Here is a 47,792-nt window from a genome sequence, read left to right as displayed (position 1 = left end):
TAGGTCATCGTCAGGCTCTTAAATAAAACAAAAGCCCCCCGCCACGAAAGTGTCGGGGGTTTTTTGTTTTATTTAGGATCACGGTGAGCTCCTCTCCCTACCTCGCGGCGAAACCGCCATGTGAAACCTGATGCACCGCAGGTGCCAGGGTTAGGCGCCGCAGGCGTCCCGAAGGGATAGCAAGCTTGCTTGCTACCTAAGTAGGTCATCCTTCTAGCTACGATCTACGAGCTACGATCGACGAGCTGGAAGCTAGAAGCACCCCTTCGCCATGCAAGCATAGCTCCAACGACACAGTACCCAGCTCCAAACCTCGCCTCTGTAACCAAACCGCCACCCCGTCGTCATCCCGGCTACCCACCAAGCCTTCAAGCTCAGGGCTTCACAAACGATGAGTCCAGATCATGTTGCTGAACATCATCCTGATCGCCATGGCCATAACCATATTGGTCTACCGTTACCGCAAACTCATGTACCACTTCCGTGCAGTAGAAGCGGGTAAACTTTATCGCAGTGGTACCCTGGGCCCGATGGCCTTGCGAGTGATGCATCATGTGTTAGGTGTCAACACGATCATCAACCTGCGGCTGGAATCCGAGTACGGCAAAGGGGGCTGGTATAAGCGGCAAGGTGAGTACTGCAGGCGCCACGGAATCAAGCTGGTGAATATTCCCATGGCGCAGGACACACCGCCAACGGAAGATCAGATTCAAGCCTTCATGACAGAACTGGACCGTGGAGACAGTTGTTGCCTGGTGCATTGTGAGATGGGAGTGATACGCACAGGGATGATGGTGGTAGCGGTGGCGACTCGCCGCTACGGGGTGCAAGCCAATGCCGTGTGGAAGCACTTTCCACTGTTTGGCCACAAACTGGATGGGCGCCGCCAGCCGGTAAAGGCCTTCATCATGCGGTGTGCTGGCCTGTCAGAGCCCTCACCCCAGTAACGGGCTCTCCGCGGGGAGATGAAGCTTGAGCCGATTGCTGACCACGGCAATATCGAACTCCGTACTCTGTACCGGTTCGCCATCAAGATTCAGATTCATGGGGCTGGGGGTTTTTACTTTCAGTGATGCCACCTGGGCACGGATGAAAAGCCCTTCTTGCTCAGGGTCTTGCCTGGCTTCGCTACCAAACAACCCTTTGACGCCAGCAAGTAGATCCATCTGGGCCGGCAGGATGGCCACATCGAGCAGTCCATCGTTGACCAGGGCGTCAGGGCAAAGGCGCTGTCCGCCACCAGCCTGGCGACCGTTGCCCAGACCGAGTGCCAGAAATTCCCCCTGCCATTCGAACTCTCCATTGCTGAAGGTGCCTTCGGCAGCCTGGATTTCAGAGAAACGTGTCAGCCCGGTTAGCAGATAGGCGGCCCCCCCCAGCATGCTTTTCAGCTCTTCCGATGTCTGGGTGGTTACCTCGGTGCCGAAGCCGCCAGTGGCCATATTCAGGAAGTAGTGATCATTGACTCGAATGACGTCGCTGGGCGTAGCCGGGGACTCCAGTAATGCCAACGCTTCGGCAATGGCATCAGGTATCCCCGCCGCCGTGGCAAAATCGTTGGCGGTGCCCAGAGGCAGAATCGCCAGGGAGAGATCATCACGATCACTGGCCATCATGGCATGAACAATATCCCTGACAGAGCCATCGCCTCCGCCAGCAATGAGGGTGGTATAGCCCAGATCCAGGGCCTCTCTGACATAGCGCTCCGCATCACCTGCCTCCCAGGTGACGCGGACCGCCAGATCGTGACCCTGGTCTCGCCAGTCCATGACAGCATGGCGAACCTCTTCATTGGCTGCCTGTTTGCCATGTAGAACGAGCAGACTCTTTGTCGTCACGGTATGCCTTCCTCTGTGCAGTGGTAATGAAGTCTTTCCCGAAAAGTCGGCGATCTTAGTCTTTATGTATCTCTCAATACTCGCGATCTATTGCAATTTACGTGATAGAGAGAGCGAGTGTTGTGACAGCGGGCGGGGCTTTACAACTATTAACGGTTGCGGGTGTTATCGATAATGATTGCTGTTTTCTATTGAAAGGATAAAGGAATAGTATTTTTCTATTATTTCCGTGGCAGTGATGATGAGTGCCAAGGAGGTGTCCCATGATAAAGACATTCAGTTTCGGTGCGATGCACATTGCCGTGGCATTTCTGGTCGTCTGGGCGATGACCGGAGATTGGCGGATTGGCGGTGCGACAGCGATGGTGGAGCCCTGCGTGAATACGGTGGCCTACCATTTTCACGAGAAAATCTGGAAACGACGGGCCCATGGTGGGGCCGTGAGCGGAACGGTCATGGCGTAGGATAAACTCAGTGTTTACTCTGCCATGGCCGTTGGTTAAGCTAGCGCACAAGTATACATTCTGAGGGGTATTTGTCAGGTGCAGAATTCAAGCAGTGACATCGATGCGATCCGCCAGGTGGTGAATCAGGTACTGGAAGTGCACGCCCGGGAAGAGGGTGGCCAGCGCTCCCAGGCCCGTTCGGAAATTCTGATCCACTCAATGCAGGTGTTTGCCCAGCGGGGCCTGCAGCGGACCACGGTGCAGCACCTGCTGGACGCCTCCGATGTGTCTCGACGCACCTTCTACAAATATTTCCGCAACAAGATGGACGTGCTGGAAAGCATCTATCGTATCTTTGTGGACAACATGCTGCTGCACTTCCACAAGGAAGTGAAGCAGGCCTCCTCGGCCCGGGACATTATCCGTAACACCACCAAGGTGTATTTCGATTACCACGTGAGCATGGGGCCGATCATTAGGCTGATGATGGAGGAGGCGCGCTCCTCCACCTCTGCGTTGGCGCCGCACCGGGTGCGGGCTCAGGACATTGCCTCCGAGGTGCTCACGTCCCAGATCAGCCGTTACACCGGCAAGAGCTATGAACCCCTGGTGTTCCGCACCATGCTGTGGATGCTGGAAAACTACTCCCTGTATATCTTCGAGGACGGTGGTTTTTCCCAGGAACGACTGGACCTGTGCGAGAAAGTTGCCATCGGCATCGCCGAATCCCTGGTGCTGGGAGAGGTGACACCGGGCATGCTGGAACGCCCGGTATCCTGAACCTCTGAATGTGTTGCCGGGTTTACTCCGGCTTCACGAACTTCAGTGTCATGCGATCACTTTCTCCGATCGCCAGATATTTCTCTCTGTCTTGATCGCCCAACCGTAATGACGGCGGCAGCGTCCATACCCCGGCGGGATGGTCGGCGCTGTCCTGTGGGTTGGCGTTGATTTCCGACTGTTTTGCCAGCCGGAATCCGGCCTTTTCTGCCTGGGCGATCACATAACTTTCAGTCATATAGCCGCTTTCAATCTGCTCTTCGAGGGAGCGCCCTTCCGGCGCCCGATGTTCCACTACCCCAAGAATGCCGCCGGGTTTCAGGGCCTTGAAGAAGCTGGCAAACACGGCTTCTGCCTTGCCGGCTTTGGCCCAGTTGTGCACATTGCGAAACGTCAGCACCCGATCCACGGTACCAGCGGGGGCAATATCGCTGTAGACCGGAGGATAGAGATGGGTGATGCGAACCTGGTCGTAGAGAGCCGGGTATTTCGCCAGATGCGCCTTGAACAGGGTGAGTGAGCGGGTGTAGAAACTGATGTCGCTATCCGGCGGAAACTGGGCCGCGTAAAAGATGCCTTCCTCGCGAAGGTAAGGCGCCAGAACTGCGGTGTACCAGCCTTTGGCGCCGGGCCAGATCTCCGCCACGGTCATGTCCTTTTCTACCCCGAAAAAATCCAGAGTCTGTGCCGGATGGCGATAGGGGTCGCGCGTTTTCTCTTCAGCGCTGCGGTGGGGCGCGGAAAGAATATCGTCGAGGGAAGTGGCTTGTGCCAGGGAAAACGACAGCAATGCTGCCAGGCCAATCAGAATACGCATGATCTCGTCCTATCGTAGGCCGCGGATCAACACCTTCATGTAATCAGCGGCTTGTTGTTCGAGGCTGCCTTCGCCGGTGAGCGCCCAGGTATAAGTGGTGCCCACCACCAGATTTACCATCATCAGGATGGTGTCGCGGGTTGGCAAGGCCACGAAGTAGCCGTCTTTGCGTAACTCCTTGAAGAAGGCTTCGGCCACTGGCAGATTTTGCTCCATCAGGGCCAGATACTGGCGCTGGATATCGCCCATGAAATCCCCGGCTTCCTGGATCAGCACCCGGGAAAAATCCTGGTTCTGTTCCAGGTAGCGGGCCACATTGCGGCAAAGGCTTTCCAGTCGCTGCAGTGGTGGCACTGTGCTCATCAGATCCGTGAAGATAATGTCGCGGATGGTGTTGAGATTTTCTTCCACGATGGTCAGAAGCAGGGCGTCTTTGGAGGGAAAAAATTTGTAGATGGTGGCCTTGCCCACCCCCGCCTGCACCGCGATGGTTTTCACCTCGGCGCTGCGGAAGCCTTCGCTGGCGAAGACTTCCTGGGCGCAGGTCAGAATGCGGGCGCGGCGAGGATCATCCATGAAAGGTTCCGTTACCCCTTACAGGTATTTGATTTTTTCCAGCTGTTCTTCGAGCTTGGCCTGCTGGGAGCGGTAGTCATCCAGTTTGGCCTTTTCCTTGTCTACGACTGCCTGGGGCGCCTTGTCCACAAACTTGGGGTTCTTCAGTTTGACTTCGGCGCGACCCACTTCCTTGCGCAGTTTATCGATTTCCTTGGACAGTCGTTCGATTTCTGCGTCCTTGTCGATCAGGCCGGCCATGGGTACCAGAATTTCCATGTCTCCCACCAGCGCGGTAGCGGAGGCCGGGGCGGAATCCTCCGCATTCAGCCAGGTAATGGATTCTAGCTTGGCCAGCTTGCTCAGGAAGGTGCGGTTGGCATCCAGCAGGGCCTTGTCACTGTCCTTGCCGTTATGCAGGAAAAGGGGCAGGGCCTTGCCCATGGGGATACCCATTTCGCCGCGGATATTACGCACCGCAGTGATGACAGCCTTGACCCATTCCGCGCCGGTTTCCGCCTCTTCATCAATCTTGCCGGCGTCGCTGGCCGGGAAAGGCTGCAGCATGATGGTGTCGCTCTTTTTACCTTCACCCGCAGCAGGCGCTTTGCCTGCCATGGGGCCAATTTTCTGCCAGATTTCTTCGGTGATGAAGGGCATGAAGGGGTGGGCCAGGCGCAGTATGGCTTCCAGCACGGTGACCAGGGTACGGCGCGTGCCGCGTTTCTGGGCCTCGGAGTAATCGTCACCCCACAGCACCGGCTTGGACAGTTCCAGATACCAGTCGCAGTACTCGTTCCAGATAAACTCGTAGGCGGCGTGGCTGGCTACGTCGAAACGGAAGCTGTCCAGGGCTTCACTGACTTCCTGTTCCGCGCGCTGCAGTGCGGAAATGATCCAGCGGTCTGCCAGGGACAATTCAACTTCACCGCTCAGACCGCAGTCTTCGCCTTCGGTGTTCATCATCACGTAGCGGGCGGCGTTCCAGATCTTGTTGCAGAAGTTCCGGTAGCCTTCGATCCGGCCCATGTCCCACTTGATATCACGACCGGTGGAGGCCAGCGACAGGAAGGTGAAGCGCAGTGCATCGGTGCCGTAGGGGTTGATGCCGTCCGGGAAATCCTTGTGGGTGCGCTTGGCAATCTGCTTTTCTTTCTGCGGCTGCATCAGCCCCTTGGTGCGCTTGTCGACCAGAGCATCCAGAGTGATACCGTCGATCATGTCCAGCGGGTCGAGCACATTGCCCTTGGATTTGGACATTTTCTGGCCGTCATTATCGCGCACCAGACCATGCACATAGACTTTCTTGAAGGGCACCTGGTCGGTGAACTTCAGTGTCATCATGATCATCCGCGCCACCCAGAAGAAGATGATGTCGAAGCCGGTGACTAGTACATCGGTGGGGTGGAAGGTGCGCAGGGCATCGGTGTCTTCCGGCCAGCCCAGGGTGGAGAAGGTCCACAGGGCGGAGCTGAACCAGGTGTCCAGAACATCGTCGTCCTGGCTCAGGGGGATGTCGCCAAGATCATGTGCCGCGCGCACTTCTTCTTCGTTGCGGCCCACATAGACGTTGCCGTCGTTGTCATACCAGGCCGGGATGCGGTGGCCCCACCACAGCTGCCGGGAGATGCACCAGTCCTGCAGGTCGCGCATCCATGAGAAATACATGTTTTCGTAGTTCTTGGGCACGAACTGGATATCACCGTTTTCCACGGCGGCAATGGCCGGCTTGGCCAGCTCTTCCACGGCCACGAACCACTGGTCGGTCAGGTAGGGTTCGATTACCACACCGGAGCGGTCGCCACGGGGTACCTGCAGGGTGTGGTCGGCCACTTTTTCCAGCAGACCCAGAGCATCCAGGTCATCCACCACCTTCTTGCGGGCGTCGACCCGGTCCATGCCTCGGTAGGGTTCCGGTACTTCGTCATTCAGGGCCGCGTCGATGGTCAGGATGTTGATCATCGGCAGGTCGTGGCGCTTGCCCACTTCGTAGTCGTTGAAATCGTGGGCCGGGGTAATCTTCACACAGCCGGAGCCGAAGTCAGGGTCCACGTAATCGTCGGCGATGATGGGGATATCACGATCTGCCAGCGGCAGGCGGATGGTCTTGCCGATCATGTCCTTGTAGCGCGGGTCTTCCGGGTGCACCGCCACGGCAGTATCGCCGAGCATGGTTTCCGGGCGGGTAGTGGCGACCACCAGGTGCCCGGAACCGTCGGACAGGGGATAGCGGAAGTGCCACATGTGGCCCTGCTCTTCCACGTTCTCCACTTCCAGATCGGAAATGGCGGTGTGCAGGGTCGGGTCCCAGTTGACCAGACGTTTGCCACGGTAGATCAGGCCTTCCTTGTGCAGGCGCACAAAGACTTCTTGTACCGCGTTGGACAGGCCATCGTCCATGGTGAAACGTTCACGGGTCCAGTCCACGCTGGCGCCCATGCGGCGCAGCTGACGGGTAATGGTGCCGCCGGACTCGCCTTTCCATTCCCAGACTTTCTCCAGGAACTTGTCACGGCCCAGTTCGTGGCGGGTAGTGCCTTCTCCTGCCAGCTTACGTTCCACCACCATCTGGGTGGCGATACCGGCATGATCGGTGCCTACCTGCCACAGGGTGTTGCGTCCCTGCATGCGGCGGTAGCGCACGAGGGTGTCCATGATGGTGTCCTGGAAGGCATGGCCCATGTGCAGGCTGCCGGTCACATTGGGCGGCGGAATCATGATGCAAAAGGAATCACCCTGGCCGGAAGGCTTGAAATAACCGGCTTTTTCCCAGTTTTCATACCAGGCCTGTTCGATGCGATCGGGTTGATAAGTCTTGTCCATGAGTCCGCTTCTAAACCAGTAAAAAATGAGGGCGAATTATAGCGGAGCGGGGCCGCTGCGTCGCGGGTTGCGGGAAAAACGCGAGGACGGAGACTACTGGTGGTGGGAGGTGGCTGTCTGGCCTGGAGAGTCTGATCGAGAGGACGCTGTGCTGGGTTGCCAGGCCGCTGTAGTGAATAGCCTCTCGCTGCACCTGCCTGAGACCGCGAGAGGGATCGTTATGATTTCTTGCGCAGCGCGGCGCGCAGCCTCAGGCGCAGGGATTTTTCCAGTTTCGGCAGGGCTTCCGCCACCAGTTCATCGATAACGGCATCAATGTCGGCGTTGCTCAGAGAAGGGCGAGCAGTCGAGGGGGTTGGTGTCGTGACAGCAGGAGCTGGGTTTCCCTGGGGTGAGGGTGGCGGCGTACCCAGAAAAGGGTTGCTTCTTTCGCTGGCCAGCTTGCGGATCTGCATCCGGTCCAGGGTGTCGCTCTCGGAGGGGGAGCGTTGTGGTGGTGTGTCGGCGTCGTCCAGCAGGGACTGCACATCGCCAAGCTCCTTGAGAAGCTCTTTTTTGCGTGACTCCCGGTCGCTCATGGTGGTGTCCGTGGGTTCTTCAGCCCAGTTCGTGGGTGGTGACCGGGAAGCCTCGCTCACGGTAGAAGCGGAATCGTTCGCGCCCAGCCTGTCTTTCATTCTCGGCCCCACTGATCATCTCCGCAACCCGCTGGAAACGGGAGGCGAAATCCGGCACCTGATCGGTCAGGTTGATCAGCACATCGTGGTGATCGCCAGGATCGCCGCCATGGCTCAGGATGACCGGCGCCTGGCCCTCCTGCTGAATGGCATGGGGAAGGAAACCGGTAGCAGGAGCTTGCCAGAACTGGTCGTCCAGTTGTCGTGCATGGTCCGCATCCCGGCAATGAATGTAGACCAGCCGGCCCTGTTTCTGGGCCTTGTCGGCAATGCGCCAGGCCAGTGCCTGACGGACACCATCGCCGGCCTTGTTGCTCAGGTAGAAGGTAACTTCAGTCATTAAAACACTCGCAGGCATCACGCAGCATGCAGCACGCCCGAAGGCGTGCAGTCATGCGTGGGCGTATCAGCACTGATCCATCAGAAAACGGGTGAGCATGGGTACCGGGCGACCGGTGGCCCCTTTGCTCATGCCGCCGCTGATCCAGGCGGTGCCAGCGATATCCAGGTGAGCCCATTTCACGTCCTTGGCAAAGCGGGACAGGAAGCAGGCGGCGGTGATGGAGCCGGCTTTGGGGCCGCCGATGTTCTGCATGTCAGCGAAGGGGCTGTCCAGCTGGCCCTGATACTCATCCCAAAGGGGCATGGGCCAGCCCCGGTCGCCGGTTTCCTGGCCGGCAGCCAGCAGCGCCTGACTCAGGCCGTCGTCGTTGGCATAGACCGCCTGGGCATGGGCGCCCAGAGCAACCACGCAGGCACCTGTGAGGGTGGCAACGTCGATGACGGTGTGCGGTTTGTGTTTCTGTTGCACATAGGTGAGGGCGTCGCACAGCACCAGCCGGCCTTCAGCATCGGTGTTGAGGATTTCCACGGTCTGCCCGGACAGGGTCTTGACGATATCCCCGGGACGGGACGCGCGGCCGTCAGGCATATTTTCCGCTGCCGCTACCACGGCTACCAGGTGGATGGGCAGATCCAGCTCGCACACGGTCTTGACGCTGCCAAACACGCTGGACGCGCCGCCCATGTCGTATTTCATCTCGTCCATGTTGGCGCCGGGCTTCAGGGAAATGCCGCCGGTATCAAAGGTGATGCCCTTGCCAACCAGGGCGACAGGACCCTGTTTGGTGGGTTTGGCGCCCTTGTATTCCATGACGATGATCTGTCCCTGACGCTCGGAGCCCTTGGCCACGGCAACGAAGGCGCCCATGCCCATCTTCTCTGCCTGGGCCTGGCTGATCACCTTGACGGTAAGTTTTTCATATTGCTTGCCCAGATCCCGGGCCACGCCGCTCAGGTATTCCGGGTAGCAGTCGTTGGGGGGCAGGTTGCCCAGGTCGCGGGCCAGGTTGACGCCGTCGGCCACACCCTTGCCGATCTTGCTGGCCTTGCTCAGGGCCGTATCCTTTTGCGCATGCCAGAAGGTCCACTTGCTCAGTTTGCTGGCTGGAGCCGGTTTGCTGCGGTATTGGTCGAAACGGTAGGTGCTTTCTTCCGCTACCCGCGTGCCCTCCCGGGCCTGCCATGCCAGATTCTGTGGCAGATCGCTGTCGAGAAGCCAGAGTGCGTGTTTGACTGGTGCCTTGCTGACCATTTTCACGGTGCTGCGAAGCAGACCTTGCCATTGCTGATCGGAAGGCTGCTTGTCGCCTCGGCCGACCAGCAGCAGGCGTGCGGCGGTCAGACCTTCCGGTTGATGTAGCCAGCTCATCTGGCCCTTGCTGCCGTCAAAATCGCCGGCCTTGATGAAACGGGTAAGCTGGTCGCGGGTGCTCTCCGGCAGCGTCTCGGGGAGATCGCCGTTCTTGCCCAGCACCAGAATCAGTGCGTCGGCTTTGAATTTGTCCAGGGGCCTGTTGCTCACTGCGAAGTCCATGCTGTCTCCATATCGATCAAGGTATGGCACGCGGCAAAAAGGCTTGCCGGTGCGGAAAACAGGGAAATATTGGGCTGTTCGGCGGTCAAACGCAATCGACCCGGGGCGGTAAGGTAGATCATTTTTCTGTTGAAACCACCGGGGTAACGGGTATTTCGCTGCGCATCATTATCACCTTGGCCGGCCAGTCGGTTACACTAGGGCCCATTCACTGCTGCCGCAGGCGCCTGCAGGTCCGGTTGCCCGCGCGGTATGTATCGTCACCGCAGGCTTTCATGCGCTGCCTTTATCAGGTGTCGGTGCCTTTTTGCAGACAAGGATGAGTGGGCCAGCCCTTGATTCTTCATCGTTATATTAACCGGCAAGTTTTCCTGACCACCGTCATGGTCACCTTTATTCTGGTGATGGTGCTGGTCAGTGGGCGCTTTATCAAATATCTCGCCGAGGCCGCTGCCGGTGAAATCGCCGCCGATGCCTTGTTTCTGGTGATGGCGTTCCGGATGCCGGAATTCCTGCAGATGATCGTTCCCCTGAGTCTCTATATCGGCCTGTTGCTGGTGCTTGGGCGCATGCACATGGATAACGAGATGGTGGTGCTGCAGGCGGGCGGGCAGGGCCATGGACGGATTGTTCGTTCGCTGATAATGCCGATTCTCATGGCCACCACCCTGGTGGCCATGTTTTCCCTCTATGTGACCCCGCGCGGCGATGCGGAAGTGAACCGCATCTTTGAAGAGCAGAAAGACCGTTCGGTGCTGGAGCTCCTGACTCCCGGACGCTTCCATGTAAAGGGCTCAAGCAATACCCAGCGCGCCACCTATGCGGAACAGATGAATCGGGAAAAGGGGGTACTGGAAAATGTGTTCGTGGCTGATGCCCGTTTCCAGGCCCGGGGTGAAGCAGATCGGTTGCTGACGGTGTGGGCCAAGAGCGGAAAGCTGGTACAGGAAGATGGCATCAGCTATTTGCTGCTGACCGAGGGTTTCCAGTACCAGGGCAAGCCGGGTCAGAGTGACTACAAGGAAATCGGCTTCCAGGAAGCGCGGGTACGTATCGGCAAGGAACGGACCGACAGTCGCCCCCCCAAGGTGCGCGGCCGTCCCACCCCGGAGCTGATCGACGAGCGCGACAGTAACCGCGATGCCATGGCCGAATTGCAGTGGCGTATTGCCCTGATTCTTACCGTGCCAATCATGGCTCTGGCGGCGATTCCGCTGGCCCGGGTCAACCCGCGTCAGGGGCGCTTTTACCGCCTGATCCCGGCGGTGCTTGGCTACATGCTCTATGTAGGCATGCTGCTGGTGACCCGTAGTGCCATCGAGGACCATAGGGATGCTCTACCTTGGTATCTGCATACCGGTTGGGTGCATCTGGTGGCTGTGGTGGTGGTGTTTCTGTTGTATTTCGGTGGGCGGATTTTCCGCCGCAGGAGGCGGGCGTGAGATTATTGAGACGCTACTTCTGGCGGGCGGTGTTGATACCCACACTGGCCATCCTGGGCATTATCGTGGGCCTGGATTGTCTGTTCGGTTTTATCTATGAACTGGAAGGCCTGCGCGGCGATTACCAGGCCATGCAGGCCCTGCAGTTTATCCTTACGACAACGCCGCGCCGGGTGCACGAATACCTGCCGATGGCGATCTTGCTGGGCACCCTGATTGGCCTGGGCCTGCTCGCCAATAGTGGTGAATTGTCGGTGATTCGGGCTTCCGGTGTGTCCACGCTGAAGGTGAGCTGGCTGGTGTTGCGTCCGGTTTTCCTGCTGATTCTGCTGTCCATCCCTCTCGGCGAGTATCTGACCCCATACTCGGAACAGGTGGCGCAGAGTAACCGCTCCATGGCCGAAGGTGGCGGTGAGGCGTTGCGCTCCAAGTACGGTTACTGGCACCGGGAAGGGCCGGAATTTATCCATATCAATGCGGTGCAGCCCAACGGCGTGCTCTATGGACTGACCCGTTATCGGTTTGATGACAACCATAAACTGACAGAAACCCAGTTTGTGGAACGAGCCATCTACCAGGGGGATTTCTGGTCGCTGGAGGGCATCAAGGGAACCCGGCTTTCCGACCAAGGCACCGAAGTCTTCAGTCGCGACAACGCCCAGTGGCAAACCAAGCTGACCCCGCAATTGCTCAGCATCGTGGTGCTGGAGCCGGATCATCTGGCCATGGCCAAGTTGCTGGAGTACACCGATTATCTGAAGCGACAAGGACTGGAGACCGCCGATTACATGCTCAGTTTCTGGCAGAAACTGTTCATGCCACTGGCTACTATCGGCATGGTGTTGATTGCCATTTCCTTTGTGTTTGGGCCCTTGCGCGAAGTGACCATGGGCCTGCGCCTGACAGCGGGGATCGTGGCAGGTCTGATTTTCCATTATGGCCAGCAGTTTTTTGGTCAACTGTCCCTGGTGTTTCACACCGATCCACTGATGGCCGCCGTGGTGCCGCCGGCGCTGTGTCTGATCCTGGGTATCTGGTTGCTGCAGCGGGTACGATAATCATGACAATCTGGAGGGGGCAGGGACGCACCCATAAAGGGCGACGGCATGCCAATGAGGACACTCTGGTGTGCCGGGATGGTGACGGCCTGTGGGCAGTGATCGATGGCATGGGCGGCCATGATGCGGGTGATCTGGCGGCGACCATTATTCGTGAGTCCCTGGACGCTGTGACGTTGGGGGGCAGTATCGCCCACCGGCTATTGGCCGTGGAATCTGCCCTGCTTACCGCCAATCACGCCATTCGCCATCACGCTGCCCTGCATCTGCGCAGCAAGCCGATGGGGGCCACCGTGGTGGTGCTGTTGATTTACCGGGATGAGGCCGCGGTGCTGTGGGCCGGCGACGCCAGGCTTTACCGCCATACCGATCAGGGCACCGTCTTGCTGACTCGCGACCATACCCCGGTGCAGGCCCTGGTAGACGCGGGTGAGATTGATGAACGCCAGGCCATGACGCACCCCCGAGCCCATGTGATTTACCAGGCCATCGGCAATGGTGACAAGCTGGAGCTGGAGCAGGCGCGTTTCGATATTTCCGCCCAGCAGCAGTTTCTGCTGACCTCCGACGGTGTACATTCGGTGCTCACAGTGGACCAGCTGGGGCAGTTGATGGCAGAGGGCGCCAGCGAATCCGTCATCCTCAAGGCCGCGCTCAATGCCGGCAGCAAGGATAATGTGACAGCGGTAAAAGTGTCCGCCGGTGAACACGGGGAATAGACAAATATCTTTCTGAGGCTGGCAAAGCCGTCATCTGCTGGTATACTCGCGCCCCACTGCCAGAGTGGTGGAATTGGTAGACACGACGGATTCAAAATCCGTTGCCTTCACGGGCGTGCCGGTTCAAGTCCGGCCTCTGGTACCAAATGGCAGTGCGGTAGCATCCGAGGGAGTCCTCGATAAGCTATAAAAACAGTGGGTTATCTGAGGATCTCTTCCGCTACCGTCCGATAGAGTTTGTTGACATCTGGCCCCACCTGGGGCCAACTTTGGGGCCAACATCCAAGCCCAAAGACGGCGAAAGCCATGGAAACCAACAAACTCAGCGACGTAAAAATCCGCGCAGCAAAGCCCCAGGACAAGCTCTACAGCATCTCTGATGGTGAGGGGATGTTCCTGGAGGTCTCCCCCAAGGGCGGCAAGTGGTGGCGCTTCAAATATCGCTTCAATGGCAAACAGAAGCGGCTCTCTCTCGGTACTTATCCCAGCACAAGTCTCAAGGTGGCCCGCGACAAGCGACAGCAGGCCCGAGAGCTGCTCGCCTCCGGAGTTGACCCCGCTCAACAGCGTAAAACCGAAAAGTTGGCCACAGAAACAGCCTTGCGCAATACCTTTGCCGGGGTCGCGGAAGAGTGGGCACAGAACAAGGTGCAGAGCGAGAAGTGGACGCCGACAACGGAGAAGAAGCGGCGTATCTGGCTGGATAACGGTCTTATGCCCTACCTGGGCAGCCGTCCAATATCGGAGATCACCACCGCCGAGCTGTGGGGTGTTCTCCAGCACACCCAAAAGACCAGCGGCTATACTGCAAACCGCCTGAGAGGCATGGCCTCCGAGATCTTCAATTTCGCCATGGCTACTGGCCGTGCGGATAGCAACCCTGCCTTGCCTCTACAGGGGCAAATCGCCGTCAAAAAGGAAAAGCATCGTCTGGCGATCTTGGAGCCGGAAGAGGTCGGCAAGATGCTGCGTGCTATTGATGGCTGTCAGGCTGCGGCAACTACCAAGGCGGCAGCTAGGTTGGCCCCGCTGGTGTTTGTCCGGCCAGGAGAGTTGCGTCATGCCGAGTGGTCAGAAATCAATCTAAAGAGGGCGCTCTGGAGCATCCCGGCAGAGAAGATGAAGATGCGGGAGTCACATGTGGTTCCCCTGTCTCGACAGGCCGTTGCCATCCTCAAGGAAATCCAGCCTCTCACAGGCAATTCAGGGTATGTCTTTGAAGGCACCAAGCCTGGGGAGCCGATCAGCGATAACACTCTCAACAAGCTGCTCAAAACTCTCGGGTATAAGGGCAAGATGACACAGCACGGGTGGCGGGCGATTGCTCGTACCTTGCTTGATGAAGTATTGGATGTCCGAGTGGATTGGATTGAGCATCAGTTGGCTCATTCTGTCCGGGATGCTAACGGTCGAGCCTATAACCGCACTTCGCATCTTGAAGGGCGAACGGGGATGATGCAATTGTGGGCTGATTATCTCGATAAATTGAAAGCAAGTAAGTAACGGTTTTTGCATAAAAACGTTCTGGATAAACGTCATGAACGCGGAGCGAGCTCTTGCCTGGGGCTTGGTGTAATGGAATGCAACTTATAAGTGGGAAGTGTATTTAGAGGGGGGGGGGAATGGAAAGGCAGCTGTTTAGGTACGATGAGATCGTCGAAGGTGACATTGATACCCAGAGCAAGGTAATGAAATTGCTGTTGGCTGGGGAGATCCCGGCTTTTATCAAAGCAAGTAACCCATACTCCGTCATTCACGGGTATGTCGGTGACAAAATCCGTAATCCGGATAATTACTTCCTTTACGAACCAGTAAAACAAAACAATGTTGCTGCCTTCCGCTTGGGGGGGGAGGCGCTAGAAAAGCTTGCCAAGTTGGGAGAGGTAGATTGCCAGTATTTTGATGAGGGGCTAGGTTTTGATAATGATGGGCGACCTGTCAGGTATTTAACAATAACACGTAACTATGTTCCCGGGATGAAAAGCATATTCTCGGATATGGCAATACCTCAAGATGAACTTGAAAGTCTGAAAGCTGGAGGAGTTTACAGAGACGAGGAATGTGAATCTCGATTCGATTTAGCTATTTATCCCAAGATTCGCTACGAGAGTAATATTTCAGGGCTTGCCGTTGGTCGCCTGTTTCATGACCGACCATTGGACGGGATATTTGCATTCTCGGTAGATTTTATCGATCTGTTGATTCGTGCTTTGAGGTCTCCAGGCGCGGAGCCTATAAATGTATCGAACGGCACAACGTTTCATGCTGAAGTGCTAAAATCTATCAAGGCCGTAGGTGTTTTCTCGTTTCCTTATCTTTCGGCAACAGTTGCAGATGAGTCTTGGCGGGTTAAAGGTTGTCGGCCGACATGGCATGGCAGTGAAGTTGTCATAGATGCTCAGAGCGGGAAGGAAATGCTTTGCCGGCCAAGAGTCAGACATGAATACAAGTTATGTGATTACGCTCTTGGTGCCGACTATCTAGAAAATGGTGCTTCATCATCTATCGTTCCTGAGCCTAGAAGAATATCGGTACGGGCGTCGCAGCTACTTTTTCTGGCTGGAGACAGGGATGCATTGACTTGTGAGAAAGTTGATGAGCTTGACACCGAGTGTGGAGAAGAAGCACAGGAGGAAAGTTCATATGAAAGACCAGAAGTCCCGCCAGAAACCCCGTTTTACGAAAGTTTCAATGATGTAGATGGATTTCCTGAAAGTAGGGAAATGGCTATTCAGTGGATCTGCGAGGTTACAAAGGTCGAGGAAAGCCAATTATCGAATGCGGATAAACTGATTAATTATGCAGCAATTGCAATTTGCACATGGAGGCAGCCACTTACTGATGGAAAGCCAAACAGATTTTACTGCGGTCAATTAATGGGACTATTGCCTGAAGATTGCAATAGCTACCTAGACGAGCTGGAGAGGTTAGTGGTTCTCCGGTTTAAAAGTAATAATGGGCGGACTCTCCGTAGAGGGGTCCCTATGGTCAAAAGAGAAAATGACAAAGAGATCTGGAAAAAAACGATCCTGAGAGTACTTTTCAAAGCCTGGAAAAAGTATGTATTTGACCGGTCGAGGACGGCTAATAAAGAAAGTAGGAAAAAGTGGGCCAAGGATTTGAAGGCCTTTCTAGATTTGAATCATATCAAGGAAGACTATGTGGAGGCGGTGTCAAACATACTGCTAAGCGATCAGGATGTAGAGAATTTATTTCTTTGAATGTTTTTTAAATCAATAGGTTACGTTGTTTTGTTTCGGAATAAGGGCGCCGTTGTTCCTTGTTCCCTGCAACAGGTCTGATGTTCTCTACATTTTGGGCTCCTATTAACTACGAAGGAGTCCAAAATGGATCTTTCAATCCCCAAAAGCAGCACCCTTGTGGCAGACAATAGTGGTTCTCACTATGTGGATGCGCTTCAATGCCAGGTTATCCGCTTGCCAGAGTTACAGCGGATAACGGGCCTCTCGAAGTCCACCATCTATGCCAAAATGGATCCCTGTTCGCCTTATCATGACCCTGATTGGCCGAAAAAAGTGAATCTCGGCCCCAGATCCGTGGGCTGGTATCGGCATGAAGTCATCAAATGGGTTGAGTCCCGGTCAACCTCTGCGGCATGGGAGGCTTGATCATGGAATATCCGATGACACGCGAGCCCAATCCTGCAGCACTCTGCTATTCCCAGCCTCTCTTTGGTGAGGCTGTGCGCCAGGCCCATCAAAATTTTCAGGCACCTTACCGGCTGTGTTTAATGGGAGGGCTGGCGGCACTGTCGTCAGCCGCCCAGTCCCTGGTTGATGTGGTCATGCCATATGGTGCAAGAGTACCAGCTGGTGTGTATTTGGCGCTTATAGCGCGTTCTGGCGAGCGAAAATCAACAGTTGAGCGCAGATTCATGAAAGAAATTAAAGCGCTCGATGACAATCTTGAGGAAGAGCACAACTGCAACTTGGCAGATTACAAAGTCAAAATGTTGGAGTGGAAGAACCGGAAAAAGCAACTCGAAAAGAAACTGGGTAAATCAGGTAACGACCAACATGAATTGACCCGTATCCGAGAGGAGCTGCGTGAGCTATTGGCTTCCGAGCCAACCAAGCCCCAGCGAGCAAAGCTGGTCTATGAGGACATTTCACCCATGGCAATGTTGAATGCGTTGAATGAAACAGGGGTGGGTACCTTGGTTTCAAGCGAAGGAGGTATCATTGTGGATGGGAAATCGTTTGACGCGGTGCCACATTTGAATTCCCTCTGGAGTGGCGACAAGGTCTCTGTCGCGCGGGTTGGCAAGCCCTCTCTGAATATCAGTGATGCAAGGCTTACTGTGTCGATTATGCTGCAGCCGGAAATATTCAAGCCCCAAACCGGAAAGAAAGGGGAAAAGATCCGTGGTTCGGGCCATTGGGCCAGGTACCTGGTGATTAACCCAGAATCAACACAGGGGACTCGTTTATCCACCCGACAGGCCAATTCCTGGGAGCATCTGGATGCGTTCGACCGTCGAATCCGTGAAATCCTGAGTAAGGCCAGAATGGCACGGATTGTGGGGGATGTTGAGCGTGAGGAAATCCGATTCTCGGAGGAGGCCGCAGCGGCATGGTACAAGTTGGCGGACCGTATTGAGGAGGCAATTCTCCCTGGCGGTCAGTTCGAGCATGCTTCCGATCACGCGTCCAAGCTGGGTGAAAATATCGCCCGGGTGGCTGCACTGCTGCACTTCTTTGAGGGGGACGGGGGCGCCATCACGGTAGAAACGCTCAATGTCGCTGCGGACATTTGTAATGAGTGCTCGGACGACTTCCTGAAGCTGTTTGTTCCTCCACCGGAAGAGGTCAGAGATGCAGTAGAGCTGGATAAGCTCATAAACCGGATGCGTGATGATGGTCTGCGATTCATTCGGAGGACTTACCTTCACAAACGCTGCCCCAATGCTCAACGAACCGGAGGGCGCTTCTTCCGGGCTTTGGATGTTCTGCTGCGTGAAGGGGTTATTCGTTCCTACGTGGACATGAGCAACTCGCAATGCCTGGATCTGTGTCCGCTGCTCCCGCTGCCTTGGGGGGGGCCGCTAAACGGACATCACTGATCAAATTTACCTGCGATTCCCGCGACGCGCAGCGGGAATCGCGGTTTTTTTGATGTGGAAAGTCGCTTTTTTCTCTTCTTCTCCCGAACCTCTACCTATTTGTTTGGACAGTGGCACATTCCGTGTTTGCAGCACCCATTTCATTGTTGTGCCTGGCTTTCGACTGGGGTGGACGCTCGTTTCTTTCCCTGTAATAGATTTGTGGTATAGGTAATTGATTTTTGATAGCTAAAATCAAATAACCCGACATCCCTTCAATCCACAATTATAAATTTACAGCCAAGCATTTCCTATGGTGAAACCAAAATAGGAAATGTGAAATGTCACGTCATCAAGATTACCCAAACCTGAAACTCATCTATGGAGATGAATGGAGAGGTCTTCCTCTAGGGAAGCAAGCTCCGTATGGAGAGCGCTACCTTGAAGTCAATTTGAACGTTATGAGGAGCGCCATAGAGAGGCACAGACGTAGCTTTGTAGTGCTGTTCGTTCTCCGTCTTCCCTACGGATACGCCATGCCAGCTAAAGGCCTGATCAGCCGATTCATGAAATCCCTAAAGGCTCAGGTTCAGGCTGACCTGAATGCTCGATCAACTGAGTCGGGGCGGCGGCTTCAAAGCGACGTTACCTTTCTCTGGGCCAGGGAGAAGAGTGGGGCAGAAAACTGTCACTTTCATGTCGCGATCTTTCTGAATCGGGATGTGTACAATTCAATTGGTAACTATGAGCTACAGTGGTGCCTTGAAGGCTATGATTTCTTTGCTCCAGGGAGGCCCCGCGCAGGGTCGCTCCATCATCGCTTGACCAGGGCTTGGGCCACGGCGTTGGGGATTTTTGAGGAGCAGGGGGTGGGATTAGTGGATTATCCGCGCAACGCTGAGTACCACCTAGATGCACACGATATCGATTTTCCCTTTGCGTTTGCAGATCTGTTCGGACGTCTGAGCTATATGGCGAAAATTCGCACAAAAGACTATCGAGCGGGAGCCGACTGTTACGGGTCTAGCCGGGTCCCCGGCAGTGAAGCCTATTTCCCTGATTACGAACCATTTTGAAAGGGTGAGGGCGAAACGGGCTGGTCGCTAGCCAGCCCCCCAAAGCCAGCCCTTCACCTCATCCCTATTAGCCAGTACCACCTGCTGGGCTTCGGGATCTCGGTGCTGTGGCCCATCCAGTCTAAGCAGCTGCACAATGTAATTGGCCATGGCGGCTCGGCACTCAATGGTCAGCGCGCCATCGGTCATGCCGTAATCCAGAGCAATCACCGCCTGTTGAGCCGCAGAGAGGCGAGGGTCCGGGGTGACCTGCAGAGTAAGCCGCTCTTGCCAGGCATCATCCTGTTCAGCGTGGTGCTCGCCTGGAAGGGTCAGATCGGGTTCATCCTGAATCCGGCTTAGTACGAAATCCCGGTAGCCACTACTCTTCTCGCACCAGGCACGGACATGCCAGCGCATGCCACTGTGCACCACGGTGTGGGGTTGGATAACGCGGTACTCAGGCTCTGGGTTACTCAAGGAGGCGTACTGGATCTCCACGCGGAGTTTGTCCCGGCAGGCCTGGAGAATCGGGCGCAGCACACTGGGGCGTAGGTCACGAGAAGGAGGAAGCAGCGCTTCGGTATTGAGCTCGCGCACATCCAGGGCCTCAAAGGCACAACTGAGGTCCTCCCGGGCATGCATCATCTGAAGGTACTCATCCGCCACGCCCCGTGTGAATACGGGCTTGAAGGTGCTGGCGGGCTTGTACCCCTTCAGGGAGCGGTCGTATTCCAGGTTGCCAGGCGCATATTCAGCAAGATAGTGGTTAATGTCCTTGCTGGCCTGCTGTCGGCCAATGCCAAATGCTCGCTGAAGGTGGTTGGTGGTCAGCCGCCCCTCCCAGAGGGCGATCACCTCGATCAGTCTATAGCGCAATAACAGATCCCAGCGCAGCGGCCAGTCTGCTGCGTTTTTACCCGCAGTCCGTGCCATGGATATGCTCCAAAAAGCGATATGTGCCAAAAGGCGACGTGTTCATGTATTCAGTATCGACATGACAATAATAAGTAAATAGCCTTTGGGTGTCACCATGGACGAGACAAAAGCGGCAGGATGCCGCATCTGACTTAAGGAAAAGTGGCGAAGGAGAAAACAATGAAAGTCTATGCACTACTGATGCTTGTCCTGGCGACCATGGCCTTTACCGGCTGTTCCGACCCCACCATTGATGCCTCCAGTGAGGCCAAGATGAAAGAGTCTGTGGCCAAGGTGCGAGAGTCATTGCCCGAAGCGAAGCGGGCAGATTTCGATCAGGCGGTTCAGTTGATCGCCTTTAGCCAGATCGATATGAAGAGCCTGTTTGCCAATGGCGGTGCCGATGCCGGTGATGTGGAGGGCAAAATGCGGGACGCCCTGAACGGCAAGACCGCAGAGCAGGTACTGGCCCAGGCAGAGCAAATTCAGGCCGAACGCAAAGCTCGAGAGAAAGAGCAGGCACTGGCCGAGATTCGCGAACTCGTTGCCAAGCGGGACAAGGCTGAGCAGGCCAAACAACAGCTGGATAAGTTCCAGGTAGTTCGCTCCCGCTTCTATATGCGAGAAAGGCAATACCTTGGCGAGCGGCCGATCATTGAGCTGACGGTCAAGAATGGCACGGATCAGGCCATCTCCCGTGCCTATTTCTCCTGCACCATCGCCAGCCCTGACCGGAGTGTGCCTTGGCATGAAGACCAGTTTAATTACAGCATTTCCGGTGGCCTGGAGCCCGGCGAGGAAGCTACCTGGACGCTGGCACCGAACAGTTATTCTGATTGGGGCAAAGTGGATGCCCCTGCAGATGCTGTCTTTACGGTGATAGTGGAACAGCTGGACGGGCCGGACGGCGAAGCCCTGTATTCCACCAGAGACTTCAGCGAGCGAAATCGTAACCGCTTGGCTGAGCTGAAAAAGCAATATGGAGTTGATTAGACCGGCCCTCCTGCATCATGGGATGCCTGATGCAGGGGGGGTAATAGGGGAGAAGGAATGTGTAGAGGGGAGGCACTCATGATTCTTTGTGATAGCCTTTCCAACACGATGAATAACCTTCACAAAGCACCAAAAAAGGTGGCGTGGAGCCAAAATGATATTGGCCGGATAAAAGAGGGCTGATAGGGGGGAGTTGGCAGCAACTCAAAGGGCCACGAAGGAGCCTGGTGCTGCCTTGGCCTTATATGTCGGGCCAAGCAGGGGAAAAGGGATTTATGAAGTCTGTCAATTTCGAGTTTCTACGCCCGGCCAATGAGTCGTTGGCCGAAGTGGCCGGTTTGGCCGAGGCGGTCCTGCATGTTGATCCTGGCAGCGCTCTGACCCGGCTCAGGGGCTTTGCAGAAGAAGTCACCAAAGCCATCTACAAAGAAGAGTTGTTGCCGCGCCTGCCTCAGGCGACCTTCTACGAGTTGCTCAAAGACCCGGTGTTCACTGCCTGTACCAGCAAGCCGCTGGTCTACCAGATCAATGCTTTGCGGATTCAGGGCAATGAGACCGCTCATGGTGCCAAGGGCTCGGTGAGGGATGCCAAGCTGGCATTAGGTATAGCGCACCAGCTCGCCATGTACATGGCTATCAAGTATTACGGGAAGAAGAAGGCAGATATTCCCGACTTCCAGGAAATCCCGGATCAATCCGCTGCGCTTGGCGAGCTAAAGCAATCGGTTAGTGCTTACAAGGAAAAGCTGGAAGCCCGGCAGGAAGAGGTAAAGGCTCTCCTGGATGAGTTGGATAGGGAGCGGACAAAAAATGTTCAGCATATCGATCCGCCCCAGCCTGTAGAGCAAAAAGAGAAGCACCAGAAAAGCCAGGCGGTTGCCGATAGCCTGCAGTGGAACGAGGCCAAAACCCGCAAGCAGCTCATTGATGTAATGCTCACCAAGGCAGGCTGGGATGTGGATGACCCGGAGCAGGTTGGTCAGGAAGTCGAAGTGGACTTCCCCAATAACCCCTCAGGCAAGGGCTATGCCGACTACGTGCTGTGGGGCGATAACGGCCAGCCCCTGGCCGTCGTGGAAGCCAAGAAATCCGGAAACACCAGCCTGCAGGCGGGCCGCGAGCAGGCCCGCCTGTATGCCGATGCCTTCGAGCGCATGGGCTACCAGCGCCCGGTCATCTTCTACAGCAATGGCTACGAAACTTTCATCTGGGATGATCACCAGTACAACGCGTACCGTCAGGTCTACGGTTTCTATAGTAAAGACAGCCTTAATTACCTGATTTACCAGCGCCACTACCGCGCCGCCGAACTGGAGAAGTTCAACCCGGAGCTGCGCATTGCGGATCGCCCCTACCAGATTGAGGCCATCAAGACGGTTGCTGCCCACTTCCAGGGCCAACGCCGCAAGGCCCTGATCATTCAAGCCACCGGCACCGGGAAAACCCGAGTGGCCATTGCCCTGGGCGAGCTATTGTTGCGCACCGGCTGGGCCAAGCGTGTGTTATTCCTTTGCGATCGCAAGGAACTGCGCATTCAGGCGGACGACGCCTTCAAGCAGAACCTGCCTAGCGAGCCTCGCTGTGTGATTGGCGAAACCAACCAGATTGACCAGAATGCGCGCATCTACATTGCCACCTATCCCGGCATGATGAACCGCTTCGCACAGCTGGATGTGGGCTTTTTCGACCTAATCATCGCCGATGAATCCCACCGCAGTATCTACAACAAATACCGCGACCTGTTTGACTACTTCGATGCACTCGAAGTGGGGCTCACCGCCACCCCGGTGAAATTCATCAGCCGCAACACCTTCGACATGTTTGGCTGTGAAACCACCGACCCCACCTTCGAATTTGGTCTGGATGCGGCCATCAACAACGAACCGCCGTACCTGGTGCCGTTCCGGGTCAAGGATCTCACCACCGATTTCCTGCGTGATGGCATCCACTACAACGACCTGAGCGATGAACAAAAGCAGCGGCTGGAAGAAGACCTGGGAGAGGAAGAAGCCCGCAACACCACCATCGCCGGCAAGGACATTGGTCGTAAGATCTTCAGCGAAGATACCGACCGCATCATCCTGGAAAACCTGATCAATAACGGCATCAAGGATGAAACCGGCTCCCTGGTGGGCAAGACCATCATTTTTGCCCAGCGCCAGGACCACGCGGAGCACCTGGAAGCGCTGTTCTGCAAGCTCTACCCGCAATATGGCACCAAGGTATGCAAGGTCATCCACAACAAGGTTCCCCATGTGGATAGCCTGATCAAGGAATTCAAGAAAGCCAACAACGACTTCCGCATCGCCATTTCCGTGGACATGCTCGACACTGGCATTGATGTCCCCGAAGTGGTCAACCTGGTCTTTGCCAAGCCAGTCAAATCCTGGGTCAAGTTCTGGCAGATGATCGGTCGCGGTACCCGTTTATGCCCCAACCTGTTTGGCCCCGGCAAGGATAAAACCGAATTTCTGATCTTTGATCATTACAGCAACTTCGACTTCTTCGAGCAGGAATACAAAGAGCCGGAAGACACCGGCGGAAAATCCTTGTTGCAGACCACCTTCGAGGCCCGTCTGGAGCTGGCCGAAAGCGCTCTCAAGAACAGTAATGCTCCAGCATTCGATGCCGCCATCGCACTGCTTCAGGCCGATATCAACGACCTGCCGGAAACCAGCGTTGCCGTAAAACGTGAGCTGCGCCTGGTACACCAGCTTCAGCAAACCGATGCCCTGAAGAAATTCGAGGCCTCAACCCGGCATAAGCTGGCCGAGACGCTGGCTCCCCTCATGTCAGCCAGAGTGCTGCGAGACAAGCACGCCACCGCACTGGATAAGCTGATCGCCAGCATCCAGCGCTGCCTGGTGGAGCAGGCCAGTTGTTTTGAAGATGGCCGGGATGAATTCCTGGCCGAACTGGACAAGCTGGCAGTGAATATCCAGGCCGTCCGGCAGAAAGATGCCCTGATCGCCGACGTACGCAGTGCAGACTTCTGGCAGCAGCCCAGCATCGAGAAACTGGAAAATGCCCGCAGCGGGTTGCGCGGCATCATGAAATACAAGCAATCCGGCGGAACAGGCGGCTACACCACTCCCTCTACCGGTACGTCTGATGGTGGAGTAGAGGAAGGGGAGCGGCAAGTCACCATCGCCGGCGCCAATGAGGCCATGCTCTATCGCCGCCGCCTGAAAGGCATTCTCGATGACATGCTGGCGGCTAACCCTGTGTTGCAGAAAATCAGACAGGGTGAGCCCATTGCCGTGGCGGAACTGGAAACGCTCACCTCCACCATCCTCACCAGCCATCCCGGCGTCAGACTTGAAGTGCTTAACGACTTCTATGGACGAACCGCCGACCAACTGGCTGTCACCGTCCGGGAAATCATCGGGTTGGACCCGCAGGCAGTGGAAAACCACTTTCAACAGTTTCTCCACCAGCATCCCAGCCTCACTGCCCAGCAGGTGCGATTCATGAACCTGCTCAAGAACCACATTGCCCAGCATGGCTCCATCGTCGTAGACAAGCTCTACGAGGCACCGTTCGACAGCATCTCCCACGAGGGCATCGACGGCGTCTTCAGCCCCGAAGATGTGGATGACCTAATTGCCGTGCTGAAACCCTTTCTGCGCCAGGATGATGCGCATTGACCTACTTTAGCTGAGGAAAATGGATGATCTGGAATATCGAACACTTCATCGCAATAGCTGTAGCCTCCCTTATTGTTGGCGGACTTGGCTACTTGTGGGCAAAGCTGAATTCGGCCAAAAACATTACAGGTTTGGAAGGGTTGCTTGCGCAGGCCAGGTCTGAAGTCAGTGCAAGGGACGGCCAGTTGAGGGAAGCACAGCAGGATGTGTCCTCTCTAAGAGACAGCAAACACCTGAAAGAGCAAGAGATCATCAGGTTTGAAGAGAAGTTAAATGCGGCGACGCAAACTGAAGCGCACCTGAATAAGCTGCTGGATGAGAAAAAACAACAACATGACGTGTTGAGTGGAAAACTGGATGAAATAAACCAGCAATGCCGGGATGCAGAGAAACTGCTTGAGTCTGCACAGGCACGAACCAAGGCTCAGGAAGAGCAGATCAACGAAATCCGCGCCAGCCTCGTGAAGAGCCAGTCCGCGCTGGAGGCCAAACAGGTAGAGATGACGGATCTTCAGGCATCTCATACTCGACTGAAGACTGAGCAGCAGGAACGCGAAGCCAGCCATGCTCGCGAAGTGGCGACCTTCGAGAAACAAAAGGAAAGCCTGAGCGAGCATTTCAAAACGCTCTCCAGCGAGATTCTCGAAACCAAGGCAAAATCACTGCAGGAAAGCAGCAAGCTTACCTTGAGTTCGGTGATGAACCCGTTCCAGCAATCCATTGATAACTTCAAGAAAGAAGTGCAAGACATCCACCACAGGGAAACCACCCAGCAGGGAGAGTTGCGCAAGGAGCTTGAGTCCCTGAAGGCACTCAACCAGCAAATCACGCAGGAAGCACATGAGCTGTCTACTGCACTACGCGGTCAAAAGAAGCTCCAGGGCAACTGGGGCGAACTGGTACTGGAAAACGTGCTGGATCGATCCGGTCTTCAGTTGGGCAAGGACTACAAGCGGGAAGTCAGTATTACCACGGAAGAAGGGCGTCATCGCCCCGATGCTATCGTCTACTTGCCGCAGGAAAAGCACCTGATCATCGATGCTAAGGTTTCCTTGAACGCCTATACCCGCTATGTGAACAGTGAAGATGAGCAGGAAAGGGCGATTGCGCTGAAAGAACACGTAGAAGCAGTCGCAAGCCGGATTCGAGAGCTGGCCGACCGGGATTACTACAAGCTGCCAGGGCTGAACTCCCCTGAAATGGTATTCATGTTCATACCCATTGAGTCGGCATTTGTAGAAGCCTTGAAAGCGGATGAGTCCCTTTTTCAGAAAGCCATTGAAAATAATGTACTGGTTGCCACACCGACTACCTTGCTTACCAGTCTGAATATCGTTCGTCAGTTATGGCGCTATGAAGACCAGAATAAACACACCGCAGCCTTGGCGAACAAGGCTGAATCCGTGTTCAAGAAGCTTAATTCGTTTCTCGCCAGCTTTGAAAAACTGAAGAAAAGCCTGGATGCCGCCACCGATGCCTACAGCAAGGCCGAGGGGCAATTACTCAGTGGCAGAGGGAATCTGGTGAAGCAAGTGGGTGAGTTCAAGAATCTGGCGCCGGCCATCAAGGCTGAGTTGCCAAGCTACTTCGTCGAAAAGGCCGCACTGGAAGTGGACTTTATCCCGGTAAGTGCCGAGAAGGAGCAGGCGCCAGAGCCACAAGAAGAGAGCGCCAGTGTAGAGCCCGAATAAAATTAGGGCGCGTGCTGGAAAATTATCTGTAAGCCTTGATTCGTCTTATTAGAGGTCGAAATAAGGGTAGAAATGCAAATCAAGAGATCAACTAAATGCTCACAGGCCAGCTAAAAAACGACATCGACAAACTCTGGGAAAAGTTCTGGACCGGGGGCATCACCAACCCCCTCACGGTCATCGAGCAGATCAGCTACCTCATGTTCGCCCGCATGCTCGACATGCAGGAAGAAGTGGCAGAGCGTAAAGCCGCCCGCAGCAAGAAGGAGCTCGACCGCCTGTTCCCGAACACCCCGGAAGGTCAGCTACTGCGCTGGAAGAACTTCAAGAACCTCAGCGGCAAGGAGCTGCACAAGCACCTGAAGAATGCTGTCTACCCCTATTTCGCCAGCCTGGGGCAACATGCAGAAGAAGAGGGCCTGGGCAGCGAAGGCAGTGCCACCCAGGCCCTGGGTCACATCGGCGAATACATGCAAGACGCCGATCTGGAGATCAAGAACGAATCCGTACTGGTCTCCGCCGTGGAAATGGTCGATAACCTGCCGCTCACCCAGAGTGACGTGAAAGGCGACATTTACGAATACCTGCTCAGCAAACTCACCACCGCCGGCATCAACGGCCAGTTCCGCACCCCGCGCCACATCATCGACGCCATGGTAGAACTGATCGACCCGCAGCCCACCGATGTGATCTGCGACCCGGCCTGTGGCACCGCCGGTTTTCTGGCCCGCGCCATGGAATACCTCAACCGGGTGCATTCCAGCGATGCCGGTACCTTCGAAGACGAAGAGGGCAACAAGCACTACACCGGCGACCTGCTGGAGCCCTATCGGGAACACATCAACAAACAGATGTTCTGGGGCTTCGACTTCGACACCACCATGCTGCGCGTCTCCAGCATGAACATGATGCTCCACGGCGTAAACGGCGCCAACATCCTCTACCAGGACAGCCTCAACAAATCGGTAAAGGAAAACTACCCGGAACAGGAAGAAGACTTCTTCGACATCATCCTCGCCAACCCGCCGTTCAAGGGCAGCCTGGATGAAACTAACACCAATCCTGATGTGCTCGGCCTGGTCAAAACCAAAAAGACCGAACTGCTGTTTGTCGCCCACATTCTCCGCGCCCTCAAACTCGGTGGCCGCGCCGCCGTCATTGTGCCCGATGGCGTGCTGTTCGGCTCCTCCAAGGCCCACCAGCAGCTACGCAAGGAGCTCATCGAAAACAACCAGCTCGAAGGCATCGTCAGCCTCCCCAGCGGCGTGTTCAAGCCCTACGCCGGTGTCAGCACCGCCATCCTGCTCTTTACCAAGGGTGGCACGACCGAGCGGGTTTGGTTCTACGACCTGCAAGCCGACGGCTACAGCCTGGACGACAAGCGTACCCCGCTGAAAGGCGAAGGCGGTGATGACTTGCCAGATGCCATTGCCAAATGGAAGCAGTACAGGGAATTGGTGGAAGCCAACGCCAGCGACAAGAAAATAGAAAAAGCCTTTGGCGACAAGACCCAGAAAGCCTTCGTCGTCAATGCCGCCGATATCGCCAGCAACAAGTACGATCTCTCCATCAACCGCTACAAGGAAGTGGTATACGAAGAGGAAGAATACGAAGACCCGAAAGTGATCCTCAAGCGGCTAATGGTGTTGGAGAAGGAGATTATGGAGGATTTGAAGGATCTGGAGGGGATGCTGTGAGTTGGCCTCTGGTGAAATTAAAGGACTGTTGCCAAGTCGTGGGCGGGGCAACCCCTAAGCGGAATATCCCTGAATATTGGGATTCGGCTGATGTGCCATGGGTCACACCAAAGGATGTGTCGAAGCTGTCAGAGCCGGTGTTAGATGACGCCCCTGAGTACATATCAGATGAAGGTTTCCGTAGCTGTGCTACATCTATGCTTCCGAAGGGAAGTGTTTTGGTAACTTCAAGGGCGCCTATTGGAAATATAGCGATAACCGGTAAAGATATGTGCACGAATCAAGGCTTCAAGAGTCTGATTCCTGGAGAGAAAATTGATGGGCTGTATCTGTACTACTGCATGTTAGCTCATTCAGAGAAGCTGCAAGCGCTTGGGAATGGGGCAACATTTAAGGAGGTTTCAAAAAAAATAGTTGAGGGATTTGAAATTCCTCTGCCTCCTTTGAGCGAACAAAAACGCATCGCCACCATCCTCGACAAAGCCGACGCCATCCGCCGCAAACGCCAGCAAGCCATCCAACTCACCGACGAATTCCTCCGCGCCGTGTTTCTGGATATGTTCGGTGATCCGGTGACTAATCCGAAGGGGTGGGAAATCGCTAAATTATCTGATGTTGGTACTTTAGATAGAGGCAAGTCAAAACACCGACCAAGAAATGATCCTGCATTGCTTGGTGGTGATTACCCTTTGATTCAAACTGGCGATGTTGCCAACTCCAAGGGCTATATCAAGAAATACAAGTCTACCTATTCTGAGCTGGGTCTGGAGCAAAGTCGTCTGTGGCCAGCTGGGACTCTATGTATCACGATTGCTGCAAATATAGCCAAAACCGGGGTTTTAACTTTCGATGCTTGCTTTCCTGATAGTGTGGTTGGCTTTACGCCTAATCATAAGGCGACGGTTGAGTATGTTCAGCACTGGCTGGGTTTCCTGCAAAAGACCCTGGAGGCAAGCGCCCCGGAGTCGGCACAGAAAAACATTAATTTGGCTATTTTGCGTAATCTTGATATCCCATTGCCGGAAATTGAAAAACAGAGGGCGTTCTCTGAATTAGTTGAGAGAACCATTCGGCTATTAGAAAAAAGTACAGTCTTTATTTCGGATAACGAATACCTGTTTCTGTCTTCTAGTCAAAAAGCTTTTTCTGGAAGCCTTTGATTGTGAAAGGGGTGCAATAATGAGTAATACCTCACAGTTTGACGCATCAGCTTCAATGCTAGGTTACATTTATCAGATCAGGTATGCGCTGTATTTGTCGTTAAGAAAACTACCCGAAATAGCTGATCCTGAGCGCTTCAATGTATCTATCGAGAAGTTAGATGACATCGCATTTGATGACGATGGTTCGCCAGAAGAATTATTGCAGACAAAGTTTCATGGTAGTCAGGGGAACATTACGGATAGAAGCTCTGATATATGGAAAACGGTAAGAGTATGGGTAGAGTCAATTCAGTCTGGTGATATTTCACTCGGCGACATGGTTTTATCTTTGGTGACAACCCAGGCGGTTGTGGATGGTTCGCTGGCAAGTTTGTTAGGGGTGGGTCAGGAAAGAGATATAGATAAAGCCCTTCTAATAATGTCTAAGATTTGCGAGGAGTCAAACCAGACAAATAGCATGGGATATAAGGCATTCAAGGGTCTCAGTGATGCTGAAAAACGTAGTTTTTTGGGGTCGGTTTACATCGTAGGAAAATCAGATGACCTTTTGAGAATTAGAGAAAAATTAAAACCAATTGCCAGGCAGTATGTGCCGGTGCAAGCGGTTGATGCGTTCATTAATCGACTTGAAGGGATTTGGTTTAAGTGGATTGTAGAGGCTTTGAGTCAGTCACCATCTGGCGCTATTAATTTGGGGTTCCTTCAAGATTTTGTTGAGAAAATAAGGCCTGAATATTCTCATGCTAATCTTCCTGATGAATATGCTGAGGCATTGCCTGACGCGATAGATGTCGAGGGGGATATGCGAGTTTTTATTAAGCAGATGCGCTTATTTGATGCCCCAAAAAAACTAATCGAGATTGCGATAGTAAACTACTATCGGGCATTTGAGCAGAGAAACAAATGGGCTGGAGATGGGTTGCTGAATCCTGGCGAGCTCAATGGATTTGATAGAAGGCTAATTGAAAAGTGGGATGAAGAGCAGGCATTTTTGGAAATGCAGGAAGAATTTGATACAGCGGATGCCAAGAGAAAGTTTGCAGCCAGGCTTTATCAGTACTGCCAGCAGAGGGGGGTTGTTCCTATCCGCTCCGACTTTATGGGGGATTATTTATCCAAAGGTTCTTACCATTTGTTGTCAGATGCGCTGAAAATAGGATGGCATCCTGATTATGGAGAGTTAGGAGATGCCAGCAACGAGGATGTCGCCTAAATGATTATTGATGCTGAATTGTCAAAAGAGGAAGCCAATCTCTATAACCCGGCCTATGTCGGGGTTGTCTTGTATCAAGCGGTTAGGGAGTGTTCGAAAAAAAATCTGCAAGGGCTGCATTGTTCGCTTGTGTATTTGATTGCGCCTCTAGCCCTGTCCGGTCGTTACTCATCAATATTGCCGAATTCAACTTCAACCCCTTTGGCAGGGTGGGTTTCTGACCATGAGGGGTATTTGGCCGGGTTTGCAAGTTCAGTGAACGCATACATAGATGTGGTTAACCTTGCAATCGTGTTTCTCCTAGAGCATGAAGCTATTTCTTTATCGGAAGATGGTTTTTTTATTATAGATGATGAGGCAATGCCCCAAATGCCTGCGATAGTTAATAAGAATGAAAAATTTAAAAATAATTATTTAAGTGCTGGGTTTCTGGGTAGATGGTTTGGATTGTCGCCATCTATTGAAGGGGTTTATGCGTATCTTGGAGTAATGCCATGACCATGCAAATATTAACGGTTTCGTTATACGGGAAAAATGGTCAGCGGCGAGATGTTACGTTCAAGCCTGGGTCTGTAAATATCATTACGGGGGCTTCTCAACGTGGGAAAACCTCGCTCATCCACATAGTGGAGTATTGTTTAGGGGCGAGCGAGTGCATGGTCGCGGCGGGTCACATTCGGGATAATGTTGACTGGTACGCAGTGCTATTGCAGTTCCCCGATTGCCAGGTATTTATTGCACGTGCTGCCCCAATGCCTGGCAATAAGGCCGCCTCTCCATGCTGTTTACTTGTTGAAAAAGCTGTTTCGTTGCCGAACAAGTCAGATTTAAGAGGCTCTACTAATGTTGATAGTGTAGTGTCATTTCTGACCCGGAAGATTGGTGTGCCGGAACATGTTACAGAAGTTCCTGAGGGGCAAACAAGGCATCCTGTAACTATTGGGTTTCGGCATTCCAGATACTATTTATTTCAAAGCCAAACCGAGATTGCGAACAATGAAATCCTGTTTCACCAACAAGCAAGAGACAGAATTCCGCAAAATATAAAAGATACTTTGCCCTATTTTATCGGTGCAGCTGAAGATGACAGACTTTCCGATATGCAAAAGCTGAGGTCTTTAAAGCAAGACCGAATGAGGCTGGTAAAGCAGATAAAAGAAATAGACTATCTAAAGGGCGACGGCCTTCAAAAAGGGTACGCACTATTATCAGAAGCTGCCGAGTTGGGATTATACAATTCGAGTGACTTAATTCCAAAGGATGAGGTGCTGCTGGAGCATCTCAAGGCTATATCAAATTGGTCTCCATCACTAGATGCCGAAATGGATGAATCTCCGGACGCCTTAGTGGCCTTGGAGGCAGAGAATAGACGGCTTCAGAATCAAAGAAGGTCACTAAAAATAAGGCTGAGGGAGGCGCAAGAATACAGTTCGTCAGAGTCAGGCTTTGAGAGAGCTGTGAACGACCAAATGTTGCGGCTCCAGTCAGTTGGGTTGTTTGAGAAGTTTGATGCAGTGCCAGAAGTTTGTCCGGTATGTGATGGGCCGCATAAAGGGGGCTCAAAATTTCAGAGCATCATAAAATCCTCTTTGGAAGAGCTTTCTGAAAAGTTGCAGGGGGTTGGAAGAACAAAGCCTCGTATTAGTGGATATGTAAATCAGCTGTTGGAGGAGCAGAGCGAGGTAAATAACAACATCAGGCGCATCAAGCAGTCCATTGGAAAGATTAGATTGCAAGATGGCGAAGATGAATTGCGTGATGATTTAAATACGCTGAGATCCAAGTTGGCAGGGAAATGTAGCCTGTACTTGGAAAGCGTAGATTGGTCTGATGATAGCGGGGATTTGGAAGCTCAGTTGGCATTGTTGGAGGAAAGCATATCAATGCTATCTGAGAAACTCGATCCTGTTGCGTTAAAAGAGAGGCTGGATGCGCAACTTAACTGTATATCCGAGGATATGACTGTTTGGGCGCAGGAACTTGGCCTTGGATACAGTAATCACAGAATTCGGTTAGATGCATCTAAATTAACAGTCGTTGCCGATACGCCTGATGGTCCCGTGACACTTGATAAAATGGGGAGTGGTGAAAATTGGATGGGATACCATGTCGTCACCTATCTTGCTCTGGCAAAGTGGTTTATAGAAAGGTCGCGTCCGGTTGGCCGATTTATTTTTTTTGATCAGCCCTCCCAGGTGTACTTTCCGGCTGATAAATCCGATTCTGGTGACCTTTCAGAGATTGAGAAGGATGAAGATAGAATAGCTGTTAAAAAGCTATTCGAATGGATTTTTAAAATCGTTAATGAATTATTTCCAGACCTCCAGGTTATTATAACCGACCACGCAGATATCGATGAGCCTTGGTATCAGGACTCCATTAGGGATAAAAAATGGAGAGGGGATTATGCTCTCATTCCGAAAAGCTGGTACGAGGATTCCGAAACAACTGAGTCTGTTTTTTATGCGCACCTTCAAGAGTTGATTGCTCGTTGTAAAGAAGAAATTGACTATACCCCGGTGTATTTCATCAGAATGATTGAAGAATTAGGTGCAATTAAAGCGGTTTCGAAATTGGTTCTTGACTCGAATGTGTCAGAGGGTTTTGCGAAATTGGCTTTGGTGGGGCGCCTTGATCTTAGTGTTGAGGCGGTGGTGCTTGAAGATCGATGGTCGTCTTTGTTTGAGGAAGATGTAATTCAAGCGGCGAAATCAAAGTTAGGGAAGGAGTAGTGGTAGTACAACTCGGGATATTCAAAATCGGTGAAGGGCTGCGCCATGTCTGAGCAGGACGTTTCGGTAGTAAAAATCCACACCACCCTGGTGGAAAAGATCAACTTCGCCTGCCACCAGAGCGCCTTCGCAGTGCTGCGTGAATTGCAGATCGAGAATCTGGATGAAGAGCAGGATCTGTCAGACCTGGCGGTGACATTAGAAGCCTCCCCGGCGTTTGTGAAGTCGAAGACCTGGACGGTTGACCGGTTGGCGGCGGGTGGTCTGCTGGCCATGAAGGACCGTGACCTGGAGCTGAATGGCGGTTTCCTGCTGGGGCTGACGGAATCCATGCGCGGTACGGTGACGATTCGAGTCACCCAAGCTGAGCAGTGCTTGGCCGAGTTGGTGATCCCGGTGGAGTTGCTGGCCTGTAATGAGTGGGGCGGAGCTACCTATATTCCTGAATTGCTGGCGGCGTTCTGCACGCCGAACGATCCGGCGGTGGACCGGTTGTTGGGCCAGGCCAGCCAGATTCTGCGCAAGGCGGGTAAGTCGGGCAGTATCAACGGCTACGATTCCGGCAGTCGTGAGCAGGTATGGCTGATGGCGTCGGCGATTTATTCCGCCATTGTGAAAATGCAGGTGGGTTATGCGTTGCCGCCCGCCAGTTTCGAGAGTAATGGCCAGAAAATCCGCCTGCCCAACCAGATTGAGAGCGCCAAGGTGGCGACCTGCCTGGATACCACCTTGTTGTTTGCCGCAGCGCTGGAGCAGGCCCAGCTGAATCCGCTGGTGATCCTTACCCAAGGACATGCGCTGGTGGGGCTATGGCTGGACAAGGAAGATCTATCCAGTGTGGTGGTGGATGAAGCGGAAACCCTGCGCCAGCGTATACCCCTGAAAGAACTGATCCTGATTGAAACCACTTTCCTGACCAACCACCCGGCGCCGCCTTTTTCTCAGGCGGTGAAAGACGGCAACAAGCAGGTGGCTCTGGATAAGGACAACGAATTTGTTGCGGCTATCGATATTCGTCGGGCACGGGCGCATCGCATTAATCCCATTAGCCTGAAGACACAGATTGCCGGGCTTGCCGAGTCCGCTGATGTGGAGGACGTGGTCGAGCCGGGACTGGAGGCAGCGCCGGTAGATTTGCCATCGGCCCCCGTGCATGTGGAAGAGGATGTGCCGGAGGATACGCCGGGCGGTCGCCTTGAGCGTTGGCAGCGCAAGCTGCTGGATCTGTCCGCGCGCAACCCGCTGTTGAATCAGAAGCCCAGCAAAAGCAGTTTGACCCTGGTGTGTCATGAGCCCGGTGAGTTGGAAGATGTGTTGGCCACCGGGGCGCGTATTTCCATTGCGCCTTTCCCGCAGTTAAAGACCCAGGATCAGGATTCGGATATTCACCGCCAGCGTACCGGCGAAGAGCTGAAGGAAGTGTATGCCCGCGATGCCCTGGCCAAGAAGCAGGTGCTGGTGGAGCTGACTCAGGACGATCTGGATAAACGGGCGGTGGAGATTTACCGCAAGGCGCAGACGTCGCTGAAGGAAGGCGGCTCCAATACCCTGTTTCTGGCAGTCGGTTTTCTATTGTGGAAGCCCAAGGACAAGGACAATCGCCGCTACCGTGCGCCTTTGATACTGCTGCCCGTATCTCTGGAGCGTAAGTCTGTGCGCAGTGGCGTGAAGATGGTGGCCAATGATGATGAGCCCCGTTTCAACACCACCTTGCTGGAACTGCTGAAAAAGGACTTCGGTATCGAGATCCATGGCCTCAGCGGTGCCTTGCCCGAGGACGACAGTGGTGTGGATGTGGCGGGTATCTGGAATCGGGTGCGCCATGCCATCAAGGAAGTACCCGGATTCGAGGTGGTGGAAGAGGTGGTGCTGGGTCACTTCTCCTTTGCCAAGTACCTGATGTGGAAGGATCTGGTGGATCGCTCCGAGGCGCTGAAAGAAAGCCCGGTGGTGCGGCACCTGCTGGATACGCCGCGTGAGGCGTATGAGAGCGACATTCGCTTTGTTGACCCCAAGGAGATTGACCAGGAATACACCCCGGCAGATCTGCTGTCGCCGTTGCCGGCGGATTCTTCCCAGATGGCGGCCATTGCCACGGCGGACAGGGGCAAGGATTTCGTCATTATTGGCCCTCCGGGTACCGGCAAGAGCCAGACCATCGGTAACCTGATTGCGCACATGCTGGGCAAGGGCAAGAAGGTGCTGTTTGTGTCCGAGAAGACTGCCGCACTGGAGGTGGTGCACCGGCGTCTCAAGGATATTGGCCTGGGCCAGTTCTGTCTTGAATTGCACTCGAACAAAGCCAGGAAGGCTGATGTGCTGGATCAGCTGCGCACCTCCTGGAATAGCGCTTCCCAGTCCACGGTCAGTGACTGGAAGGCCGAGGCGGAACGGCTAAAGGCACTGCGTGACCGCCTGAACCGAGTGGTGAATGCCCTGCATCAACGCCACCGTAATGGCCTGACGGCGCACTATGCCATCGGTGTAAAGGTGCGTGATGCCGACCTAGCGGCCAAGGTGAAGCTGAGTTGGCCAAATGCGGCCTATCACGACGAAGCGCAACTGCAGAAGCTGCGTGAAATGGCTGAGTTGCTGGCTGTTCAGGCCAAGGCCGTGGGTAATCTGGTAGACCACCCACTGGCATTGATCAGCAATTTTGACTGGCGGCCTCAGTGGGAAGAAGAGGTGGTGGGTGCCGCCCGCAGCCTGAAAGTCAGTGGGGCGCAGTTGACCGACAAATTGGCGTCGCTTGAGAAAGCCCTGGGCATCAGCCTGGGTGTGGTGAGCCTGGCCAAGGTGGCTGCCATGGCCGAGTGTGGTCAGGTATTGCTGGATGCCTACCGCCAGCAGGCCTCTTTTGCGCTGGAGCCGGATGCAACGGATCGACTGGATGCGCTGGAAGAAGCCGTCACACAGCTGAAGGCCTACATTGAGACGCAAGCGAAGCTGAGTTGCACCTATGAGCCGTTGGCTTGGCAGAAGCTGGATGCGGCGGTGCTGGGGCAAGCCTGGGCGGAAGCCAATGACTCCTGGTGGCCCAAGAGCTGGTTTGCCAAGCGCAAGGTCGTCAAGCAAATGCGGGAAGGCGGGGCGCAGGGTGATCCGGACCCGACCAATGATATTCCCGTGCTGAAACAGCTACGGGAAACCGGTGGCCAAATCGACCGTCTCGATGGCGTGCTGAAAGGCCTTCGGGAATGGGATTCCTATAACTCAGACCCCAGCGCCATGGCCGCGCTGAAGGCGCTTGGTTCACGGGCTCGTGTTGCGGTTGGCAAGCTGGCAGATGATGCGGAATCCCTGGCGACCCTGCGCGGCAAGATTCGCACGTTGCTTTATGATGCCAACGACCTGTTGGCACCGGATGCGCCAGTGGGGCGAACCATCAATGATTTCAAGGCGGCCTTCGAAGCCTTCTCTGCCAACAAGGAAAAGTTCGAAGCACTGATCGGTGCCTCGCTGGATGGTCGATTGCCTGAAGGTGTGGCCGCCCTTGAGTCTCTGGGCGTGCAATGTCAGGAAATTATCGATCATCACATCGCCCTGCGGGATTGGTGTGCTTGGGTGCGCCGTCGCTCCGAGGCACTGGACTTCCAGCTCGGCCCGCTGGTCGAAGCCATCGAAAATGGCTCTGTGCCCGCCTTCCAAGTGGAAGAGGTCTTCGAGGCCGCTTATTGCAGCTGGTGGTCGTCGGCGGTGATCGGTGAGGATGAGGTGCTGCGTACTTTCTCTTCTCCGGAGCATGAGGCGACGATTGAGAATTTCCGCGAGCTGGATACCCGGTTCAGTGATCTGACCGCGAAATATATTGCCGCAAATCTGGCGGGTGAGATCCCGCACCAGGAGACCACCAAGAAAAAATCGTCCTGGGGCGTGCTGGCGCATGAACTGCAGAAGAAGATGCGTCACAAACCGGTGCGGGAAATGATGGAAACCATCCCGGACGTGATCACGACGCTGGCCCCCTGCTTGATGATGTCGCCACTGTCGATTGCGCAATTCCTGTCCGCCGGGCAGGCTCAATTCGACGTGGTGATTTTCGATGAGGCTTCCCAGATCACCGTGTGGGATGCGGTGGGCTCTCTGGCCCGTGGCAAACAGGTGATTGTGGCCGGTGATCCGAAACAGATGCCGCCCACCAACTTCTTTGGTCGTTCTGATGATGACCCGGATGGCGATATCGACGGCGAGGGGGATCTGGAAAGTATCCTGGATGAACTGATCGGTGCGAGTATTCCCCAGCGCGTGCTGAACCTGCATTACCGTTCCCGAAGAGAAAGCCTGATTGCCTTCTCCAATAGCCGCTATTACGACAGCTCCCTGATTACCTTCCCGGCGCCAGTGCACCCTGACAAGGGGGTGTCACTGGTGAAACCGGAAGGCTTCTACGCCCGAGGCAAGGCGCGTCATAACCAAGGTGAGGCCAAGGCCATCGTGGCGGAGATCGTGCGTCGATTGACTTCAGACGACCCCGCTGTTCGTAGCCAGTCCATTGGGGTGGTGACGTTCAATACCGAGCAGCAGAGTCTGATTGAGGATCTGCTTGATAAGGCAAGAGCGGAAGACCCGGGCATCGAATGGGCCTTCTCCGAGGACGAGCTGGAACCGGTGTTCGTGAAGAACCTGGAAACCGTGCAAGGGGATGAGCGGGATGTGATCCTGTTCAGTATCACCTATGGTCCGGATGAAGCCGGTCACGTCACCATGAACTTCGGCCCTCTCAACCGTACCGGTGGTGAGCGCCGCTTGAACGTGGCCATGACCCGCGCCCGTTCCGAAATGGTGGTGTTCTCCACCATGCCGCCGGAACGTATTGATCTGGCCCGCACCCAGGCACGCGCCGTGGCGGACCTCAAGCACTTCCTGGAATACGCTGAACGTGGTGCCTCCGCCTTGGGCGCGGCGGTACACGGCTCCATGGGTGACTTTGAATCCCCCTTCGAAGTGGCCGTGGCCAGAGGGCTGCAGGAAAAAGGCTGGACAGTGCATCCCCAGATTGGCGTCTCCGCCTACCGCATCGACATGGGTATTGTTCACCCCGACAAGCCCGGCATTTATCTGGCCGGAATCGAGTGCGATGGCGCCATGTACCACAGCTCTGCCTATGCCCGAGAGCGCGACAAGATCCGCCAGGGTGTATTGGAAGGGTTGGGCTGGACGCTGTTCAGGGTGTGGTCTACTGACTGGTGGACGAATAAGCATAAGGCTCTTGAAGAGCTGGATGTGATGCTGAAAGCGCGACTGGCAGCGTCTGAGTAATTAGGAAATATCAATAAGGCTTTTGCGGGGGTAGATCTGACAGTCTGACCGCTCGGTGTAAAAGGATGAATGTTATGTTTAATAGAAAGCTACTAATGCTTGCATCACCGGCTGCCTATTTTGCGTTGGAGGCGTACGAAAAGGGGGTTGGTAATGGTAGGGAGGTGCCCGAGCCAGAGAGAAAAAAGCCGGGGATGTCTGATAAGGAAAAGAATTTGGCTATTTTTCAGGCTGCATTGATTGGCTCGGCAGCTCATTCGGATGGAATTCTTCATAGCGAGCAAGAAGAGTTACTTAAAACGTACATTGATGGAATATGTTCCACCTACTCAGGGGTCTCTGATGAGCTTTTGTTAAAGATAAGAAGCTTGCTTTCCAGAACTGTGCCATTTTCAGAACTAAGAGATATTTTGGGAGCTGTTGATAAGAGTGCAAATGGCTTTCTTGAACTTAGAAATAAGGTGAGTGATGTAGTAAAGGCAAACTCGCGTGTTGTTGATGCGGAGAGGGCGTTTGTTTTTAAATGTGAGCTCTTGTTCGAAGGCATGCCGGATGTGCATATTTTCAAATACAAAATTCATATTTCTGAAAGTGATATTGATACCGAGTACATGAGTTGCTTGAGCAGTGAAGATGTGAGGAGCCGTTTCCCAGAAACAGATGTTACTGCATTGAACGATGGTGTTCTCTACACGGTTCACCCATCTAGTGCCTCAGAGCTGGTGCCTTTTGAATATCTTCTGAGCGATAGTTTTGCTGCCAGCAAGCATTCTGAGCTTATTAATGCCGCCAGAGAGGCGGGAGCGAGCCGAATAAGAATTGAAGTCGCATCATCTCAGTCAGGTAAGTGTCAGTCGGGTAAGAAGGCTGGCCTGGATATGGAAGTGAAAGTCCATGAAGACGCAGGAACGGACTCTGCCCGCTGTAGTGCTGGTGTTTCCGGAAACAGGATGATCGATGACTTTCATAGCCTTGATGAGGGAAAGGTCATCGAGTATGAGTTTGAAGGGAATAGGCCATCTGGTTGGTTTAACTTTAAAGGGCAGTCTGCGGATCAGATTCTTTCTCAGTCAAGGTGGCTTAAAGAGGATGATAATTTAGTTACCTTGGTTAAAGGTTTTTTTGGAAAAAATAGGCTTGTTTCTCATAGTTTTGAGACTGATTATTCAGCGGTTGGGAAGGGCATGAAACTTGGAGGGATAGCCGCGAAATGTGATTTTCCAATGGTAAAAGCCAGCTTGTCTCACGACTGTGAGGAAAGGCGAGAGGAAATGATGAAAAGAAATTTACGTTACTACGTGGATTTTAGGAAAAGGTAAGAATGAATCGCCACCGTTTGAGCCGAGTCGAAATTTTGGATGACCCGGTGCAGGGCATGCGGGCATTTGATCTCAATAGCTACCTGCGTAATGGCAATATGAATCTCCCTTACGGAGAGCGGATTTCTCTTGAGCTTCTATTTTACGATCAGGCGGGGGCCACCTTTACGAAACCCCTCTCCATCAGAGCCAAAAGCTGGCTCAGTATGACGAGGGGGTTATTAAAATGACGGTAGATGTTGAGCATACGGAAGAACTGAAATGGTGGATTCTCGGCTTTGGTGCCAAGGTCGCCGTGCTTGCCCCGGCATCACTCCGTGACGAGATAAAGGCTGAACTGGATACGGCGGTGCTGCGCTATCGGTAGTTGAGGTGGGGGTTATTCGCCCCCGCTCACTTTTGCCGAAAGGGCCTCTTTCAGGCTGGTTGACTGCTTTGAGACACTGGTGTCTTGGTTGGCCTCATTGCGATAAAACTCCTCCGTAACCTGAAGCCCCTCATCCTCTGAATACTCGAACTGCGCATTCATCAGGCCTGCCTGAGCAACCTTGTCTAACTCGGCCTGATTGATTCCCAGATTCACCTGAGCCTGGGATTCTTCCCTGGCATGGGTGACAGCCCCTTTCATGGATTGTTCTGCACGTAGGGTCAGATCCACGTAGTAGATCGGTGCCCGGTGGCTCTGGGCGGTGCTCTTGCCGCGTAGCTTAAGCTCTAAGGGCAGGGAGGCCAGGTTGCCGCCACTGATGGCGTGGAAGTAGCGCAGTCGTGCGGCCAGGGTGCGGATGCTGTTGTAGCCGGTGGTCCGGAACACGAAGCAGCCCAGTTCATCCTCTTCCCCGATCCGTACATACAGCCGCCCGTAGGGTTTGCACAGCCCATGGCTGCCGTAGTCACAGAGGTCCGGTGATGGGCAGGGTAGGGATTCCAGGCCGTTCTCGGTATGGCGTCGGCAAGTCTCTCCGTTGCCTGCACACAGCGGCCTGCCGCTCTTGCGGTCAAAGAAGGTGTATTCCGCCCGTAGGTTCAGGTCAGGGTCATTGAAGGGCAGGGTGACGGGAATGCTTCGTAGCTTTTTGCCCTGTACCTCCTGGCGCAGGGCCTCATCCAGCGGGTGCGGTAGCCAGCCGTCCCGGGCCTGTATTTGGGTGGTGATGGTGAATTGGTCGTCTTTCTCCGGCAGACGCTTGCCGTTCTTCTCCACTACGCGACCGATGCTAATGCGGCCAATGACGGGTGGGGTAATCGCGAGTCCTTTAATCATGGGATTCTCCTGATGGATAACAGGCATAGGCGCAGCCGGGCCAAGCCCGGCTGTTATGCCGTGAGTCGTAGAGGTTAAGCATTGGGACGAACCAGGAAGCGACGGCTCCCGGCTTTGTGCTTGGGGTATTGCTTGAGCAGATCCGGCTGGTCCTGCAGCAGGGCTTTGGTGTCCAGGCTGGTGGAGTCCTTGCTGCGCTTCCAGGTCACGGAGCCCTCCGTGAAGGTGGCCTTGCTGGCCAGCCCCATGGATTGCTGGATGCGTTGTTTGAGGGTGGATTCCCGCTCGGTCAGTCGGCTCAGCGTGTCACGTAAATCCAGTAGCTCATTGAAATCGCCTTCCATGGCAGGGTTGTCCGCCAGGTTGACGGTCTCGCCCTGATCGCGAGGATAGAGCGCCTGCAGGGCCTGACCGGCAGAGCCGGAGCCATCCGGGTCCGGTGGGGTGTCGGCTTCTACCAACTGCCAGAACTCCCGCTCCAGCTCGTACAGGTGAGCGATTAACGCCTCATCCCGCTTGATGCGGTGAATCTGCAGCTCCTGCCCGCAGATCAATACGGCCACATCGGCTGCTTGCTTGCCGGTGACGGCCAGCTGATGCTGCACCTGACACTGGATGTACTCGGGAACCCCGTCCGCCCAGAGCTTGGCGCCGTACTGGCCAGTGGTCTTGCACTCCAGGATCTGTACATCGTCATTACCGACGACGGCGTAATCTAGGTTGGCCAGCATCCAGGGCTTGTCGTCATCCGGATGCTGCAGCACGGCATTCACCCGCCGTACTTTGTTGCCAGTGATCTTGGCGTAAGCCTCGGCTACCTTCGGCTCCAGCAGGGTGCCCCAGTACAGGGGGGATTGAATGTCATCGGGATCAGGGGCGGGCAACAGAGCATCCCGCCCGGTCTTGATCATCCACAGTTCCAGTGGCGACTGGTACGGGCTGATGCCCACTGCCGCTGCGGCATCACTGGCGCCGATACCTTGCTTACGGATCTTCAGCCAGTCTTCGCGGCTCATGCGTTTGGTGGACACCAGGCGCAGGGCAGGGCGCTGGGTGGGAATCGTGCTTTTCGGTTGTGCCATGAGTGTTCTCCTGACAAAGAAAAGCCCCGGCACAATGGCCGGGGCTAGAAGTAAGGGAAGGGGATGGAATGCGAGAGATGCCAAACTGACATCATGTGGCGTGCCCTGACGACGAGGGCGACTCATCGCCCATCTCGAAGAAGTCATTCACTAGCGCTTCGATATAACGCTCAGCCTGTTTGTTGCTTGGCAGATGGCCAGTAGTGAGCAGTTGCTCACCCAGCCACTCGCCTAACTCACTGACCACTTCGTACTCGAAGATGCCGGGGCGGCCACGGGGCTGATACCAGATGTGGGAGACCGTCTGCCAAAGCGGGTCCAGGTATTCACAGGACGCGATGATCAGCTCGATGCAGCCACTGTCCCAGGCTTCCAGTATCCGGCGGGGCCGGCCAGGATCGCCGGGGTGGCACATCAGGCCTTCATGCAGGAACGCACCCCACACCGCTGACAGTTCAGCAGGCATAGGGCGACAGTCCCATACCGCCAACAGGCGGTAGAGCCATTTCAGATTCATGGTGTTCTCCAGTTGTCTTTTAAAAGGAAGTAGAGAGAGGGGAGAGGTAAGCGGTCAGCGTGGATCAGGCGAGCAGCAGAGAAGTTTGCTCCAGAGCACGCTGCTTGATCTGGGCTCCCTTGCCGAACCAGGCAGAGTCCAGCCGGTTGTCGGTACTGCGAGCGCGGCGTTCATGGTCCACGAACTCGGTGACCGCATTCAGCAGGCCGTAGGCCGTGTTCTTGGCGGACGCCAGCTCAGACCCGCGACCGGCACCCTCATACAGAGCCATGGCTTTCTTCATGGCCTGTTCGTTGGCCTTCACCGGCATGCCAGGTGGCTGATAGCCGGTATCCGTGAAGATGGTCTGCATGACCTTCTCGGCGGTCTTGCGGGTGATGCGCCGCTCGCTAAGGGCCTTCAGGCGATACATGAAGTCATCCCAGGCAGAGACGGAAATCCCCAGCTGCTTCTTGACCGCTTGCGGATCGAAGGTGGTGCTGTGGCGGACCTTCACCGCATGCGTGTTGCCATTCAGCGCTACCGCGAGGGTGTTGTTACACACCACCCGAATACTGGTGAACTGCGCCGTGGTCGCCAGGGTGCCGTCACAGGCCGTGGCCAGCAGCACGTAGCCGTTGGTTTGGTCATTGCCTGCCAAGGAGCCTGTTTGCCCAGTGCGAGCCAGCGCCCACAGCTTGCGGCCCCCTTTCAGGACGCCCGCCGTCTCCAGCTCAAAGCCGGATTGCTCGGTGAGATCGCGGTAGAACTCCAGTACCTCACGGGGCTGAACCACCTTGAAGCGGTTACTCACTACCGACAGCGGTGCCTGATTGTCGGAGCGGAACAGCACCTTCTGATCCGGGAAGGAAGAAATCTGCCCGAGAGTGCCTGCCTCGCTACTGATAAAGCGCACCGGGGTCTCACGGATCTCCCAATCCATGCCGGCTTCGCGCATCCAGACTTCCAGCGGTTGTTGGCTGGCCAGCTGGTTGCCCAGCCCGTGCCAGGGTGTGCGGCCCACATAGGCCATGTTTTCGACAAGATGTGCCATGGTGAATCTCCAATGAATAATGAGAGGGTGATGAGAAAGGAAGGGGTTAAACCATGCCGCGTTCGGCCAGGCTGACCCACTCGGAACGGGACACCACAAAGTGGTCGAGCACCCGCACATCAATCAGTGCGAGGGCATCAGACAGGCGCTTGGTGATTTGCTGATCTGCCCGTGAGGGCTCACAGCAGCCGGAGGGGTGGTTGTGGGCAAAGATCACGGCGGCGGCATTGCACGCTAAGGCGTGCTGTACGACCACGCGGGGATACACCGCCGCGCCATCAATGGTGCCGGTGAACAGGGTCTCGAAACTGAGCACCTTGTGTTTGTTGTTGAGGAAGATGGCGGAGAAGACTTCGTTCTTCTCTTGGGCCAGCGCCAGCTGCAGGAACTGCGCGACATCGGTGGGTGCCGTGAGCGCCTCCCGGCTCGTCAGGTCATCCAGCAGAATAGTGACTGCCGTACTGACAATCTCCTCGGGCTTCACGCAGCCCTGTACGTGGTACAGGCCCTGCTCGTTCTTTACGAAAGTGGGGATATCCATTTAGGCCTCCAAAGGGACATAAAGAAGCCCGCACAAGGCGGGCTTCAAGAGAGAGGTAAGGGCGGGGTTACTCGGCATCGAGGCGGAAGCTATGTCCGCAATCCAGGCATTCCAGGTTGTCGAGATAGGTCTCGTCGAGCTTGGCGCCCAGGGCTGCACCGGCTTCACCGCCAGCCACACCTCCCGCCAGCCCACCAAGCACCGCACCGGCGATGCCGCCGATGGCAGAGCCCGCAGGCCCAAACGCCATGCCGACGGTGGCTCCTACGCGAGCTCCGCTAGTCGCCATGGCAACGCCGCTGGCTGCGCCAGCAACAGTTCCAACAGAACCGCCAACCTTGCGGCCATTCTGCAAGGCGGCGACCCGGATGGAGCGGCAGGACGGACATTGAATGATCATGAAACCTCCATGAGACAGGGTCAGGAAGGCCATTCCTTCCTGGCTTCATGGGGGTGATATATGCCTGAAAAAATCTGGAATCGTGGGCCGCCAGTTAGGGGTTGGTGTCGTGTTCATACTGGCTGCCTTTACTTCAGCAGGGCTTTATATTGGCATTCAGAGCTGAGATACTAACGAGGTATATACGTTATTAGTATCTTGTCGTGAGGTCGGCCATGAGCAAAGAAGCGGTTTTCACAATGAAGCTGGAGTCAGAACTTCGGGCTGAATTTATTGCTGTGGCAGAGGCGGAGCATCGGCCGGCTTCGCAAATCGTGCGTGAATTGATGCGTGGTTACGTTTCCCGGAAGCGGCAGGAGCAGGAATACCAGGATTTTCTGAGGGGCAAGGTGGAAGCCGGTCGGGCAGAGATGCTGGCTGGTGAGGGGCGCGCCAACGATGAGGTGGAGGCTGACTTCGCGGCACGCAGGGCTGCTGCGGTGGGTGACGGTAAGGCCGGCGCATGAGGGTAATCTGGACCACTCAGGCCCAGAAAGACCGTCTCGCAATCTGGGAGTATATCGCGGCGAATAATCCGGTTGCGGCAGGTGACATGGATATGCGGTTCTCGGAGGCGGCAAGATTGCTGGCAGACCACCCCGAGATGGGGAGAGAGGGGGAGGTGCCTGGCACGCGGGAACTGTTCCCCCATGAACATTATCGGCTGGTCTATGAGGTTTATCAGGAGGCAGTTTGGGTGCTTACATTGGTGCATACGGCCAGGCTATGGCCCAAGCCGATGTCAGATAAAGGTGGGGCGCCAGACTGAGATCGGAAGAGCCCATGGTTTTTCGCTGTTCAATGACTTGTTTTGGATGCCTGCGCTATACTGCCGCCCGCAAGGGGTTCGGGTCCCATTTTTAGGTCATTTTCAGTGGGGCCAACAGCGGGGCCAACACCTTAAAAGGCTTTTTAATATTTAGTGGATTCAGATGGTTAGGGCGGTATTTGAGTCCGGCCTCTGTACCAAACGAATAAAAAAGCCCGCTTAGTGCGGGCTTTTTTATGGGCGCAGCATGCACAGGCTGGTTGCCAAGTGCAGAACCGCCCGACGCTGAATGGGAGTGACCCGATGGAACAGCTGCAACCTGCCGGTTTGTTGAAACGTCTTATGGCGCTGGTTTATGACGGTTTTCTGGTGCTGGCGCTGTGGTTCGTGACCGCCGGTATCTTTGTGCTGGTGTATCCCCACACCGGTTTGCCGGAGGAATCCATTAACGGCGTGACCCGTGCGGCGCCCGGTTACCTGAAAGGTATTCTATTGCCCCTGTTGCTGGTGGAGACCTGGCTGTTTTATGCCTGGTTCTGGATGCGCGGCGGGCAGACGCTGGGCATGCGTGCCTGGCGGTTGCAGGTGCAGGATTACCGGGGTGGATCGGTCAAGTTGTGGCAGACCGTGGTCCGTTTTCTGGGCGCCTGTGTTTCCTGGGCGCTATTCGGCGCCGGTTATCTGGTGGTGCTGATCGCTCCTCATCAGACACTGCACGACCGCCTGTCCGCCACTGCCACGGTGGAATTGCCGAAAAAGCCGAAGAAGAGCTGATTTTCCCCTCGCACTTTATTCGCGAAGCCCTTTCACGCTGACGCGTGATTCGTCCCTCAAGAGGAACTCCTACAGCAACGCCGTAGAGGTCTTGATGAAGGGTGTTTTTTCCTCGTGGCAGAGCAGGTATCCTTGCCTCCCCCTATAGCTTCCGTGCCGGTACAGTACGTGAACGTCGACGATTTTGATTTTGATCTTCCTGACGGGCTGATTGCCCGCCATCCTCCCGCCGAGCGTCGTGATGCCCGCCTGTTGGCGCTGACCTGTGATGCCCTCCAGCACCAGCAATTCCCGGATCTGCTCTCCCACGTGCACCCTGGTGATCTGCTGATTTTCAATGACACCCGGGTGATTCCGGCCCGCCTGTTTGGCCAGAAGGAAAGCGGCGGCAAGGTGGAAGTGCTGATTGAGCGGGTGGTGGATGAACGCGAGGCTCTGGCCCATGTGCGTGCTTCCAAGTCGCCGAAGCCGGGTACCTGGCTGCAATTTGATGAGGGCGTGCGAGCGCAGGTGACCGGGCGTCGTGATGCCCTGTTTATCCTCCTGTTTCAGGGTTGCGACACCCTGTTGGGGGCACTGGAGCGTATCGGCCACGTACCCTTGCCACCTTATATTGACCGGCCCGATGAAGCCGGGGACATGGAGCGCTACCAGACGGTCTATGCCCGCGAACCGGGTGCGGTAGCGGCCCCTACCGCCGGCCTGCATTTTGACGATGAGATGCTGGCGGCTCTGGAACAGCACGGGGTGGATATCGGGTTTGTCACCCTTCATGTCGGCGCCGGCACGTTTCAGCCGGTGCGGGTGGACAAGGTGGAAGACCACCACATGCACAGTGAGCGTTATCAGATTCCCGATTCACTGGTGGAGCAGGTGGCGCAGGCCCATGCCCGGGGTGGCCGGGTTGTGGCGGTGGGTACCACTGCGCTGCGCGCCCTGGAAGCGGCCAGTCAGACCGGTGGTTTGGTGGCGGGGCAGGGCGAGACCGAGATCTTTATCTATCCGGGCTACCGGTTCCGGTTGGTGGATTGCCTGGTGACCAATTTCCATCTTCCCAAGTCCACCCTGCTGATGCTGATCAGCGCCTTCGCCGGTCGTGAGCGGGTAATGGCGGCTTACCAGGCGGCCATTGACGCGCAATATCGTTTCTTCAGTTACGGCGATGCCATGTTTATTGAGCGGGTGGCTGTGCCTCCCGCAGAGGGGCTTTGAATGTCTCGAATGCAGTTCTCTCTCAACAAGACCGATGGCGCCGCGCGACGTGGGCATCTCACTTTCCCGCGCGGCACCATCCAGACCCCGGCGTTCATGCCGGTGGGGACCTATGGCACCGTCAAGGGGATGCTGCCCAGGGATCTGGCCGATACCGGCGCCGAAATCTGCCTGGGCAATACCTTCCACCTGATGCTGCGTCCCGGCACGGAAGTGATTGAAGCTCACGGTTCACTGCATGGTTTCATGCAGTGGGACAAGCCGATTCTCACCGATTCCGGCGGTTTTCAGGTATTCAGCCTGGGCGACATGCGCAAGATTTCCGAGCAGGGGGTGGTGTTCAAGAACCCCATCAACGGTGACCGGGTGGAACTGACTCCG

The 47,792-nt window shown here is 55.1% G+C and carries 42 protein-coding genes and 1 tRNA gene (1 of these 43 only partly in view); 29 read left to right on the top strand and 14 right to left on the bottom strand.

The features are described from left to right. The first annotated feature begins 404 nt into the window (after positions 1-404). Positions 405-947, top strand: coding sequence for a fused DSP-PTPase phosphatase/NAD kinase-like protein (locus T9A_RS16640; protein WP_052042831.1), 543 nt, complete (start codon positions 405-407; stop codon positions 945-947). On the opposite strand, the gene yegS is transcribed toward T9A_RS16640, so the two are convergent. Continuing rightward, complete coding sequence (gene yegS / locus T9A_RS10870) at positions 936-1,838, bottom strand: lipid kinase YegS (RefSeq protein ID WP_035248222.1); 903 nt, start codon at positions 1,836-1,838, stop codon at positions 936-938. The two genes, T9A_RS16640 and yegS, sit on opposite strands and share 12 nt — an antisense overlap. Positions 1,839-2,101: 263 nt before the next feature. Here yegS and T9A_RS10865 point away from each other — a divergent pair, with 263 nt between their 5' ends. Both T9A_RS10865 and T9A_RS10860 read left to right on the top strand, forming a co-directional pair. Then, on the top strand, positions 2,102-2,302 hold the full coding sequence (locus T9A_RS10865; RefSeq protein WP_035248220.1) for a DUF2061 domain-containing protein: 201 nt from the start codon (positions 2,102-2,104) through the stop codon (positions 2,300-2,302). Positions 2,303-2,380: 78 nt separating this feature from the next. Continuing rightward, a complete protein-coding gene (locus T9A_RS10860; protein ID WP_035248218.1) occupies positions 2,381-3,064 on the top strand; it encodes a TetR/AcrR family transcriptional regulator in 684 nt (227 codons plus the stop codon). 22 nt (positions 3,065-3,086) lie between these two features. On the opposite strand, the gene T9A_RS10855 is transcribed toward T9A_RS10860, so the two are convergent. The 6 genes from T9A_RS10855 to T9A_RS10830 all read right to left on the bottom strand — a co-directional run bounded on the left by T9A_RS10855 (position 3,087) and on the right by T9A_RS10830 (position 9,812). Beyond that, entirely contained in the window at positions 3,087-3,881 is a 795-nt protein-coding gene (locus tag T9A_RS10855) for a class I SAM-dependent methyltransferase (protein ID WP_035248216.1), read from the bottom strand. Between the two features lie 9 nt (positions 3,882-3,890). Next, entirely contained in the window at positions 3,891-4,457 is a 567-nt protein-coding gene (locus T9A_RS10850) for a TetR/AcrR family transcriptional regulator (RefSeq protein WP_035248213.1), read from the bottom strand. An 18-nt stretch (positions 4,458-4,475) separates the two neighbouring features. Further along, a complete protein-coding gene (locus T9A_RS10845; RefSeq protein ID WP_035248211.1) occupies positions 4,476-7,259 on the bottom strand; it encodes a valine--tRNA ligase in 2,784 nt (927 codons plus the stop codon). A gap of 218 nt (positions 7,260-7,477) precedes the next feature. Then, on the bottom strand, positions 7,478-7,837 hold the full coding sequence (locus T9A_RS10840; protein ID WP_035248209.1) for a hypothetical protein: 360 nt from the start codon (positions 7,835-7,837) through the stop codon (positions 7,478-7,480). 19 nt (positions 7,838-7,856) lie between these two features. Further along, the gene (locus T9A_RS10835; RefSeq protein ID WP_035248208.1) at positions 7,857-8,276 is read right to left on the bottom strand and encodes a DNA polymerase III subunit chi; all 420 of its coding nucleotides are present in this window, start codon (positions 8,274-8,276) and stop codon (positions 7,857-7,859) included. Between the two features lie 66 nt (positions 8,277-8,342). After that, positions 8,343-9,812 (bottom strand): leucyl aminopeptidase, encoded by a 1,470-nt coding sequence (locus tag T9A_RS10830; protein ID WP_035248207.1) that lies wholly within the window; start codon positions 9,810-9,812, stop codon positions 8,343-8,345. 323 nt (positions 9,813-10,135) lie between these two features. Between T9A_RS10830 and lptF the strand changes: the two genes are divergently transcribed. The 9 genes from lptF (at position 10,136) to T9A_RS10785 (ending at position 19,169) form a co-directional block, all read left to right on the top strand. Next, a complete protein-coding gene (gene lptF, locus T9A_RS10825) occupies positions 10,136-11,254 on the top strand; it encodes an LPS export ABC transporter permease LptF (protein WP_232222077.1) in 1,119 nt (372 codons plus the stop codon). Further along, the gene (gene lptG / locus T9A_RS10820; protein ID WP_052042828.1) at positions 11,251-12,312 is read left to right on the top strand and encodes an LPS export ABC transporter permease LptG; all 1,062 of its coding nucleotides are present in this window, start codon (positions 11,251-11,253) and stop codon (positions 12,310-12,312) included. The genes lptF and lptG overlap by 4 nt, the downstream gene beginning before the upstream one ends. 2 nt (positions 12,313-12,314) lie before the next feature. Next, on the top strand, positions 12,315-13,031 hold the full coding sequence (locus T9A_RS10815; RefSeq protein WP_035248205.1) for a PP2C family protein-serine/threonine phosphatase: 717 nt from the start codon (positions 12,315-12,317) through the stop codon (positions 13,029-13,031). Between the two features lie 58 nt (positions 13,032-13,089). Then, positions 13,090-13,176 (top strand) — tRNA-Leu (locus tag T9A_RS10810). Between the two features lie 161 nt (positions 13,177-13,337). After that, positions 13,338-14,534 carry a tyrosine-type recombinase/integrase gene (locus T9A_RS10805; protein WP_035248203.1) on the top strand — a complete coding sequence of 399 codons (1,197 nt, stop codon included), beginning with the start codon at positions 13,338-13,340 and terminating at the stop codon, positions 14,532-14,534. A 119-nt stretch (positions 14,535-14,653) separates the two neighbouring features. Next, complete coding sequence (locus T9A_RS10800) at positions 14,654-16,252, top strand: hypothetical protein (protein WP_035248201.1); 1,599 nt, start codon at positions 14,654-14,656, stop codon at positions 16,250-16,252. A gap of 126 nt (positions 16,253-16,378) precedes the next feature. Further along, entirely contained in the window at positions 16,379-16,660 is a 282-nt protein-coding gene (locus tag T9A_RS10795; RefSeq protein WP_084573477.1) for a helix-turn-helix transcriptional regulator, read from the top strand. A gap of 2 nt (positions 16,661-16,662) precedes the next feature. Beyond that, a complete protein-coding gene (locus T9A_RS10790; RefSeq protein ID WP_198030660.1) occupies positions 16,663-18,114 on the top strand; it encodes a YfjI family protein in 1,452 nt (483 codons plus the stop codon). A gap of 320 nt (positions 18,115-18,434) precedes the next feature. Beyond that, on the top strand, positions 18,435-19,169 hold the full coding sequence (locus T9A_RS10785; RefSeq protein ID WP_035248199.1) for an inovirus Gp2 family protein: 735 nt from the start codon (positions 18,435-18,437) through the stop codon (positions 19,167-19,169). 27 nt (positions 19,170-19,196) lie between these two features. Here the strand turns inward: T9A_RS10785 and T9A_RS10780 are convergent, their stop codons facing one another. Then, positions 19,197-20,084: a helix-turn-helix transcriptional regulator gene (locus T9A_RS10780; RefSeq protein ID WP_035248197.1), complete on the bottom strand. Its 888-nt coding sequence runs from the start codon at positions 20,082-20,084 to the stop codon at positions 19,197-19,199. Between the two features lie 162 nt (positions 20,085-20,246). Between T9A_RS10780 and T9A_RS10775 the strand changes: the two genes are divergently transcribed. The 12 genes from T9A_RS10775 to T9A_RS17390 all read left to right on the top strand — a co-directional run bounded on the left by T9A_RS10775 (position 20,247) and on the right by T9A_RS17390 (position 40,147). Next, positions 20,247-21,059, top strand: a complete 813-nt coding sequence (locus tag T9A_RS10775) for a DUF6694 family lipoprotein (RefSeq protein WP_035248195.1) — start codon at positions 20,247-20,249, stop codon at positions 21,057-21,059. Positions 21,060-21,334: 275 nt separating this feature from the next. Further along, positions 21,335-24,706, top strand: a complete 3,372-nt coding sequence (locus tag T9A_RS10770) for a type I restriction endonuclease subunit R (protein ID WP_035248268.1) — start codon at positions 21,335-21,337, stop codon at positions 24,704-24,706. A 23-nt stretch (positions 24,707-24,729) separates the two neighbouring features. Further along, the gene (gene rmuC / locus T9A_RS10765; RefSeq protein ID WP_156964884.1) at positions 24,730-26,397 is read left to right on the top strand and encodes a DNA recombination protein RmuC; all 1,668 of its coding nucleotides are present in this window, start codon (positions 24,730-24,732) and stop codon (positions 26,395-26,397) included. 95 nt (positions 26,398-26,492) lie between these two features. Beyond that, positions 26,493-28,094 carry a type I restriction-modification system subunit M gene (locus tag T9A_RS10760; RefSeq protein ID WP_035248193.1) on the top strand — a complete coding sequence of 534 codons (1,602 nt, stop codon included), beginning with the start codon at positions 26,493-26,495 and terminating at the stop codon, positions 28,092-28,094. Positions 28,095-28,105: 11 nt separating this feature from the next. Then, positions 28,106-29,254, top strand: a complete 1,149-nt coding sequence (locus T9A_RS10755) for a restriction endonuclease subunit S (protein ID WP_198030659.1) — start codon at positions 28,106-28,108, stop codon at positions 29,252-29,254. 19 nt (positions 29,255-29,273) lie between these two features. Further along, positions 29,274-30,470, top strand: a complete 1,197-nt coding sequence (locus T9A_RS10750; RefSeq protein WP_035248191.1) for an ABC-three component system protein — start codon at positions 29,274-29,276, stop codon at positions 30,468-30,470. Next, positions 30,471-30,968: a three component ABC system middle component gene (locus tag T9A_RS10745; RefSeq protein WP_035248189.1), complete on the top strand. Its 498-nt coding sequence runs from the start codon at positions 30,471-30,473 to the stop codon at positions 30,966-30,968. Beyond that, entirely contained in the window at positions 30,965-33,202 is a 2,238-nt protein-coding gene (locus tag T9A_RS10740) for a DUF3732 domain-containing protein (RefSeq protein WP_082808142.1), read from the top strand. The genes T9A_RS10745 and T9A_RS10740 overlap by 4 nt, the downstream gene beginning before the upstream one ends. Positions 33,203-33,247: 45 nt before the next feature. Next, positions 33,248-38,461 (top strand): anti-phage protein ProA, encoded by a 5,214-nt coding sequence (locus T9A_RS10735; RefSeq protein WP_035248259.1) that lies wholly within the window; start codon positions 33,248-33,250, stop codon positions 38,459-38,461. A 74-nt stretch (positions 38,462-38,535) separates the two neighbouring features. Next, complete coding sequence (locus T9A_RS10730; protein WP_035248187.1) at positions 38,536-39,780, top strand: hypothetical protein; 1,245 nt, start codon at positions 38,536-38,538, stop codon at positions 39,778-39,780. Between the two features lie 2 nt (positions 39,781-39,782). Next, complete coding sequence (locus tag T9A_RS16635) at positions 39,783-40,010, top strand: hypothetical protein (protein ID WP_052042817.1); 228 nt, start codon at positions 39,783-39,785, stop codon at positions 40,008-40,010. Then, complete coding sequence (locus T9A_RS17390) at positions 39,920-40,147, top strand: WCX domain-containing protein (RefSeq protein WP_084573475.1); 228 nt, start codon at positions 39,920-39,922, stop codon at positions 40,145-40,147. Before T9A_RS16635 ends, T9A_RS17390 begins: the two co-directional genes overlap by 91 nt. A gap of 12 nt (positions 40,148-40,159) precedes the next feature. Here the strand turns inward: T9A_RS17390 and T9A_RS10720 are convergent, their stop codons facing one another. From T9A_RS10720 to T9A_RS10695, 6 genes are all read right to left on the bottom strand, one after another. Beyond that, the gene (locus T9A_RS10720; RefSeq protein WP_035248185.1) at positions 40,160-41,044 is read right to left on the bottom strand and encodes a recombination directionality factor; all 885 of its coding nucleotides are present in this window, start codon (positions 41,042-41,044) and stop codon (positions 40,160-40,162) included. Between the two features lie 74 nt (positions 41,045-41,118). Further along, positions 41,119-42,126 carry a YqaJ viral recombinase family nuclease gene (locus tag T9A_RS10715; RefSeq protein WP_035248182.1) on the bottom strand — a complete coding sequence of 336 codons (1,008 nt, stop codon included), beginning with the start codon at positions 42,124-42,126 and terminating at the stop codon, positions 41,119-41,121. Between the two features lie 91 nt (positions 42,127-42,217). Then, positions 42,218-42,643 carry a hypothetical protein gene (locus T9A_RS10710; protein WP_052042814.1) on the bottom strand — a complete coding sequence of 142 codons (426 nt, stop codon included), beginning with the start codon at positions 42,641-42,643 and terminating at the stop codon, positions 42,218-42,220. Between the two features lie 64 nt (positions 42,644-42,707). Next, positions 42,708-43,676 carry a TIGR03299 family phage/plasmid-derived protein gene (locus T9A_RS10705; RefSeq protein WP_035248180.1) on the bottom strand — a complete coding sequence of 323 codons (969 nt, stop codon included), beginning with the start codon at positions 43,674-43,676 and terminating at the stop codon, positions 42,708-42,710. 46 nt (positions 43,677-43,722) lie between these two features. After that, positions 43,723-44,217 carry a RadC family protein gene (gene radC / locus T9A_RS10700; RefSeq protein WP_035248178.1) on the bottom strand — a complete coding sequence of 165 codons (495 nt, stop codon included), beginning with the start codon at positions 44,215-44,217 and terminating at the stop codon, positions 43,723-43,725. A 67-nt stretch (positions 44,218-44,284) separates the two neighbouring features. Beyond that, positions 44,285-44,617, bottom strand: coding sequence for a hypothetical protein (locus tag T9A_RS10695; protein ID WP_035248255.1), 333 nt, complete (start codon positions 44,615-44,617; stop codon positions 44,285-44,287). Between the two features lie 215 nt (positions 44,618-44,832). Between T9A_RS10695 and T9A_RS10690 the strand changes: the two genes are divergently transcribed. The 5 genes from T9A_RS10690 to tgt form a co-directional block, all read left to right on the top strand. Beyond that, positions 44,833-45,123, top strand: coding sequence for a hypothetical protein (locus T9A_RS10690; protein WP_035248176.1), 291 nt, complete (start codon positions 44,833-44,835; stop codon positions 45,121-45,123). Beyond that, complete coding sequence (locus tag T9A_RS10685; protein WP_035248174.1) at positions 45,120-45,425, top strand: type II toxin-antitoxin system RelE/ParE family toxin; 306 nt, start codon at positions 45,120-45,122, stop codon at positions 45,423-45,425. The genes T9A_RS10690 and T9A_RS10685 overlap by 4 nt, the downstream gene beginning before the upstream one ends. Positions 45,426-45,728: 303 nt before the next feature. After that, positions 45,729-46,199 carry an RDD family protein gene (locus T9A_RS10680; RefSeq protein ID WP_035248172.1) on the top strand — a complete coding sequence of 157 codons (471 nt, stop codon included), beginning with the start codon at positions 45,729-45,731 and terminating at the stop codon, positions 46,197-46,199. A 168-nt stretch (positions 46,200-46,367) separates the two neighbouring features. Next, positions 46,368-47,411, top strand: coding sequence for a tRNA preQ1(34) S-adenosylmethionine ribosyltransferase-isomerase QueA (queA, locus tag T9A_RS10675; protein ID WP_035248170.1), 1,044 nt, complete (start codon positions 46,368-46,370; stop codon positions 47,409-47,411). Positions 47,412-47,420: 9 nt separating this feature from the next. After that, positions 47,421-47,792, top strand: partial view of a tRNA guanosine(34) transglycosylase Tgt gene (gene tgt / locus T9A_RS10670; RefSeq protein WP_035248254.1) — the 5' portion only. It continues 741 nt past the right edge of the window; the window shows 372 of its 1,113 coding nt (coding positions 1-372); its start codon is at positions 47,421-47,423; its stop codon lies beyond the right edge, outside the window.

This window comes from Alcanivorax jadensis T9, assembly GCF_000756655.1.
GTDB classification, from domain to species: domain Bacteria; phylum Pseudomonadota; class Gammaproteobacteria; order Pseudomonadales; family Alcanivoracaceae; genus Alcanivorax; species Alcanivorax jadensis.
Note: the sequence above shows the minus strand (reverse complement) of the source record. Positions and strands in the feature narration are given on the sequence as shown.

Bases quoted from the DNA above. Each gene is read 5' to 3' on its own strand.
- T9A_RS16640 (WP_052042831.1), top strand. From the start codon at position 405: ATGTTGCTGAACATCATCCTGATCGCCATGGCCATAACCATATTGGTC.
- T9A_RS10865 (WP_035248220.1), top strand. From the start codon at position 2,102: ATGATAAAGACATTCAGTTTCGGTGCGATGCACATTGCCGTGGCATTT.
- T9A_RS10855 (WP_035248216.1), bottom strand. From the start codon at position 3,881: ATGCGTATTCTGATTGGCCTGGCAGCATTGCTGTCGTTTTCCCTGGCA.
- T9A_RS10850 (WP_035248213.1), bottom strand. From the start codon at position 4,457: ATGGATGATCCTCGCCGCGCCCGCATTCTGACCTGCGCCCAGGAAGTC.
- T9A_RS10845 (WP_035248211.1), bottom strand. From the start codon at position 7,259: ATGGACAAGACTTATCAACCCGATCGCATCGAACAGGCCTGGTATGAA.
- T9A_RS10840 (WP_035248209.1), bottom strand. From the start codon at position 7,837: ATGAGCGACCGGGAGTCACGCAAAAAAGAGCTTCTCAAGGAGCTTGGC.
- T9A_RS10835 (WP_035248208.1), bottom strand. From the start codon at position 8,276: ATGACTGAAGTTACCTTCTACCTGAGCAACAAGGCCGGCGATGGTGTC.
- T9A_RS10830 (WP_035248207.1), bottom strand. From the start codon at position 9,812: ATGGACTTCGCAGTGAGCAACAGGCCCCTGGACAAATTCAAAGCCGAC.
- T9A_RS10815 (WP_035248205.1), top strand. From the start codon at position 12,315: ATGACAATCTGGAGGGGGCAGGGACGCACCCATAAAGGGCGACGGCAT.
- T9A_RS10805 (WP_035248203.1), top strand. From the start codon at position 13,338: ATGGAAACCAACAAACTCAGCGACGTAAAAATCCGCGCAGCAAAGCCC.
- T9A_RS10800 (WP_035248201.1), top strand. From the start codon at position 14,654: ATGGAAAGGCAGCTGTTTAGGTACGATGAGATCGTCGAAGGTGACATT.
- T9A_RS10795 (WP_084573477.1), top strand. From the start codon at position 16,379: ATGGATCTTTCAATCCCCAAAAGCAGCACCCTTGTGGCAGACAATAGT.
- T9A_RS10790 (WP_198030660.1), top strand. From the start codon at position 16,663: ATGGAATATCCGATGACACGCGAGCCCAATCCTGCAGCACTCTGCTAT.
- T9A_RS10785 (WP_035248199.1), top strand. From the start codon at position 18,435: ATGTCACGTCATCAAGATTACCCAAACCTGAAACTCATCTATGGAGAT.
- T9A_RS10780 (WP_035248197.1), bottom strand. From the start codon at position 20,084: ATGGCACGGACTGCGGGTAAAAACGCAGCAGACTGGCCGCTGCGCTGG.
- T9A_RS10775 (WP_035248195.1), top strand. From the start codon at position 20,247: ATGAAAGTCTATGCACTACTGATGCTTGTCCTGGCGACCATGGCCTTT.
- T9A_RS10770 (WP_035248268.1), top strand. From the start codon at position 21,335: ATGAAGTCTGTCAATTTCGAGTTTCTACGCCCGGCCAATGAGTCGTTG.
- rmuC (WP_156964884.1), top strand. From the start codon at position 24,730: ATGATCTGGAATATCGAACACTTCATCGCAATAGCTGTAGCCTCCCTT.
- T9A_RS10760 (WP_035248193.1), top strand. From the start codon at position 26,493: ATGCTCACAGGCCAGCTAAAAAACGACATCGACAAACTCTGGGAAAAG.
- T9A_RS10750 (WP_035248191.1), top strand. From the start codon at position 29,274: ATGAGTAATACCTCACAGTTTGACGCATCAGCTTCAATGCTAGGTTAC.
- T9A_RS10745 (WP_035248189.1), top strand. From the start codon at position 30,471: ATGATTATTGATGCTGAATTGTCAAAAGAGGAAGCCAATCTCTATAAC.
- T9A_RS10740 (WP_082808142.1), top strand. From the start codon at position 30,965: ATGACCATGCAAATATTAACGGTTTCGTTATACGGGAAAAATGGTCAG.
- T9A_RS10735 (WP_035248259.1), top strand. From the start codon at position 33,248: ATGTCTGAGCAGGACGTTTCGGTAGTAAAAATCCACACCACCCTGGTG.
- T9A_RS10730 (WP_035248187.1), top strand. From the start codon at position 38,536: ATGTTTAATAGAAAGCTACTAATGCTTGCATCACCGGCTGCCTATTTT.
- T9A_RS16635 (WP_052042817.1), top strand. From the start codon at position 39,783: ATGAATCGCCACCGTTTGAGCCGAGTCGAAATTTTGGATGACCCGGTG.
- T9A_RS10720 (WP_035248185.1), bottom strand. From the start codon at position 41,044: ATGATTAAAGGACTCGCGATTACCCCACCCGTCATTGGCCGCATTAGC.
- T9A_RS10715 (WP_035248182.1), bottom strand. From the start codon at position 42,126: ATGGCACAACCGAAAAGCACGATTCCCACCCAGCGCCCTGCCCTGCGC.
- T9A_RS10710 (WP_052042814.1), bottom strand. From the start codon at position 42,643: ATGAATCTGAAATGGCTCTACCGCCTGTTGGCGGTATGGGACTGTCGC.
- T9A_RS10705 (WP_035248180.1), bottom strand. From the start codon at position 43,676: ATGGCACATCTTGTCGAAAACATGGCCTATGTGGGCCGCACACCCTGG.
- radC (WP_035248178.1), bottom strand. From the start codon at position 44,217: ATGGATATCCCCACTTTCGTAAAGAACGAGCAGGGCCTGTACCACGTA.
- T9A_RS10695 (WP_035248255.1), bottom strand. From the start codon at position 44,617: ATGATCATTCAATGTCCGTCCTGCCGCTCCATCCGGGTCGCCGCCTTG.
- T9A_RS10690 (WP_035248176.1), top strand. From the start codon at position 44,833: ATGAGCAAAGAAGCGGTTTTCACAATGAAGCTGGAGTCAGAACTTCGG.
- T9A_RS10685 (WP_035248174.1), top strand. From the start codon at position 45,120: ATGAGGGTAATCTGGACCACTCAGGCCCAGAAAGACCGTCTCGCAATC.
- T9A_RS10680 (WP_035248172.1), top strand. From the start codon at position 45,729: ATGGAACAGCTGCAACCTGCCGGTTTGTTGAAACGTCTTATGGCGCTG.